The organism is Microbacterium sp. (genome assembly GCF_044340635.1).
Lineage (GTDB): Bacteria > Actinomycetota > Actinomycetes > Actinomycetales > Microbacteriaceae > Microbacterium.
This window is the reverse complement of record NZ_JBIITF010000011.1, coordinates 56,356-111,185: the sequence shown is the minus strand read 5'-3', so window position 1 is coordinate 111,185 and position 54,830 is coordinate 56,356. Positions and strand designations below refer to the sequence as shown.

The 54,830-nt window shown below is 68.4% G+C and carries 48 protein-coding genes and 1 pseudogene (1 of these 49 running past the window's edge); 25 read left to right on the top strand and 24 right to left on the bottom strand.

What is annotated here, in order from left to right; all coding sequences use genetic code 11:
• Positions 1-66 precede the first annotated feature (66 nt).
• Positions 67-939, bottom strand: a complete 873-nt coding sequence (gene rfbA, locus ACIQ0W_RS11110; protein ID WP_396642836.1) for a glucose-1-phosphate thymidylyltransferase RfbA — start codon at positions 937-939, stop codon at positions 67-69.
• 90 nt (positions 940-1,029) lie between these two features.
• Between rfbA and rfbB the strand changes: the two genes are divergently transcribed.
• From rfbB to ACIQ0W_RS11095, 3 genes and pseudogenes are all read left to right on the top strand, one after another.
• Entirely contained in the window at positions 1,030-2,028 is a 999-nt protein-coding gene (gene rfbB, locus ACIQ0W_RS11105) for a dTDP-glucose 4,6-dehydratase (RefSeq protein ID WP_396642835.1), read from the top strand.
• Between the two features lie 5 nt (positions 2,029-2,033).
• Positions 2,034-2,588, top strand: a pseudogene (locus ACIQ0W_RS11100) (dTDP-4-dehydrorhamnose 3,5-epimerase family protein); the annotation flags it as partial.
• 50 nt (positions 2,589-2,638) lie between these two features.
• Positions 2,639-3,775, top strand: coding sequence for an NAD-dependent epimerase/dehydratase family protein (locus ACIQ0W_RS11095; RefSeq protein ID WP_396642834.1), 1,137 nt, complete (start codon positions 2,639-2,641; stop codon positions 3,773-3,775).
• A 21-nt stretch (positions 3,776-3,796) separates the two neighbouring features.
• Here ACIQ0W_RS11095 and ACIQ0W_RS11090 read toward each other — a convergent pair whose 3' ends face one another.
• The gene (locus ACIQ0W_RS11090; RefSeq protein ID WP_396642833.1) at positions 3,797-7,213 is read right to left on the bottom strand and encodes a hypothetical protein; all 3,417 of its coding nucleotides are present in this window, start codon (positions 7,211-7,213) and stop codon (positions 3,797-3,799) included.
• 140 nt (positions 7,214-7,353) lie between these two features.
• Between ACIQ0W_RS11090 and ACIQ0W_RS11085 the strand changes: the two genes are divergently transcribed.
• Positions 7,354-7,806, top strand: coding sequence for a hypothetical protein (locus ACIQ0W_RS11085; RefSeq protein WP_396642832.1), 453 nt, complete (start codon positions 7,354-7,356; stop codon positions 7,804-7,806).
• Positions 7,807-7,817: 11 nt separating this feature from the next.
• Here the strand turns inward: ACIQ0W_RS11085 and ACIQ0W_RS11080 are convergent, their stop codons facing one another.
• Positions 7,818-8,933 (bottom strand): glycosyltransferase, encoded by a 1,116-nt coding sequence (locus ACIQ0W_RS11080; protein ID WP_396642831.1) that lies wholly within the window; start codon positions 8,931-8,933, stop codon positions 7,818-7,820.
• Between the two features lie 118 nt (positions 8,934-9,051).
• On the opposite strand from ACIQ0W_RS11080, the gene ACIQ0W_RS11075 reads away from it, so the two are divergent.
• From ACIQ0W_RS11075 to ACIQ0W_RS11060, 4 genes are all read left to right on the top strand, one after another.
• On the top strand, positions 9,052-10,833 hold the full coding sequence (locus tag ACIQ0W_RS11075) for a DUF4012 domain-containing protein (RefSeq protein WP_396642830.1): 1,782 nt from the start codon (positions 9,052-9,054) through the stop codon (positions 10,831-10,833).
• 146 nt (positions 10,834-10,979) lie between these two features.
• On the top strand, positions 10,980-11,504 hold the full coding sequence (locus ACIQ0W_RS11070; protein ID WP_396642829.1) for a hypothetical protein: 525 nt from the start codon (positions 10,980-10,982) through the stop codon (positions 11,502-11,504).
• A 116-nt stretch (positions 11,505-11,620) separates the two neighbouring features.
• The gene (locus tag ACIQ0W_RS11065) at positions 11,621-12,307 is read left to right on the top strand and encodes a hypothetical protein (protein WP_396642828.1); all 687 of its coding nucleotides are present in this window, start codon (positions 11,621-11,623) and stop codon (positions 12,305-12,307) included.
• Positions 12,308-12,477: 170 nt separating this feature from the next.
• Positions 12,478-13,620 carry a glycosyltransferase gene (locus ACIQ0W_RS11060; RefSeq protein ID WP_396642827.1) on the top strand — a complete coding sequence of 381 codons (1,143 nt, stop codon included), beginning with the start codon at positions 12,478-12,480 and terminating at the stop codon, positions 13,618-13,620.
• 9 nt (positions 13,621-13,629) lie between these two features.
• Here ACIQ0W_RS11060 and ACIQ0W_RS11055 read toward each other — a convergent pair whose 3' ends face one another.
• The 5 genes from ACIQ0W_RS11055 to ACIQ0W_RS11035 all read right to left on the bottom strand — a co-directional run bounded on the left by ACIQ0W_RS11055 (position 13,630) and on the right by ACIQ0W_RS11035 (position 18,395).
• On the bottom strand, positions 13,630-15,069 hold the full coding sequence (locus ACIQ0W_RS11055; protein ID WP_396642826.1) for an LCP family protein: 1,440 nt from the start codon (positions 15,067-15,069) through the stop codon (positions 13,630-13,632).
• Positions 15,066-15,533, bottom strand: coding sequence for a 5-(carboxyamino)imidazole ribonucleotide mutase (gene purE, locus ACIQ0W_RS11050; RefSeq protein ID WP_396642839.1), 468 nt, complete (start codon positions 15,531-15,533; stop codon positions 15,066-15,068). Before purE ends, ACIQ0W_RS11055 begins: the two co-directional genes overlap by 4 nt.
• Before the next feature lie 176 nt (positions 15,534-15,709).
• Positions 15,710-16,843, bottom strand: coding sequence for a 5-(carboxyamino)imidazole ribonucleotide synthase (locus tag ACIQ0W_RS11045; protein ID WP_396642825.1), 1,134 nt, complete (start codon positions 16,841-16,843; stop codon positions 15,710-15,712).
• A 102-nt stretch (positions 16,844-16,945) separates the two neighbouring features.
• Positions 16,946-17,527: a PH domain-containing protein gene (locus tag ACIQ0W_RS11040; RefSeq protein ID WP_396642823.1), complete on the bottom strand. Its 582-nt coding sequence runs from the start codon at positions 17,525-17,527 to the stop codon at positions 16,946-16,948.
• 55 nt (positions 17,528-17,582) lie between these two features.
• On the bottom strand, positions 17,583-18,395 hold the full coding sequence (locus ACIQ0W_RS11035; protein WP_396642822.1) for a biotin--[acetyl-CoA-carboxylase] ligase: 813 nt from the start codon (positions 18,393-18,395) through the stop codon (positions 17,583-17,585).
• Between the two features lie 100 nt (positions 18,396-18,495).
• Between ACIQ0W_RS11035 and ACIQ0W_RS11030 the strand changes: the two genes are divergently transcribed.
• Positions 18,496-20,100: an acyl-CoA carboxylase subunit beta gene (locus tag ACIQ0W_RS11030; RefSeq protein WP_396642821.1), complete on the top strand. Its 1,605-nt coding sequence runs from the start codon at positions 18,496-18,498 to the stop codon at positions 20,098-20,100.
• Positions 20,097-20,312, top strand: a complete 216-nt coding sequence (locus tag ACIQ0W_RS11025; RefSeq protein WP_396642820.1) for an acyl-CoA carboxylase subunit epsilon — start codon at positions 20,097-20,099, stop codon at positions 20,310-20,312. The genes ACIQ0W_RS11030 and ACIQ0W_RS11025 overlap by 4 nt, the downstream gene beginning before the upstream one ends.
• Before the next feature lie 287 nt (positions 20,313-20,599).
• Here ACIQ0W_RS11025 and ACIQ0W_RS11020 read toward each other — a convergent pair whose 3' ends face one another.
• The 4 genes from ACIQ0W_RS11020 to ACIQ0W_RS11005 are packed head-to-tail and all read right to left on the bottom strand — an operon-like array spanning position 20,600 to position 24,994.
• Positions 20,600-21,625 carry a hypothetical protein gene (locus ACIQ0W_RS11020; protein WP_396642819.1) on the bottom strand — a complete coding sequence of 342 codons (1,026 nt, stop codon included), beginning with the start codon at positions 21,623-21,625 and terminating at the stop codon, positions 20,600-20,602.
• Complete coding sequence (locus ACIQ0W_RS11015; protein WP_396642818.1) at positions 21,622-23,001, bottom strand: ATP-binding protein; 1,380 nt, start codon at positions 22,999-23,001, stop codon at positions 21,622-21,624. Before ACIQ0W_RS11015 ends, ACIQ0W_RS11020 begins: the two co-directional genes overlap by 4 nt.
• The gene (locus ACIQ0W_RS11010; RefSeq protein ID WP_396642817.1) at positions 22,991-23,656 is read right to left on the bottom strand and encodes a response regulator; all 666 of its coding nucleotides are present in this window, start codon (positions 23,654-23,656) and stop codon (positions 22,991-22,993) included. Before ACIQ0W_RS11010 ends, ACIQ0W_RS11015 begins: the two co-directional genes overlap by 11 nt.
• A 9-nt stretch (positions 23,657-23,665) precedes the next feature.
• Complete coding sequence (locus ACIQ0W_RS11005) at positions 23,666-24,994, bottom strand: class I SAM-dependent RNA methyltransferase (protein WP_396642816.1); 1,329 nt, start codon at positions 24,992-24,994, stop codon at positions 23,666-23,668.
• Positions 24,995-25,137: 143 nt separating this feature from the next.
• On the opposite strand from ACIQ0W_RS11005, the gene ACIQ0W_RS11000 reads away from it, so the two are divergent.
• Together ACIQ0W_RS11000 and ACIQ0W_RS10995 are read left to right on the top strand one after the other, a co-directional pair.
• On the top strand, positions 25,138-25,785 hold the full coding sequence (locus ACIQ0W_RS11000; RefSeq protein ID WP_396642815.1) for a Maf family protein: 648 nt from the start codon (positions 25,138-25,140) through the stop codon (positions 25,783-25,785).
• A 78-nt stretch (positions 25,786-25,863) separates the two neighbouring features.
• Complete coding sequence (locus tag ACIQ0W_RS10995; protein WP_396642814.1) at positions 25,864-27,630, top strand: acetyl/propionyl/methylcrotonyl-CoA carboxylase subunit alpha; 1,767 nt, start codon at positions 25,864-25,866, stop codon at positions 27,628-27,630.
• A gap of 25 nt (positions 27,631-27,655) precedes the next feature.
• On the opposite strand, the gene ACIQ0W_RS10990 is transcribed toward ACIQ0W_RS10995, so the two are convergent.
• Positions 27,656-29,110 (bottom strand): NAD(P)H-quinone dehydrogenase, encoded by a 1,455-nt coding sequence (locus ACIQ0W_RS10990; protein ID WP_396642813.1) that lies wholly within the window; start codon positions 29,108-29,110, stop codon positions 27,656-27,658.
• A 138-nt stretch (positions 29,111-29,248) separates the two neighbouring features.
• On the opposite strand from ACIQ0W_RS10990, the gene ACIQ0W_RS10985 reads away from it, so the two are divergent.
• Complete coding sequence (locus ACIQ0W_RS10985) at positions 29,249-30,082, top strand: purine-nucleoside phosphorylase (protein ID WP_396642812.1); 834 nt, start codon at positions 29,249-29,251, stop codon at positions 30,080-30,082.
• Positions 30,079-31,806, top strand: a complete 1,728-nt coding sequence (locus ACIQ0W_RS10980) for a phospho-sugar mutase (RefSeq protein WP_396642811.1) — start codon at positions 30,079-30,081, stop codon at positions 31,804-31,806. The genes ACIQ0W_RS10985 and ACIQ0W_RS10980 overlap by 4 nt, the downstream gene beginning before the upstream one ends.
• Positions 31,807-31,816: 10 nt before the next feature.
• Here the strand turns inward: ACIQ0W_RS10980 and ACIQ0W_RS10975 are convergent, their stop codons facing one another.
• Together ACIQ0W_RS10975 and ACIQ0W_RS10970 are read right to left on the bottom strand one after the other, a co-directional pair.
• Complete coding sequence (locus ACIQ0W_RS10975) at positions 31,817-32,089, bottom strand: HPr family phosphocarrier protein (protein WP_396642810.1); 273 nt, start codon at positions 32,087-32,089, stop codon at positions 31,817-31,819.
• A gap of 83 nt (positions 32,090-32,172) precedes the next feature.
• The gene (locus ACIQ0W_RS10970; RefSeq protein WP_396642809.1) at positions 32,173-34,086 is read right to left on the bottom strand and encodes a BglG family transcription antiterminator; all 1,914 of its coding nucleotides are present in this window, start codon (positions 34,084-34,086) and stop codon (positions 32,173-32,175) included.
• Between the two features lie 175 nt (positions 34,087-34,261).
• Between ACIQ0W_RS10970 and ACIQ0W_RS10965 the strand changes: the two genes are divergently transcribed.
• The 11 genes from ACIQ0W_RS10965 (at position 34,262) to ACIQ0W_RS10915 (ending at position 45,049) form a co-directional block, all read left to right on the top strand.
• The gene (locus tag ACIQ0W_RS10965) at positions 34,262-34,624 is read left to right on the top strand and encodes a PTS sugar transporter subunit IIB (protein WP_396642807.1); all 363 of its coding nucleotides are present in this window, start codon (positions 34,262-34,264) and stop codon (positions 34,622-34,624) included.
• Complete coding sequence (locus ACIQ0W_RS10960; RefSeq protein ID WP_396642806.1) at positions 34,617-34,901, top strand: HPr family phosphocarrier protein; 285 nt, start codon at positions 34,617-34,619, stop codon at positions 34,899-34,901. The genes ACIQ0W_RS10965 and ACIQ0W_RS10960 overlap by 8 nt, the downstream gene beginning before the upstream one ends.
• A 2-nt stretch (positions 34,902-34,903) precedes the next feature.
• Positions 34,904-36,613 (top strand): phosphoenolpyruvate--protein phosphotransferase, encoded by a 1,710-nt coding sequence (ptsP, locus tag ACIQ0W_RS10955; RefSeq protein ID WP_396642838.1) that lies wholly within the window; start codon positions 34,904-34,906, stop codon positions 36,611-36,613.
• Complete coding sequence (locus ACIQ0W_RS10950; protein WP_396642805.1) at positions 36,610-38,286, top strand: PTS mannitol transporter subunit IICB; 1,677 nt, start codon at positions 36,610-36,612, stop codon at positions 38,284-38,286. The genes ptsP and ACIQ0W_RS10950 overlap by 4 nt, the downstream gene beginning before the upstream one ends.
• A 150-nt stretch (positions 38,287-38,436) precedes the next feature.
• On the top strand, positions 38,437-38,877 hold the full coding sequence (locus tag ACIQ0W_RS10945) for a PTS sugar transporter subunit IIA (RefSeq protein ID WP_396642804.1): 441 nt from the start codon (positions 38,437-38,439) through the stop codon (positions 38,875-38,877).
• A complete protein-coding gene (locus tag ACIQ0W_RS10940; RefSeq protein WP_396642803.1) occupies positions 38,874-40,025 on the top strand; it encodes a mannitol-1-phosphate 5-dehydrogenase in 1,152 nt (383 codons plus the stop codon). Before ACIQ0W_RS10945 ends, ACIQ0W_RS10940 begins: the two co-directional genes overlap by 4 nt.
• Positions 40,026-40,084: 59 nt before the next feature.
• Positions 40,085-41,047, top strand: a complete 963-nt coding sequence (locus ACIQ0W_RS10935) for a siderophore-interacting protein (protein ID WP_396642801.1) — start codon at positions 40,085-40,087, stop codon at positions 41,045-41,047.
• A 95-nt stretch (positions 41,048-41,142) separates the two neighbouring features.
• On the top strand, positions 41,143-42,177 hold the full coding sequence (locus ACIQ0W_RS10930) for an iron-siderophore ABC transporter substrate-binding protein (protein WP_396642800.1): 1,035 nt from the start codon (positions 41,143-41,145) through the stop codon (positions 42,175-42,177).
• 9 nt (positions 42,178-42,186) lie between these two features.
• Positions 42,187-43,233 carry a FecCD family ABC transporter permease gene (locus ACIQ0W_RS10925; RefSeq protein WP_396642799.1) on the top strand — a complete coding sequence of 349 codons (1,047 nt, stop codon included), beginning with the start codon at positions 42,187-42,189 and terminating at the stop codon, positions 43,231-43,233.
• Positions 43,230-44,255, top strand: coding sequence for an iron chelate uptake ABC transporter family permease subunit (locus ACIQ0W_RS10920; RefSeq protein WP_100814127.1), 1,026 nt, complete (start codon positions 43,230-43,232; stop codon positions 44,253-44,255). Before ACIQ0W_RS10925 ends, ACIQ0W_RS10920 begins: the two co-directional genes overlap by 4 nt.
• Positions 44,252-45,049, top strand: coding sequence for an ABC transporter ATP-binding protein (locus tag ACIQ0W_RS10915; protein WP_396642798.1), 798 nt, complete (start codon positions 44,252-44,254; stop codon positions 45,047-45,049). The genes ACIQ0W_RS10920 and ACIQ0W_RS10915 overlap by 4 nt, the downstream gene beginning before the upstream one ends.
• Before the next feature lie 102 nt (positions 45,050-45,151).
• On the opposite strand, the gene ACIQ0W_RS10910 is transcribed toward ACIQ0W_RS10915, so the two are convergent.
• The 9 genes from ACIQ0W_RS10910 to ACIQ0W_RS10870 all read right to left on the bottom strand — a co-directional run.
• Positions 45,152-46,267 (bottom strand): adenosine deaminase, encoded by a 1,116-nt coding sequence (locus ACIQ0W_RS10910; protein ID WP_396642797.1) that lies wholly within the window; start codon positions 46,265-46,267, stop codon positions 45,152-45,154.
• Positions 46,268-46,298: 31 nt separating this feature from the next.
• Positions 46,299-47,621 carry a thymidine phosphorylase gene (locus ACIQ0W_RS10905; protein WP_396642796.1) on the bottom strand — a complete coding sequence of 441 codons (1,323 nt, stop codon included), beginning with the start codon at positions 47,619-47,621 and terminating at the stop codon, positions 46,299-46,301.
• On the bottom strand, positions 47,618-48,019 hold the full coding sequence (locus ACIQ0W_RS10900) for a cytidine deaminase (RefSeq protein WP_036298429.1): 402 nt from the start codon (positions 48,017-48,019) through the stop codon (positions 47,618-47,620). Before ACIQ0W_RS10900 ends, ACIQ0W_RS10905 begins: the two co-directional genes overlap by 4 nt.
• 2 nt (positions 48,020-48,021) lie before the next feature.
• Complete coding sequence (locus ACIQ0W_RS10895; protein WP_051513465.1) at positions 48,022-49,302, bottom strand: ABC transporter permease; 1,281 nt, start codon at positions 49,300-49,302, stop codon at positions 48,022-48,024.
• Entirely contained in the window at positions 49,299-50,570 is a 1,272-nt protein-coding gene (locus tag ACIQ0W_RS10890) for an ABC transporter permease (protein ID WP_081766300.1), read from the bottom strand. Before ACIQ0W_RS10890 ends, ACIQ0W_RS10895 begins: the two co-directional genes overlap by 4 nt.
• The gene (locus ACIQ0W_RS10885; RefSeq protein WP_036298411.1) at positions 50,567-52,063 is read right to left on the bottom strand and encodes an ABC transporter ATP-binding protein; all 1,497 of its coding nucleotides are present in this window, start codon (positions 52,061-52,063) and stop codon (positions 50,567-50,569) included. Before ACIQ0W_RS10885 ends, ACIQ0W_RS10890 begins: the two co-directional genes overlap by 4 nt.
• A gap of 104 nt (positions 52,064-52,167) precedes the next feature.
• Complete coding sequence (locus ACIQ0W_RS10880) at positions 52,168-53,235, bottom strand: BMP family protein (protein WP_051513467.1); 1,068 nt, start codon at positions 53,233-53,235, stop codon at positions 52,168-52,170.
• A 185-nt stretch (positions 53,236-53,420) separates the two neighbouring features.
• Positions 53,421-54,386, bottom strand: coding sequence for a nucleoside hydrolase (locus tag ACIQ0W_RS10875; RefSeq protein ID WP_396642795.1), 966 nt, complete (start codon positions 54,384-54,386; stop codon positions 53,421-53,423).
• Positions 54,383-54,830 carry the 3' portion of a mannose-1-phosphate guanylyltransferase gene (locus tag ACIQ0W_RS10870; RefSeq protein WP_396642794.1) on the bottom strand. The gene runs 665 nt beyond the window's last position, so 448 of the gene's 1,113 nt are visible here — the last part of the coding sequence; its start codon lies off the right edge, out of view; its stop codon occupies positions 54,383-54,385. Before ACIQ0W_RS10870 ends, ACIQ0W_RS10875 begins: the two co-directional genes overlap by 4 nt.

Here is a 54,830-nt window from a genome sequence, read left to right as displayed (position 1 = left end):
ACCAGCAGCCCCTCGATGGGTGTAGCGACCACATTCATCTCGACAACCTCCGCGCTCGGGTGTGAATCAGAAAATCCGTTCGTGCGGCAGGCGCGCGAGATATTGGCCGTAGCTGCTCTTGCCGAGCTCGCGCGCCAGCACGCCCAATTGTGTGTCGTCGATCCAGCCCTTACGCCAAACGATTTCCTCGGGGCTGCCAATGCGCAGCCCCTGCCGACGCTCGACCGTCTGGATGAAGAGGCCCGCCTCAATCAGCGACTCATGCGTGCCGGTATCGAGCCAGGCATGGCCGCGGCCCAGCACATGCACATCGAGCGTGCCACGCTCCAAATAGACGCGGTTCAGATCGGTGATCTCGAGCTCGCCGCGAGCGGAGGGACGCAGGCCCTTCGCGATCTCGACGACGTCGTTGTCGTAGAAGTAGAGGCCGGGGATCGCGTAATGACTACGCGGGTTGACGGGCTTCTCTTCGAGCGTGAGCGCGCGCCCCGTCTCGTCGAACTCCACCACGCCGTATGCCGTCGGATCGGCGACCCAGTACCCGAAGACCGCCGCCCCATCGAGCGACTCGTGCCGACGCAGCCGCGTGCCGAGCCCCTGGCCGTAGAAGATGTTGTCTCCGAGCACGAGCGCGACCGTCTCGGAGCCGATGTGCTCCTCGCCGATCACGAAGGCCTGGGCGAGTCCGTCCGGCGACGGCTGCTGGGCGTAGGTCAGCGAAATGCCGAATTGGGAGCCATCCCCGAGCAGCCGCTCGAACTGCTCCGCGTCGTGAGGGGTCGTGATGATGAGGATGTCGCGGATACCCGCGAGCATCAACGTCGAGAGCGGGTAGTAGATCATCGGCTTGTCGTACACGGGTACGAGCTGCTTCGAGATCCCGAGAGTGATCGGGTGGAGACGAGAGCCGGTGCCCCCGGCAAGAACGATGCCGCGCATCCCCCCACCCTCTCACAACATCGATCCGGCACGTGCTCGGCCCCGAGTTGCTTGCGGGCAAAGTTTCGCGCGCCCAGTAAACTCGGGCGAATGGACAGACTCCTTGTGACCGGCGGCGCGGGTTTCATCGGATCGGACTTCGTGCACTACGTGCTCGAGAACACCGACAAATCGGTGACGGTGCTCGACAAGCTCACCTACGCCGGCAACCTCGCGTCGCTCGCCGACCTTCCCGACGACCGATTCCGATTCGTACAAGGAGATGTGTGCGACGCCGAACTCGTCGCACAGTTGTTCTCCGAGCACGACGCCGTTGTGCACTACGCGGCCGAATCGCACAACGACAACTCGCTCAGCGGTCCCGCCCCCTTCGTCCAGACGAACCTGGTCGGGACATTCACGCTTCTCGAGGCCGCGCGGGCGACCGGCGTCCGTTACCACCACATCTCGACGGACGAGGTCTACGGCGACCTCGAGCTCGATGACCCGGACCGCTTCACCGAGCAGACGCCGTACAACCCCTCGAGCCCGTACTCGTCGACGAAGGCCGGGTCCGATCTGCTGGTGCGCGCATGGGTCCGTTCGTTCGCCGTCGCCGCCACGATCAGCAATTGCTCGAACAACTACGGTCCGCGTCAGCACGTCGAGAAGTTCATCCCGCGGCAGATCACGAACCTGATCGACGGCATCCGCCCGCGCCTCTACGGCGACGGAAAGAACGTACGGGACTGGATCCACGCCGACGATCATTCCTCCGCCGTGCTCAGGATCCTCGAGGGCGGACGCATCGGGGACACCTATCTGATCGGTGCGGATGGCGAGAAGTCCAACCGCGACGTCGTGGAGATCATCCTCGAGGCGATGGGCCAGCCGGCCGATGCGTACGATCTGGTCGCAGACCGTCCCGGTCACGACAAGCGCTACGCGATCGATTGGTCGAAGCTCCGAAACGAGCTGGGATGGCAGCCGCAGTTCCGCGACTTCACGGCCGGCATCGCCGACACCGTGGCGTGGTACCGGGACAACGAGGACTGGTGGCGACCGCAGAAGGCGGAAGTCGAAGCCAAGTACGCGATCGCGGGGCAGTAGATCTCATGGATTTCGGAAAACAGCTGGCCGCGCATCAGACCACCATTCCGGGGTTGATGCTCTTCGACATCCCGGTGCATGGCGACAATCGCGGATGGTTCAAGGAGAACTGGCAACGCGAGAAGATGCTGGCGCTCGGACTGCCCGATCTGGGTCCGGTGCAGAACAACATCTCATTCAACCGGAACGCCGGCACGACTCGAGGGATTCACGCGGAGCCCTGGGACAAGTTCGTCTCGGTTGCGACGGGAAGCATCTTCGGCGCGTGGGTGGACCTGCGTGAGGGCGACGGATTCGGCACCCTGTTCACCGCTCTGATCGACCCGGCCTCGGCGATCTTCGTTCCGCGAGGAGTGGGCAACGCGTTCCAGACGCTCGAGCCGGACACCGCCTACACGTACCTGGTCAACGACCACTGGTCGCCCGAGGCGGAGTACACGTTCCTGAACCTGGCGGACGAGACGGTCGCGGTCCCCTGGCCGATCGCCCTCGATTCCGCGGACGTGTCGGAGAAGGACCGTCAGCACCCGCGCCTGGCTGACGTGACCCCGGTCGCTCCCTGACCCCGGCCCTTCTGATTCACGATCACCTCACCCGCGGAAGAGCACCCATGCCCGAACACGTCCTGATCACCGGTGGTGCCGGCTTCATCGGCTCCTCACTCGCGCGCCGACTCGTCGACGCCGGACACCGGGTGACCGTGCTGGATTCCCTCGTCGCGCAGGTCCACGGCGAAGAACCGGCGACGACATCGCCCCTCCTCCGCTCGCTGGACGGCGTCGCGACCGTGCGGGTGGGGAGCGTCACCTCGGTGGACGACCTGCGCGCCGCCCTCGAGGGAGCAACCGTCGTCGTGCACCTCGCCGCCGAGACCGGCACGGGGCAGTCGATGTACGAGATCGACCGCTACGTCGACACGAATGTCGGCGGCACGGCGAAGCTCCTCAATCTGCTGACGAACGAACCCCACACGGTGGGTCGCGTCGTCATCGCTTCGTCTCGGTCGATCTACGGCGAGGGCGCCTACCGGACCGACGAGGACGAGATCGTCTTCCCCGCTCATCGATCCGCGGACGACATGGCGGCGGGCGATTTCGACGTCCATGTGCCGGGCACGGGACCGCTCACGTTGATCCCCACGCCCGAGACAGCCCTGCTGCACCCGTCCTCGGTGTACGGGATCACCAAGCAGAGCCAGGAAGCCCTCATCATGACGGCTGCACCGGCGATCGGCGTCGAGGCCGTCTCGCTCCGGTACCAGAACGTCTACGGCCCGGGCCAGTCACTGAAGAACCCCTACACCGGCATCCTCTCGATCTTCTCGACCCTCATCCGTCGCGGCAAAGAGATCAACATCTTCGAGGACGGCAAAGAGAGTCGCGACTTCGTCTACATCGACGACGTCGTCGAGGCCACCTATCTCGCGTGCGTGACGCCCGGCGTCTCGGGGAGCGTCATGAACGTGGGGTCGGGCGTGGCGACGACCGTGACCGACGTCGTCGACGCCCTGTTCCGCGCGTTCGGAACGACCGTGCCGGTCACGATCTCGGGCAATTTCCGCGTCGGCGACATCCGCCACAACATCGCGGACACGACGCGGTCGCGTGAACTGCTGGGATTCGAGGCCCGCGTGCCCTTCGACCGGGGCATCGAGCAATTCGTCGGCTGGGTGCAATCCGAGCCCCTCGAAGAGGACGGGTACGAGCGCTCCCTCTCCGAGATGGCCGTCCGCAACCTTCTCAAGTAGGACGGCCACCGCGGCCCGACATCACCTCAGGGTGCCGTCGGGAACCACCCAGACCTTGCTCGGCACACCGTAGGTCGACGAGATCCACGCCCGTTCGGCTTCGTCCGCCGTCGCCATCAGACCGCTCGATACGAGATGCACCTGCGAGGCCGACTGCTCGCGCACGAAGTGCGGACGGCTCTCGGACCCCGCCGTCGGAATGCCCTCAGACGCCCGGGCCCCGATGGAAGCGAAGGTGAGCGGTGCGTAGGCCGCCGAGCTCACCGCCAACCAACCGTCGGTCGTGAGGATGTATGACTGCGAGCCGGCGCTGACGCGGGTCGGCAGGTCGCCCTCGACCGCCATGAGGTCGATCGACGCGGGCGAGATCGTCCACGCGCGCGACGTCACAGATCCGATGCGGCTGGCCGCAGGAATCGCGAACGTGCGTCCGTCGCCCGTGATCACGCGGACATCTCCCGCGCGATCGTCGTAGGCGCCCACACCCGCAACCGGTGCGCCGAGACGCAGCTGATTGAGCACCTGTGCCGACACCGGCGTCGACGCCGTGCCCACGCCGTAGACCGACAGCACACGCGGGTCGGGAACCTCGCGCTTCGTGCCGCTCTGCGGCAGATACACGTATCCATCCGGAGAACGAAGGAGCGCCGCAAGAGTTCCGCCGTCCTGCAGGACCGAGAGCTGAGCCGACGTGAGCACGCGGAGACTTGCGCAGTTCTGTCCGAAGTCGGTGGCGGCCGAACACCCGCTCATCCGGTAGCGGGTCGAACCGTCGATGAGGTAGACCTCGCCGGATGCGGTCTTGGCCATGAGGTCGTAGTTGACCTTGATCCCCGCGAGCGCTCCGCCCACCAGGGCCCAGACCTTGGTCGGCACGCCGTAGGCCGCCGTGATGCTCGCGCGTTCCGCGGCACTCGAGACCAATTGCACCGCTCCGCCCGACACCAGGTACTCCTGGGGAACGGCGTCGTCCCGGACGAAATGCGGGCGCTGCTCGTTGGCGGCGACGGGGATGCCCGTCCACGCCCGCGTGGGCATCGCCACGAAGGCGGCATCTCCCCCGTATGCAGCGGCCGAGACCTCGAGCCATCCCTCCTGCGTCAGGATGAACGACCGTCCATCGCTGCGCATCCGCGAGGGAAGCGCGCCGTCCACGGTGATCTTCGCATAGCTTTCGGGCGTCAGCGCGCGGGCCGAGGTCCGTACCACGCCCACACTCTGCTCGGACGTGGTGGTGAACTCACCGCCCTGAGTGACGGCGATGCGACCGCTCGACCCGTCCGAGTACATGCCCGCGGCGAGTGCCGGCTCGCCGACGGGAAGCTTGGCGGCGGAGGCCGTCGAGATCGCGCTCGTCGAGGACGTGATTCCGTAGACCGCGAGGATCTGGGGATCGAGCACCTGTCGCAGCTGGCCGCCCTGCGGCAACCAGGTGGTTCCGGCCGGGGTCCGCACCAGGTCACGCAGCAGGCCCGCCTTGGCATAGCTCGCAAGCTTCGTATCCGAGACAGTGGGCAAGGACGCGCAGTTGCCACCCCAGGACGCGACCTGGGTGCAATCCCGCATCTGGTACGCACGTGTCCCGTCGAGAAGATAGGCGGTTCCCGCAGAGGTCCGGACCAGACCCTCGGGAGTCGTCGCATCGCCGATCGCCCCGTCCAGCGCGACCCACACGCGCGGATTCACACCGTACGTTCGCGTGATCCACGCCTGATCCGCGCTGGATGCGGCCTGCATGGTCCCACTCGAGACGAGGTAGACCTGCGAATCCGACCGTTCCCGGATGAAGTGCGGACCGGTCGCCCGCCCCGCGGACGGAATCCCGGCCGCGGCTCCGTTCGGGAGCGACGAGAACGTCAGCACCGAGGGGTACTCGGCGGCCGACACCTCGAGCCACGAATCCTCGAGGAGGACGTACGACCGACCGCCGGACGAGATCCGCGTCGGCATGTAGATCGACGCCGTCAGGAATGCGAACGACTCGGCCGTGATCTCGCGGGCGCTGCGGGCCAGTGTCGTTCCGCTCGCGGCGTCGGGCACGGTGTACGCGCCCGCGTCCGTCAGCACCCGATACGGGTTCGTGGCATCGCGGTAGATCCCGACGGAGAGCACGGGCGCTGCGACCGGGTACTCGGCCAGCATGGCGCCGGAGATCTCGGACGAAACCGCCGGGATGCCATAGCGGGGAAGCATGCCCAGGTCGATGACCTGTCGCCGTGCGCCACTTTGAACAAGCCAGGTGTGGGAGCCGGATCGCACCACCCGAGCCAGCCACCCGCCGTCTCGGTAACGGTTCGCCTGCGCGTCGCTCGCGACCGGCAGGGCGCCGTAGTCCCACCCGAAGTCGGTCACCTGTTGGACATCGTTGAGCCGGAGCCGCTGCCCGCTGTCGAGCAGCCAGACGATCCCCGACTCGGTACGCACCGCGCGGTCGGCGGCCCCCTTGTCCTGGTAGCGATCGATCTCGGCCTGGCTCGTCTCCCGGACGGAGCTGATCCACGTGTACTGGGCGGCCATCTCCGCGGTGGCCAGTCGCCAGCGCGATCCGCCGCTCACGAGGTACCGCTGTCCGGTTCCCGACACCTGGAGCACCTGCAGCGTCTCGCCCTGGGTCGATCCGAACCAGTCGGTGTAGTAGTTGTAGAAGTTGCGGTTTCCGTAGCTGGAGCATCCGTCGCCCAAGCCGTAGCCGGCTGCCAGAGCCGCCGCGTTCGGCTGGTACGGCGTGTAGTTGTAGAGCGCGGCCGTGGCGTAGTTCGACACGTTCAGGTACGTGCCGCCGCAGCCGGCGTTGGGGTGATATCCGATCAGGTGGACCCCTGGCTGACGCGAGAAAGCGCCGGCCCGGTAGGTCTTGAGCTGCGTCGTGCCCGATACGATCTGGGGTCCGATACCCGCGAACGCGGGGTCGCAGGGAGCGGTGTCGGGGCATGCCTGCCCCATGGCCGCGCGGAGGTTGCGGTCGGAGGGGGCCCGGCTCGTCACCAGCCCCTGCTCCTTCTGGAGCGTCACGAGGATGACTTTGGCCGAGATCCCACAGGCGACCTGAGCCCGATAGATGAGCTCCGCGACGCGCATCGTTCCGCCCTCGAGCGCGTTGCACACCAGGTTTCCGGTGCGCTGCGACACGACTGCCGAGCGCGACGACACGCTCGTCGAGAGGATGTTGATGCACTGACCGTTCGCGCAGCTGCCGATCTTCTGATCGAGGAACTGCTGAATCTGCGCGGTGCTCATGGAATTGCCGTCGTAGAACAACGAGTCGTTGATCAGGTTCGACGCGTTGAAACCCGCGAGCGCCAGCGGCTTGCTGACGGAGTCGACCGCAGTGGTCGCGGCGAAACCATCGGAACCGGCCGTCGCCGCCGGGGCCTGCGCCTGTGCCGCGCTCGCGATCCCTCCGGAGACGAGGAGTGCGGCGATCGTGAACGAAGCCACGTACCGCCAGCCCCTCGAAAGAGCTTGTCGGGGGCGAGCGGAAGGAAGACGCATGGACCTCATTATCGCGGCGACCCCGCTATCGTGCGGGAGCAACGCACCCGGCGGGTTCGTTTGCCGATCCGGGTTAGGCTCCGTGCATGAATCGCTCTGGCGCCGCACTCGTCCTGATAGCCGCACTTCTGCTGACCGGATGCGCCCCGGAGCCGTCGACGCCCGATCCCTCGCCAACGGCCAGTTTGTCTCCCTCTGCCAGCGAATCGCCCTCCAGCCCGGAAACGGCTGACCCCGCGCCGTCCGAGTCGCCGACCGCCTCCACCGAGTCGGTCGAGGGGGTCGCGCAGCTGATCGGACTCACCGGATTCGCGATCAGCGACGAAGAATCGCCGTACATCGTGCGGTGGGGCAAGGGCACGCTGGAGGGCTCTGACGTGAGGGTGTACGAATTCTCGGACGAGGAGCAGTTCGCGACCTACGTCGACTCGGTGGCCGCGTTCGGCATCACCGCGGACAGTTTCGTTCGCGTGGGCGACTTCGCGGTGGCTCCCACCGATCCGGGCCAGCTCGAGCAGATCCGGGCCAGTCTCGGCTAGTCGGGGCGCTTCTACAGCTCGGCGTGGAGCTGCCACACCCGGTGCGCCGAGTCGCTCCAGGCGAAGGCGCGCGATCGATCCTCCGAGAGCACACGCAATCGACGGGTGATCCCCTCGTCCTCCACGACGCTGCGGAGCGCCGTTCCGACGGCGTCGGGGTCGTCCGGATCGGCGAAGTGCGCGGCGTCCGCGAGCAGTTCTTCGTGCTGGGGCGTGCGGACCGCGATGATCGGCGCACCGGCGACCAGCGCCTCGAGCAGGCGCCAGGGATAAACCGGCGCGGTGGACACCGCGACAACCGCGATCGCGCCAGCGAGCAGCGCCCCGCGGTCTGGGGCGTCTGCATCCACGATCGTGTGGACGCGCCGCTCTGCGAGCCCCGATGCCTGCGCTCGGTCGACGATCAGCGGAGCGTCGTTCTCCCCCGCACCGAGCACCACGACATCCAGGTCGAGCGCCGCCGCGCGAACGAAGACGGGAGCGAGCTCATCCGAGTCCGCAGCGGATCCCAGGGCCACGATGTAGGGCGCTGCGACGCCTGCTCGCAGCACACGCTGGGGTGCATCCTCGGGCACCCCGAACCCGGTCTCCGGCGCCCCGGCGATGACACGGATGCGGGCGCCGAGCGGCGCGATTTCAGCGAGCTGCGACGCCATGGCGTGCGTGGGCACGACGACAGCATCAGCGTGACGCACTGCGCGCGCGAGCATCCCGCGCTGCCAAGCCGACGCGCCCCGCTCGAGCCTCGTGGGAGCTGTCCACGCTTCCAAAGACCAGAGCGTGACGACCGTCTGATCGTGATCATGAACACGGTCGTGGCGGACGAGGGGAGCGAGCAGGGTGGGCGAATGGATCATTCCCTGGGCTGCGCCGAGAGGGACACCCCACCTCCACGCGCGGGCGAGCTCTCGGTTCGGCACAGGCGCGCGCCACACGTCCGCGAGGCCATCGACAGGGGTGACCGCCGAGCTGTCGGCGGGCCGTGATGCCGGGAACATGCCGCCGACATCGCAGCCCGAGGGCGCGGAGGCGACCAGCGCAGAGGCCAGGCTCGCGGATGCGGCCGCCAGATCCGGGTCGGTCGGGCTCACGACCTGATCGAGCACGATGCGGAGCCTGACTGTCACCCGGTCGACTCTACCGCCGAGGGCTCGGGCGGTCTGGAGCCTGGCCGGGACGGCCAGCATCTCCACAGGCAACGGGCCCCCGGCATCCTCACGGCGTCGAACTGCTTAGATAAGCAGCGTGTCGACGCCATCTCCCGCCAGAACCCGCCGCAAACGCTGGATCGTCCTGTCCGCGGTGATCGCGTTGGTACTCCTCGTCGCTGCCGCCGCGTGGGTCGGGTCTCGGGTCCTCTCAGCGCGGGACAGTCTGGAATCCGCGGCCACGACCGCGGCGTCCATGCCCACGCTGATTCGTGCGCAGGACACGGCGGGCGTTGCGACCGCCGCACAGAGCTTCGCGGCAGACGCTGCAGCCTCAAGCGATGCCACCGGTGACCCCCTCTGGCGGATGATGGAGCTCGTTCCGTGGCTCGGCGGCAACCTCACGGCCGTGCGCGAGATCAGCGGCATCGCCGACGATCTGGCAACCGAAGCGGTGGTGCCGCTCGCGGACATCGCCAGTCAGCTCGACCCCACCGCTCTGGGATTCTCCGACGGCCGGATGGACGTAGCGCCACTCGTCGCCGCGGCGCCCGTGCTCGACCGCGCGAACGCGGCATTCCAGAACGCGGCAGGCCGCGCTCGCAACATCCAGACTCCGTCGATCCCGCTCGTATCCGACGCACTCGACGAACTTCGCCAGGCAACGAACACCGCCGCCGCATCGGTAGACGCGCTGGATCGTGCTGCGGCGCTGCTTCCCACGATGCTCGGCACCGAAGAACCGCGAACATACCTGCTGCTGATGCTCAACAACGCCGAGCTGCGCACGCAGGGGGGTATCCCCGGAGCGGTGGCGACACTTCAAGCCGAGGCCGGGCGCATCAGCATCGTGGAGCAACGCGCGGCCAGCGACATCATGCGGCCGAGAGAGCCCGTGATCGACCTCTCGGCGTCCACCATCGCCCTGTTCGACACGCTTCCGGGCCGCTTCATGCAGAACACCGTGAGTGCTCTCGACTTCTCGGAGTCGGCGGAGGCCGCGTCCGCCCTGTGGGAGCGGACCACGGGAGTCCCGGTAGACGGTGTGATCGCCATCGACACGGTGAGCCTGGCGTACCTCCTCGAGGCAACCGGACCCATTGATGCCGGCGCGTTCCGCCTCGACGCCGACAACGCGGTCGAGACTCTCCTCTCCACCGCGTACAGCGCGATCGGCGATCACGAGGTCCGTGATGATGCGTTCGCTCTGGTGGCCAGCGCCATCTTCGATGCGCTCACGGCCGGCGCGGGCGACCCTGTCGCGGTTCTCACCGCACTCGACCACGCGGCGCGCGAGCACCGACTGCACATCTGGAGCGCCGACCCGACAGAACAGGAACGCCTCGACGGGACGTCCCTTCAGACGATCCTGCTGCCGGACGATGAGTCCACCCGGCGAATCGGCGTGTTCTACAACGACGTGACGAGTTCGAAACTCGACTACTACGCCACGCCGAAGGTGACCGTGAAGGAGATCTGCGGCTCAGATCCGCGGATCCGCGTGACGGTCGACTGGTCGAACACCGTCCCGCCCGACCCTGTCGATTCACTCCCCCGCTACGTCACGGGATCCGGCCTCAGCGGCACCCCTGTCGGCGACACTCTCACCCGGGTCACGGTCGCCGGCCCGGCAGAGTGGACCGCATCCGATTACCAGTTCGATGACGGACGGATCGGCGTGCAAACCGCTCAATACCAGGATCGAACGGCCATCCAGCACGAATTCGTCACAACGCCGGGCGGCTCGCATCGGATCATCGTCGAGTTCCGGCCCCCGGCCGGCGAGCGGCCCGCAGTCGTTCCGCTCGAAGTCGTGACGACCCCGACCGTCCAGCAGGGCGCCACAGCAGAAATCTTCTCTGACTCCTGCGCCACATGATGTAAGGTGTGAAACGTCAGCTGGGGTAGTTGACATCAATTGGGGAAGTCTTCGGACGGCGACTTGGGGTCTGCCGACGAAACCGTGCACGGGATGCTGGGGAGCAGCCGTGCACGCATACTTCGCGTGAACACTGGGGAATTCTCATGCTGAAGAAGAACATAGCTGTGGTCGGAATTGCACTGGGGATCATGGCGTTCGGGGCGCCCGCCGCCGCATCCGCCGTCGACGACCCGTACGTCCTGCCGGCATCGGTCTCGATCGATGACGCCGTCATCTCGCAGTGCGAGACGTCGACGATCTCGTTCGGCGCGAACTACTGGATCGCCGACGAAACCGTCGAGGTCAGCGCGGCCGGTGCCCGCGTCGCTGGGGCACGTTTCACGCCGAGCGTCAACGCGGCCGCGAACGGGAGCCTCTCGGCGACGTTCCAGCCCCCCGCTGACGGCGAGGGCGTGTACGACATCACGTTCACCAGCGCGACGCAGAGCTACACGGCTCCGATCACCGTCACGCCCGTCGCGAACTGCGAGGCCGACCCGCAGGTCGAGCAGGCTCTCGCGCTCACGGGCGGCGGCACCTCGCCGTGGATCTACGGCATCGGCGGCGGACTGCTGGTCGCGGGCTCGGCCCTGATCACCGTCACCGTCCTGCGCCGCCGCCAGGCCTAAGCCCGCACATACGCCTCACGGCGCTGCTCGCAATCCGCGGCGGCGCCGTGAGGCGTGTCTTCGCCTGCCATGAGACCCACACAAACCGGTCATCGCCGACCCACCCGGGGAGAGAGATGATCACACGCGTCATTGCGGTCGCCCTGGCCGTCATCGCGATGATGTGGGCCGGTCCGGCAGCGGCCGCTGCGAGCGCCGATGACTCCTATGTCTCCCCCGCACGCGTGTCTGTGACACCAGCCGTCATCGAGCCCGGCGGTCGCTCGACGATCGAATTCTCGGCGGGATTCTTCGAAGGCGGAGAAGGCGTCACGACGGATGTCTCCGGCGCCCGTTCGGGGGAAGCCCGTGTCCTGGGCGCCGCGGGCACGGCGACCCTGGTCAGCCGCGCCGACGGCGGCCTGACGGCCGTTTTCCACGCATCCGAACGCGGTTGCGGGCCATACGCGATCACTTTTTCGGCGTCCCGCGACTATGTCGCCATCGTCACCGTCACGAGCGGCAATGGGCCGCGTGATGAAGCCGGCGCACTTGCCCCCCCGGGCCCCGACCTCGGCGTCGCCGCGCCGGGCACCGCGGTTCCCGACACGGGCACGGCCCGTGAACCCCTGGGCCTGCCCGACGAGTGGACGGGTTCGCGCGATCGCGAGGGACGGGTGCAGATCCCCGGTACCCGCCCCGATGCCCCGGAATGGCCGGGCCTCGAAGACCTCCCCTGGACGATCGTGCTGCTCGCAGGGATAGCGCTCGTCGCCACGACGGTCGCGGGGACGCTGTTGATTGCGGCGCGCCGCCGCGGCTGATCACCTGCGCGTCAGCAGCGGCTGATCACCTGCGCATCAGCAGCGGCTGCGCGTTCTGACACCAGACCCTGGGGAGAGACGCAGCTTCGTATCCCCGCTTCGGGATATTCTTCTTGGCGTCGTCGATGACGGCCCCGTCCGGGGATCGCTGAATGAACGAGGGGTGCGCCGTGGACCTCTCGATCGTCGTGCCGACCTTCAACGAAGCACCGAACGTTGCCGAGCTCGTGCGGCGGACAGCGGCCGCGACGGAGGGCCTCGAGCGCGAGATCCTCTTCGTCGACGACTCGACCGACGACACTCCCGCCGAGGTCGAACGCGTGGCAGCCCTCGCGGCGGTGCCGGTCAGACTCGTCCACCGCGAAAAGCCGTCTGCGGGACTCGGTGGGGCCGTATTGGAGGGCATTCGCCTGGCCGAAGCGGACATCTGCATCGTGATGGACGGCGACCTGCAGCATCCCCCCGAGGTGATCCCGGAGATGCTGCGCGCGCATCGACGCACGGGCGCCGGCATCGTCGCCGCCTCGCGGTACACCGGCGGTGGCGCGGCAACCGGCCTGGCGGATGCGGTGCGCACGGCGGTTTCTCGCGGCGCGACGCTCCTGACCAAGGCCATGTTCCCTCTGCGATTGCGCGACTCGACGGACCCCATGACCGGCTACTTCCTCGTCGACCGGACACAGCTCGACCTCGACCGCCTGCGCCCACGGGGTTTCAAGATCTTGTTGGAGATCCTGGCGAGGAATGACATCGTCGTCGCGGAAGTCCCCTTCGATTTCGCGGAGCGATCGGCCGGCTCGTCCAAGGCATCCATGCGTCAGGGGATGCGGTTTCTCGCCCAACTCTCGGTGCTGAAGTTCGGCAAGATGTCGGGCTTCGCCCTCATCGGTGCGGTCGGCGCGGTGGCGAACATCGGGATCATGGCCGGGCTCACTCATCTCGGGATGAGCTACATCTGGGCGGCGATCATCGCCGCCGAAGTGACGATCGTCGGCAACTTCCTGCTGCAGGAACGGTTCGTGTTCCGCGAGATGCTCGGTAACGCGTCGGCCCGCTGGCTGCGCTTCGCCAAGTCGTTCAGCTTCAACAATGCCGAAGCACTCATCCGCATCCCGGTACTCGCGCTGTTGGTCGAGACCTGGCACATCTCCAGCGTCTTGGCCGCCGTGATCACGCTCGCCGTGGCTTTCGTGGCGCGCTTCGCTTTCCACTCGCTCGTCGTCTACGCCCCCCAGCGAGAGGGCGCCCCCTCGCGGAGACGGGTCCTCGCGCAGAAGCTCGACGAGCAGGCGATGCAGCCCGGGGAGCTCTAGCCCGCCGGACTACGGCGTGGGCGTGGGCGTCGGTGGGTGCAGCGCCGCCTGAACCATCTCGCGCACGTAGACGTAGTCCGGTTCCTCGGCGTCGATGCCACCCTCGGGCGTCAACTCGATCGTCGTGACCGGCAACTCCTTCGTCTTCATGGCGAGTTCGGCGAAGTACGGCAGCATCGATTCCGGCAGGTCGGTCTCGACGAGCGCGGTACCCGCGACCGCTACGTCCTTGAAACGCGTGAGGACATTGCTCGGGGTGAACTGCGAGAGGATCGCCGTCTGCAGCTCGCGCTGGCGGCGCATCCGGTCCCAGTCGTTCGTCGTGTAGCGCGAGCGGGCATACCACTGCGCGGTATCGCCGTCCATGTGCTGCGGCCCGGCCTCGATCCAGCCGATCGCCCAGTCCTCGGCCGACTGACCGGTGTAGGCGGGACCTCCACCCTTGGGCAGACGCTCCACGACCGTGATGTCGACGCCGCCGAGTGCATCCACGAGCGCCGCGAAGCCGTGCATATCGATGAAAACGTAGTACGGAATCTCGATACCCAGGATGCCTTCCGCGGCATCCTTCGTCGCCTCGATCGCGGGCGTCGAGCCCGAGGCCCGCGCGTCGGGATACAGCGCGTCGCCGTCGCGGCAGACTTCGACCTCGGTGCGGAGCTGGTTGATGCCGGAGCCCCAGCCGCACGAGGCGTCGGCGTGGTTGGTGTGCCCATCGGGGTACAGGTCCAGCATCGGGCCCGGCGCGAACGGGAACCCGGGCATGTCACGCGGGATACCGGTGATGGTGGCCGCGCCGGTGTCGGCGTTGACCGAGACGACCGAGATGCTGTCGTAGCGCATCGAGTCGCGTCCCTCGCCGCTGTCGGCGCCGAGGAGCAGGATGTTGTAGTAGCCGTCCGACGGTGGCACGGCGGGTCCGCCGAGGCCGAAGATCGAGCCCAGCGTGCCCCGCGTCGCGCCCACGAGATCCGCGGCGTACAGGGCTCCCCCGGACGTGAGAACGAGAAGTCCCGCGAGAACGGCCGAGACACCGACCCGTGCGACGGGGCGGAGTTTGACCAGCCGCACCAGGCGGAACGTGTCGATCGCCAGCACGACCCAGAGGGCGGCATAGGCGATGAGCAAGCCCTGGACCAGTAGCAGCGCGATGCCGTTGGTCCCGATCCAGAGGAGCAGAAAGGGCCACAGCATCGCAGCGACCGCGGTGAGGATCAGCAGGGTCCACATGAACAGCGTGGCGCCGAGGGCGAACCGGCCGAGCCGTTTGCTGCCGGCCAACACCTGCGCGGACCCGGGGACCAGCACGTTGAAGATCACGAGCCACCACGCGCGTCTGCGCATGTAGTCGGCGGACCCCGAGTCGGGGTACCGAAGCGGCAGCTTGTTGACGATCGGCGGCAGGGACGGCGCGGCGCGCGGCAGCCGGGTAGGAGCTGCGATGCTCACAGCGCGTCCTTCAGCCGCCGGTTCTTCTCCTCGACCTCGGCCTCGAGCCGGCGGGCGTAGTCGTCGAGCGAGCCCGCGAGGGCGGCGTCGAAAGCGCCCAGGATGCGCGCGGCGAGCAGTCCCGCGTTCTTCGCTCCGCCGATCGACACGGTCGCGACCGGAATCCCGCCGGGCATCTGCACGATGCTGAGCAGGGAGTCGAGCCCGTCGAGGGTCGCGAGCGGTACGGGCACGCCGATGACCGGAAGAGTGGTGACCGAGGCGAGCATGCCGGGCAGGTGTGCGGCTCCGCCGGCACCCGCGATGATGACCCGGATTCCTCGAGCCCGCGCTCCGCGCCCGTAGGACATCAGCTTGTCGGGTGTGCGGTGAGCGGATACGACCTCGACCTCGTGCGGGACGAGCAGGTCCGTCAGGATCTGGGAGGCGTCGCTCATGACGCGCCAGTCGGAGTCGGAGCCCATGACGACGCCGACGATGGGCGCGTCGGAGGAATGCAGCGGCCGGGTCACCCGACCAGGCTAGGCCCCACTCCTGCAAGAATGCCGTTCCGCCGCGCACCGGCATGGGATGTCCCACCTTTTCACCCCAAAACCGCGTTTGGGATGAAAAGGTGGGACATCGAGCCGCAGGGCGCAGCTCAGTCGAAGTGGGCGGCCGCGGCTCGTGCTTCGTAGGCGACGTCGTCCAGTTCCTCGCCCAAGGCGTTGACGTGTCCGACCTTCCGCCCCGGCCGGGGATCCTTGCCGTAGAGGTGGATCTTCACGCCCGGATGCGCGGACATCGCCCCGGGGACACGCTCCGCGAGTCCCCCCTCGGCGGGTCCGCCGAGGACATTGACCATGACCGTCCAGGGCGCGTGCGGGGCTGTCAGACCGAGCGGCAGATCAAGGACCGCACGCAGGTGCTGCTCGAACTGGCTCGTGAGCGAGCCATCCTGAGTCCAATGACCGCTGTTGTGCGGGCGCATGGCGAGCTCGTTGACGAGCAGGCGATCGTCGGTCGTCTCGAAGAGTTCCACCGCGAGCATGCCCGTCACGCCGAGCCCGTTCGCGATCTCGCTCGCCATCGCGGCCGCGACGTCCGTCAGGCGGGCTCCCGCTCCCGGCGCGGGCGCAACGACCTCGGCACAGACCCCGTCGCGCTGGACCGTTTCGACGACGGGATACGTCGCGATCTCGCCGCGGGGGCTCCGGGCGATCTGCTGCGCGAGCTCGCGCCGGAAGTCCACCAGCTCTTCCACCAGCAGGTCACCGCCCCGCGCGTCCTCGGCGAGCGCCGCGAACCAATCCGCGGCCTCCGTGCCGTGCTCGACGACGCGAACGCCTTTCCCGTCGTAGCCGCCGCGGGGGGTCTTCACGACGGCCCGGCCGCCGTGGTCGTCGATGAACTGCTGCAGGGCATCCGCGTCCGAGACCGCGGCCCAGTCGGGTTGCGGCACCCCGAGTTCGGCGAGACGGGTACGCATCCGGATCTTGTCCTGGGCGAATTCCAACGCCGCAGGTCCCGGATGCACCGCGACACCCGCCGCGAGCAGCGCGTGCATGACGGGCTGGGGAACGTGTTCGTGGTCGAACGTGACGACATCGACGTCGCGGGCGAACGCGAGAACCGTGTCCGCGTCGCGGTAGTCGCCGACCTGGGTCGCAGCGAGCGCCGCCGACATCCCTTCCGCCTCCGCGAGCACCCGGATGTCGATGCCCAGCTCGACGGCCGGTGCGATCATCATGCGGGCCAGCTGGCCGCCGCCGACGACTCCGACGCGGTATGTCATGGTCTTCCCCTCGCAGGTGGTTGGTCGTGCGCCTCCATCCTTTCACCGGAGCGCACGGATCGTCCGCCCTCCCTGTTGCGGGGAGCCACCGGCGCTGTCGGCTCAGGCGGGGAGCGGCGGACGCGGCGGGGCGGCCAGGGATTCGTCGCTTGCCATGCCCTGGGCGTCGCGATGCGCCAAGATCTGGCTGACTTCGATCTGATCGGCGAGCACCTCTTGGAGGAGGAGGACGTCGGGAACGTTGACCAGGCGCAGCGGCTCGTCGACCCCGTTGCTCAGGATGATCGTGCCCGCCCGCCACATCCGCTGGATGGGACCGCGGCGCAGGCTGATCGTGTAGCCCCGTGAGTGCAGCAGCTCCTGTGTATGCCGGGACAGAACCCCGCGACGCGCGATGACGCGGCGCGTCGTGATCGTGTACGTGCGACTCGCCCAGGTGATCCACGGCACGATGACGAGGATCAGCACGACCGCACCACCGGCGGCCAACAGCATCCAATTCTCGAACGGTGCGGGGAGGTTGTCGTAGAACCACCCCACGCCGCCGGCTACGCAAACAGCGATCAGCGCCGACCAGCCCAAGCGACGAGCACTCCGACGCGTCCGCGCGACCAGACGCTCGGGCGCGGCCGTGCCGGGCGGTGGAGCCGGCAGGCGGTTGCCGTACGTCGTCGGCTGGGTCATGCGCTCATTCTGCCGGTCGTTGGTGCGGGATGACGCATCCCACGCGGCTGCTCGCTCAGCGGACGTGCACGACGTCCCCGGCGACGACAGATGTCTCGTCTGCCCCGCTGCGGACGACCAGTTCGCCGTGCGGCCCGATTCGTACCGCCTCGCCGACGAGTTCGGTTCCATCCGGGAGATGGACGCGCACCGAGCTGCCGAGCGTGCCGCACAGAGCCTCGACCTCGGCGTGGACTCCCGCACGCAGGGCGTCGCCGTCTTCGAGGAGGAGAGCACCGACAAGCTCACCCAGCGCCGCGAGATAGTCGGCGAGCAGCGTGTCGAGCACCGCCGGGGTGATGGCCGCGCCGAGCACTGCGAGCGATGTCGCCGTGGGCACCGGCAACTGCTCGGCCGTCATCGCCGTGTTCACGCCCGCGCCGACCACGATCGAGTCGGGCGCGCCGGGCACGACCTCGGCAAGGATGCCGCTGACCTTGCGCCCATCGACCAGGACGTCGTTCGGCCACTTCATCCGCACCGTGTGCGTCTCGCCGAGTTGCGCCGAGAGCTGGGCCGCGATGGCACGCGTGAGGGCCGCCCCCGCGAGAAGCGGTATCCAACCGCGCTCGACCGGCCGGAGGTCAGAGACATCGAGAACGACCGAGATCGCGAAGGCGGTGCCCGCCGGCGCTTCCCACGTCCGCCCACGCCGACCCCGGCCATCCGTCTGGTCGTCGGTGACCAGCACGGACAGGTTCGGCCAGGCACCCGGGTCGAGGGTGTGCGCTCTGACCAGGTCGGCGTTCGTCGATCCGGTGCGGGAGACAACCTCGACGCGCGTTGCAACGGTGGCGGCGGCGGGGAAGTCGAGGATGTGCAGACCCATGCCCCCAGGCTAGCGAGAGAGGTTGCACAAGGGATGCCGCGCGTCATTGTGCGAGACCGTCAACCGTTCGAGCGCGGGGGGCCCGGATAGAGTGAAACGCGTGAGTCATGAGCCCGACCTGTCCACCGCCGGCAAGATCGCGGATCTGCGCGCCCGATTCGACGAGGCGGTGGTCTCTGCCGAACTCGTTGCGCGTGAGAAGCAGCACGCGAAGGGCAAGCTGACCGCCCGCGAGCGCATCGAACTGCTCGTCGACACGGGCAGCTTCGTCGAGATCGATGAGTACGTGCGCCACCGCACGACCGCCTTCGGGATGGATAAGTCCCGCCCCTACGGGGACTCGGTCGTCACGGGCACAGGCACGATCCACGGCCGCACCGTCGCCGTGTATGCCCAGGACTTCTCGACATTCGGCGGATCGCTCGGCGAGGTCGCCGGCGACAAGATCATCAAGGTGATGCAGCTCGCGCTGCGCGGCGGGATGCCGATCATCGGCATCCTCGACTCCGGTGGCGCACGCATCCAGGAGGGCGTCGTCGCCCTCGGCAAGTACGGCGAGATCTTCCGCCTCAACACGGCGGCCTCGGGCGTCATCCCGCAGATCTCGCTCATCATGGGTCCCGCCGCCGGCGGGGCCGTCTACTCCCCCGCCCTGACGGACTTCGTCATCATGGTCGACAAGACCAGCCAGATGTTCGTCACCGGCCCCGACGTCATCAAGACCGTCACGGGTGAAGACGTCGGGATGGACGAACTCGGCGGTGCATACACGCACAACACACGCAGCGGCGTCGCCCACTACCTCGCCGAGGACGAGGACGACGCGATCGACTATGCGCGCACTCTCCTCGGCTTTCTGCCGGACAACAACATGACGGACGTACCCGTATACGAGTCCGGCTTCGAGTGGGAGACGACGGATGCCGATCGCACCCTGAACACGGTCATCCCGGACTCCCCGAACCAGCCGTACGACATCCATCAGGTGATCTCGAAGCTCGTGGACGCGCCTTCAGGTTCGGGTGTCGGCGACTTCCTCGAGGTACAGCCCCTCTTCGCTCCGAACATCGTCATCGGGTTCGGGCGGGTCGAGGGTCGCTCCGTGGGCATCATCGCGAACCAGCCGTCGCAGATGGCGGGCACGCTCAACATCGATGCGGGCGAGAAGGCCAGCCGCTTCGTCCGGTTCTGCGACGCGTTCTCCATCCCGATCCTGACCCTCGTGGACGTGCCCGGTTACCTGCCCGGCACCGACCAGGAGTGGACCGGAGTCATCCGTCGCGGCGCAAAGCTGCTCTACGCCTACGCCGAGGCCACGGTCCCGCTCGTCACGGTGATCCTCCGCAAGGCCTATGGCGGCGCGTACATCGTGATGGGCTCGAAACAACTCGGCGCCGACATGAACTTCGCGTGGCCGAGCGCCGAGATCGCCGTCATGGGCGGGCAGGGTGCGGTCAACATCCTGTACCGCGGCGAGATCAAGCGCGCGGAAGAGGCGGGCGAGGATGTCGCGGCCGTCCGCACGCGCCTGGCCAACGAATACACCTACAACGTGGCGTCGCCATTCCTCGCAGCCGAGCGGGGCGAGCTGGACAGCATCATCGAGCCGGCATCGACGCGTGTGATGGTCGCCAAGGCGCTGCGGTCTCTGCGCACCAAGCGCGCCACACTGCCTCCCAAGAAGCACGGGAACATCCCGCTGTGAGCTCGCCCGAAGACGTGTCGGTCGAGGTCCTCCGCGGCTCGCCGGACGAGCAAGAGCTCGCAGCGTTGCTCGCCGTCGTCACCGAGGCGTACGCCCGAGAGGCGGACGCCGTCCTCGCCGAGGACGACGCCGGGTCATCGGCCTGGGCCCGCAGCGCGCGGGGCCTCCGGCATCCCCTCGAGCGCGGACTGCCGTGGGGCCGATCGAGCTGACTGCGTCGTGAGAATCGACCGTCCTGCTCGCGAGCGGCTCATCGAAAACCCTGGAAAACCCGCAAAACTGTCCCCCAAAGTACCTACAGACAGGGTTTTCCCCACCACCGCATACTGAGTGTGCGTGACACGCTCATGCGTATGGCCGTGACCCCCGATTCTCGGGACAACGGCAACCGCGGACGATTTTCGGGTAATCGTTCCGCAACGGAGAGGGGCGGGCGACTTCGCCGCCCCTCTCCTCTCATATCGAGGATGGCTGCGGTGTCTTCCGCGCCTCCGTGACGTCAGCGTCCCGGGTGCCGGATCTCACGCCACAGGTCGACCGAATCCTCGTCTGTCTGCTCGACGACAAGGCGCCCCACGACCGTGACCGCGATGTTGTCATCGGGGGACGTGCGGATGATGATCCTGTTGGATTGCGAATCACGCAACGCCTCGGCGAGTTCCGCGCGGATCTGGCTCAGATCCTCGTCCGGCACACCCTCGAGTCCACCCTCGTCGAACACGCTCACCTGTGCTCCCCGGCGTCGCGCCGCATCGATCTCAGCGCGCACACCGTCGTCGAGCAGACGCGGTCCGCGAAGCTCGTCGCGGAGCCGGGCCTCGGCCATCCCCGCCTCGCGACGCTCGGACTCGCTGAGCAGGCCGTGCATGGCGATGACGCGCGCGAGAACGGGACCTCCGACGGCCAGGGCCCGCTGCAACTGGACCCGTCGCTCGCGCTCCCGTCCCTCCTGCGCGGCTTCCCACGCGGATGTGACCGCCTGCAGCTCGGCCAGTTGATCGGCGTCACGCTCGGCGCGATCGATCAGGAAGACCAGGAGGTGCGCGACCCCGACCCAGACGATCGAGCCGACGAGACCCTGGCTGAGCGCCTCGATCGGCCCCATCCAGATCATCGCGCCGATCGAGAGCACGACGGTGCCGGCCCACGCGATCCAGGTTCTGCGTCGCACCATCAGCACGACCATCAGGGCGCCGCCGCCCCCGACGTACCAGGTGCCGTATGTGGCGGTCCGGGCGGCGCCCTCGGCGTCGGCAACCGCAAAACCCGTCATCGAGGGAACGATCGCGACCGTGATGAGCGCGACGACGGCAGCCCAGAGCGGCATCGGTTCGCGAGGAGAGTCTGCCCCGGCCAGGGGACGCGGGACCGCGAAGATCGTCACGACCGTCGCAGCGAGGTAGAGGATCAAGCCCGCGACGAGGAATCCGGGACGCTCGGGGATCACGGTCCACAGCGATCCGCGCGCGGCCTGATACACCGCGAAGGCGAGTGCGAGCGCGGCGAGCACGGTACGGACGGTCACCGTTGCACCTCCCGCCAGCGCAGCGTCACGGTCGTGCCGTGCGGGCCGGAATCGATGACGGCCTCACCGTCGATCGCGGCGATGCGCGCGAGGATCGATGCGCTGATTCCGAGACGGTCGTCGGGGACCGCTTCGACGTCGAATCCGGGGCCTTTGTCCGACACGACGACTTCGACGGCGGCCAGACGCTCCTCGTCGTGGCCGGCACTGTGCGGCGCACCTTCGGCCGCGTCCGTATCGGGCGAGGACACGCCCTCCCCGACTCCGGACGGGTCCGGGCGAAGATCGGCGGGACGACGCACGATCGCCTCGAGCCCGACTCCGTCCGCATGCTGGATCGCGTTGGCGGCCGCCTGCGTCGCGGCCCGGATCAGCGCAGCGGCGACGGCGGGCGGCACCTTCGGCTCGTCTTCCGCCCCCTCGACGCGGACCTGCAGCCGGAGCCCCAGGTCGGCGAGGGATGCCTGGATGCCGCGCGCGAGAGCCTTCATCGTCGCCGACTGGGGATCGATCCCGCCGCTCGGAGTGCCCGTGTCCGCGAGACCCTCCAGCGCTTCACGCGCCATCGACATCGCGAGCGATCGGGCCCGTGGGCCGTCCGCTCGCTCGGCCGCGATCAGGGCGGCGAGCACGCTGTCGTGCATGAGCGCCGAGACGGCGACACGCTCCTCCTGCGCGGCCTGCGCCTCCGCGGCCTGAGCGTAGGCGGCAACCGTGCGAGCGCGTTCGCGGTCGACACCCGAGGCCATCCGGCGGAAGATCGTCACGAGCGTCATCAGGAGGCCGCCGAGGATGAGCGAGTACGGCACCTCGAAGACCGCGGCGAGCAGGAACTCGGGTTCGAACCCCCCCTGCCAGACCCTCACGACGCCGTAGATCAGCGGCGTGGCGATGGTCCACGCGAGTTGGAGCGGAAAACGGAAGGCGATGACCGCGGCGATGGTTGCGACATTGATCAGGTACCACGGCCAGGGTTCGGGAGTGGCAGCGGGGACGGATCCCGCCGTCGCGAACGGCCAGATCGCCAGCATGACGATGTAGATCACGGCGAAGGCACCGGTAGCCACACGAGCGGTTGCGCGGAAGAAACACGCGCCGCACATGATGATGAGCGATCCGAAGACGATCGTCAGAAGCGGAACGGTCCAGCCGGGACGCAGCCCCGCGTTGTTGCCGAGTGCGATGAAGAACGCCTGGATGCCGAGGACGAAGCATCCCACCGCCGCGGCGATCGCCGCGATCCGCTCGATGCGACGACGAGTGAAGGTGCCCTGCCAGGCGGAGGCCAGCCTGCCCTGGGGAATCTGGCCCCACGCACGATCCCACGCGACCGTCGTGTCCGTCGCGGCGTCAGCGGTGTCGTTCTCAGGCGCCACCGGATGGGTCCTCCGACGGCTGCTCGACGATCCCGTCCTCCATGGCCCGACGCAGCAGGTCGACCTTCGTCGGCGCGGGTCTGCCCACCTCCACGTACTTGACGCGCACACGGGTGATGTTCTCTTTCGCCGTGGAGTAGGCAACGCCCAGTCGATCGGCGACCACCTTCAGCGGCAACCCCGCAGCGTAGAGCCGCAGGACCTCGCGCTCGCGGGCCGAGAGCTGAGCGTCGGCGAAGGCGCGATCGCCGTCGACGGCACTCGCCCACTCGACATTGTCGAGATGCTCTCCCGCCGCGACTGTCCTGATCGCGGCGATGACGTCGCCGATGGGAGAACTCTTGCTGACGACGCCGGCCGCGCCCGCCATGAGCGCTTCACGAACGGCAGCGGGCCGGTCGGCCACGGAGTGGATGATGACGCTCGACCCGTCCGAGACGAGGCGGCTCACATTGTCGGTCGCTGTGGTGCCGTCTCCGAGCGTCAGATCCAACACGACGACGTCCGCCGGAGCGGAGCGTGAACCGGTGCGCCACGCCAAGTACTGCGCGACGGTCGCCCCCGAAAAGACCAGATCCTTGCCCGCACGGGCGAGCGCTGCTTCGAGGCCCAGGCGCACGGATTCGTGATCGTCGATCAGGGCAACCCGCGTCATGGGGACAGCCTAGCGGCGCGAGGGGGCGGAACCCGCGGCGGCGCGGGCCGCGTCTCTGCCGAAGACGGCGATGGCCTCCACATGATGCGAGTTGGGGAACAGGTCCAACGCCCGCAAGTCCCGCAACTCGTACCCCTCGGTCTCGAACGTCGCGGTGTCTCGGGCGAGCGCCACCGGGTCGCACGCGACGTAGATGACGGTGCGGGGTGCCAGCGCCGCGATCGCCTGCACGACACCGGCCCCGGCACCGGCGCGCGGCGGATCGAGCAGCACGGTCGCATCGCGGTACGCGTCGGCGAGCGATCCGGACGCTTCGGATGCCTCGGCCACTTCAGCCGCGAGATACCGGTCGACACGCGCCGTGACCGCCTCGGCATTGCCCCACTCGCGCAGATTCCGCGCCGCATGATGGGTCGCGCGGGGGGCGGACTCGACCGTCGCGACGCGGGTCGAGGACCCACCGACCTCGCCCATCACAGCGGCGAAGAGACCGACCCCGCCATAGAGGTCGAGGTTCGGTGCGTCCGGATCGAAGCCCGCGCCCGCGAGGGCCTTCGCGACCGCATCGGCGAGTGTCTGCGCCGCCAGGCGATGGACCTGCCAGAAGCCGCCCGCGTCCACACGGAAAGATCGGCCGCGCGCCGTTTCGACGACGACCTCGTGCGCCGCCGTGTCGGCTCCTCGGCGCGGTCCGCCCCGTGAGCCGCGGCGCGGGCCGGCAGCATCCGTCCGCTCGATGACGCGAACCTGACCGTCCGACGGCAGGACGAGATCGATGCGGTCGCCGCGGCGGGTGCCCAGCTGCAGGGCCGCCTCGGCGAGCGCCGGAGCGGCGAGCGGGTGCGACGTGACGGGCACGATGTGGTGGGAGCGTGCCGCATAGGGTCCGACCGCGCCATCCGAGCCGACGTGCAGGCTCAAGCGCGTGCGCCACCCCGTCCCCTCCGCGGTCTCGTCTGCTCCCGCGGCCTCGACGACCACGTCGACGGGCCGGTGGGCAAAGCGCTCGAACGCCTCGCGAAGCACCCGAGCCTTGAGTTCGCGCTGCGCGTCGAGGCGGATGTGCCCGAAGTCCGCGCCGCCCGGGCGCCCGTGCGGCGCCTTGTCGATGTCCGCCTCGGGCCAGATGTGCGGCCGACGTGTCTCGACCGCCTCGAGCACCTCGAGGGCCTCGGCGCGCCAGAACGCGGGGCGCGAGGCATCCGTGATGCGTGCGCGCACACGCTCGCCCGGGATCGCGTCGGGGACGAAGATCACGCGGCCCTCGTGCCGGGCTACGAAGATGCCGCCATGCGCGACGCCGGTGATCTCGAGGTCGATCGTTTCCGCGGTATCCACTCTTCGAGCATTTCACAGTCGGCACGCGCCGATGACGGCCTGCGCGGCCTCCCACGAACGGACGCGACACGCCGTGTGGCCGCGCTCGTCACGGCGTGTTGGGTCCGTTCGTGAGCCCCGACGCCGGTCGCTAGCGTGGGGGCATGCGCGTCTGCCTCGCCTCCACGTCTCCCGCCCGACTGATGCTGTTGCGCCAGGCCGGCATCGAACCCCTGACCCTGGCCCCCGACGTCGACGAAGAAGAGGTGATCCGCGCCGTCGAGAGCGCCGAGGGTCGTACCCTGGCCCCCGACGAGCACGTGCTGCTGTTGGCACGGCGGAAGGCGGCAGATGTCGCGGCTCGTCTCGGCGTGGACGACCCCGCGTTCGACGGGCTCGTGATCGGCGGCGACTCGATGTTCGAGCTCGACGGCGAGATCCTCGGCAAACCCCACACTGCCGACAACGCCACGGCACGCTGGAACGCCATGCGCGGCAAGACGGGCGTGTTGCACTCGGGGCACAGCGTCTTCCGCGTCGGCCCCGGGCTCGAACCGCGCGAGGCGCATGCGGTCGCGCACGCATCCGTCACCTTCGCGGACGACATCGACGATGCCGAGATCGCCGCGTACGTCGCGACCGGTGAGCCCCTGCACGTCGCGGGCGCGTTCACGATCGACAGCCTCGGCGCCCCGTTCATCGTGCGGGTCGAGGGAGACCCGTCGACCGTCGTCGGGATGTCGCTGCCGACACTTCGCCGTCTGGCCCGCGAGCTGAACGTGGAATGGACCCGGCTGTGGCGGACGTTGTAGACGTTCCCCCACGTTCTGCGCGGCTTTTTGTCGGGACCTGTCAAAACTCGGGGCCGGAGCGTCGATAGGCTGGCGACCATGCCCGAATTTGGCAAAGTCCTCATCGCCAATCGTGGCGAAATCGCTGTCCGAATCATCCGCGCCACCCGCGACAGCGGGCTCGGCTCCGTCGCTGTGTACGCCGATCAGGATCGCGACGCCCTCCACTCGCGCCTGGCCGACGAGTCCTATGCGCTCGAAGGGTCGACGAGCGGCGACACCTACCTCTCCATCGAGAAGATCCTCTCGGTCGCGCGACGTTCCGGCGCCGACGCCATCCATCCGGGTTACGGGTTCCTCGCGGAGAACTCCGCCTTCGCGCGTGCCGTGATCGATGCGGGACTGGTCTGGATCGGGCCGCCGCCCGAGGCGATCGACGCCCTCGGCGACAAGGTCACGGCGCGTCACGTCGCCGAGCGCGTCGGCGCCCCCCTCGCTCCCGGAACCCCTGGTCCCGTCTCGAACGCCGACGAGGTCGTCGCGTTCGCCCGCGAGGTCGGCCTGCCCGTTGCCATCAAGGCCGCGTACGGCGGCGGCGGGCGCGGCCTGAAGGTCGCCCGCGAGTTCGACGAGATCGCCGAACTCTTCGAGTCCGCAACGCGCGAGGCCGTCAGCGCCTTCGGCCGTGGCGAGTGCTTCGTCGAGAAGTACCTCGACAAGCCGCGCCACGTCGAGACCCAGTGTCTCGCGGATGCCGCGGGCAACGTCGTGGTCGTGTCGACCCGCGACTGCTCGCTGCAGCGCCGTCATCAGAAGCTCGTCGAAGAGGCACCGGCGCCCTTCCTCAGCCCCGAGCAGACCCGAACCCTCTACGAATCGTCGAAGGCGATCCTGCGCGAGGTCGGCTACGTCGGCGCGGGAACCTGCGAGTTCTTGATCGGCGCGGATGGCACGATCTCGTTCCTCGAGGTCAACACCCGGCTGCAGGTCGAGCACCCCGTCTCGGAAGAGGTCACGGGCGTAGATCTCGTCCGCGAGCAGTTCCGGATCGCCGCGGGCGGCCTGCTCGAGGGCGGTGACCCCGAGGTCACCGGGCACTCGATCGAATTCCGCATCAACGGCGAGGACCCGGGTCGCGGCTTCCTGCCGCAGCCGGGCCCGATCCATGTGTTCAAGACGTTCGGAGGCCCCGGCATCCGTCTCGACTCCGGCGTCACCGCCGGCGACACGGTGAGCGGCGCGTTCGACTCGTTGCTGGCGAAGATCATCGTCACCGGCCGGGACCGCGCCGAGGCGCTCAGCCGTGCCCGACGTGCCCTCGACGAGTTCGAAGTCGCGGGTCTGCCGACCGTGCTGCCCTTCCACCGCAAGGTCGTGCGCGACCCGGCCTTCACCGCCGAGGACGGCGAGTTCGGCGTCTTCACGCGCTGGATAGAGACCGAATTCGCCAACGACATCCCGGCGTGGGACGGCGAGCTCAGCGACCCCACCCCCGCCGAGGCGCGGCACACGGTCGTCGTCGAGGTCGCGGGAAAGCGCCTCGAAGTCAGCCTGCCCGACCGGATCGTGTCATCCGCCACCGCGGTAGGACGCCCCGCCGTTGTGCCGCCGTCACGCCGCGATCATGCGAAGACCGTGCTCTCCGGAGCATCCGGTGACGCCGTGAAGGCGCCCATGCAGGCGACGATCGTGAAGCTCGCCGTCGAGGACGGCCAGCAGGTCGTCAAGGGCGACCTGGTCGTCGTGCTCGAAGCCATGAAGATGGAGCAGCCGATCCAGGCCCATAAGGACGGTGTGGTCGGCGGGATCGATGCGAACCCGGGGACCACAGTCTCGGCCGGTCACCAGCTGCTCACGATCAGCTGAGCCGGCGCGTTCCGCTGCCGCGAGATCAGCCCTCGTCGAGATCCGGTCCGTGATCGACGATGTGCATCGAGCGAGCCAGATCGGTGATGCTGCTCGCCAGCGACGGGTAGACCGCGAAGGCACGCGAGAGTTGGTCGACGCTGAGCCGACGATCGACCGCCACGGCGATCGGATAGATGAGCTCGGATGCCTTGGGCCCGACGATCACACCCCCGAGCACCGTTCCCGAACCGCGACGGGCCATGAGCTTGACGAAGCCGTCCGTGATGCCCATCATCTTCGCGCGCGGGTTGGCGGCGAGCGGCAGCTTGTGCACGACGCCCTCGATCTTGCCGTCCAGGATGTCCTGCTCGGACCATCCGACCGTCGCGATCTCGGGAGCCGTGAAGATGTTGGCCGCGATCCGGCGGCGCTCGATCGGGATCACGATGTCGCCCAGGGCGTGGAAGACGGCCGTGCGGCCCTGCATCGAGGCGACCGAGGCGAGCGGCACGAAGGTCGTGCAGTCCCCCGCCGCGTAGATGTTCGGGACGGAGGTGCGCGAGACACGGTTGACGCGGATGTTGCCCGACGACGTCATCTGGACCCCCGCCTCTTCGAGGCCGAGCCCCGCCGTATTGGGGATCGAGCCGACCGCCATCAGACAGTGGCTGCCCTCGATGCGGCGCCCGTCGGCGAGCGTCACGACGACACCGTCACCCTCGCGGACGACCGAGTCGGCGCGTGCCTTCGAGAGCAGGGTCATGCCGCCGCGGCGGAAGACCTTCTCGAGCACGGCCGCGGCATCCGCGTCCTCACCCGGCAGAACCTGGTCGCGGCTCGAGACGAGCGTGACCTTGGCACCGAGGTTCATGTACGCCGAGGCGAACTCGGCGCCGGTGACACCCGATCCGACGACGATCAGGTGCTCGGGAAGGGTGGGCATGTCGTAGAGCTGGGTCCACGTCAGGATGCGCTCGCCATCGGGCTTGGCGCTCGGCAGCTCGCGCGGAGAGGCGCCGACCGAGATGACGAGGGTGTCGGCCTCGACGCGATCGAAATCGGTGCCGTGGGGGCCGGTCGAAACGACCACGGCGCCCGGGCCCTCGAGTCGACCATGGCCCGAGATGATGCGGACGCCCGCGTCGAGGAGCGTCTGACGCATGTCCTCGGACTGCTGGCGGGCGAGCGAGAGCAGACGCTTGTTGACGGCGGCGAGGTTGATCGCCACCTCCGGCCGGCTGGGCTTGCCATCCGAGTTGCGCGCGAAGAACTGCACGCCGAGATCGGATGCCTCGGAGATTGCCTTGGCCGCATCCGCGGTGGCGATGAGGGTCTTCGACGGCACGACATCCGTGATGACCGCGGACCCTCCGACACCCGCTCGTTCGACGAGCGTTACCTCGGCGCCGAGCTGGACGCCGGACAGCGCCGCCTCATAGCCACCGGGCCCGCCACCGATGATTGCGATTCTCTGTGTGCGTTCGAACTCACCCGACATGGTCCCCATTGTGTCATCCGCCGCGACGCGGCCTGACGACTCGGCCCGGCGACCCGGTCCTGACACGCATCACATGATCGGCTCGCATCCACCGCGTCGCGTGTGGCCGACCCGGCCCGCGCTTCCTAGAGTGGGGGGATGTCAACGCACACCCCCCACCCCCTCGATGACCCCGCTGCGGACCCGTTCGCGATCGCAGCCGAGGCGGCCGCCGATATCGCGCGGCTGACCGGCGTCGAGAAGCATGACATGGCCCTGACGCTCGGATCGGGCTGGGGCCGCGCCGCGGAACTCATCGGAGACACCGTCGCATCCTTCCCGGCGACCGAAGTCACGGGATTCAGCAAGCCCGCCCTCGAGGGCCACGTCGGAACCCTGCGGAGCGTCCGGACACCCGGCGGCAAGCACGTGCTGGTCATCGGGGCGCGCACCCATTACTACGAGGGCCACGGGGTCCGACGCGTCGTCCACAGCGTGCGGACCGCCGCCGCGGCGGGGGCGCAGATCATGGTGCTCACGAACGGTGCGGGCGGGATCCGCGAGACCTGGGCGCCCGGCCAGCCGGTCCTGATCAGCGACCACATCAACCTCACGGCGGACTCCCCGCTCGAGGGCGCGACGTTCATCGACCTGACCGATCTGTATTCGTCGCGCCTGCGCGACATCGCCCGAACCGTCGACCCGAGTCTCGACGAAGGCGTCTACTGCCAGTTCCGGGGGCCCCACTACGAAACCCCCGCCGAGGTGCAGATGGCGAAGGCCATCGGCGGGCACATCGTCGGCATGTCGACCGCGCTCGAAGCGATCGCCGCGCGACAGGCAGGCATGGAGGTGCTCGGGTTCTCGCTCATCACGAACCTGGCCGCCGGCATCCAGAAGACCCCGCTGAGCCACGAAGAGGTCATCGAGGCCGGTCGCGAGGCCGAGCCGGTCATCTCATCGCTGCTCGCCCGTGTGATCGGCGAGCTATGACCGAGACGATTTCGCGGGGAGCGGATGCTGGCGCGTCCTCCGATCCCGCGCTCGAGGCCGCACGTGCGTGGCTCGCCGAAGACCCGGACCCCGAGACACGCGACGAGCTGTCCGGGCTGATCGGGCGCGCCGAGGGCGGCGACGCCGAGGCATCCGCGTCTCTGCACGACCGCTTCGACACCCGCCTCGCGTTCGGGACGGCGGGCCTGCGCGGCGAGCTGGGAGCCGGCAGCAACCGGATGAATCGGGTACTGGTCGCTCAGAGCGCGGCCGGGCTCGCGGCCTTCGTGCGCGACCGGGTGTCCGGGTCCGCCCCGGAGACGCGCGGCACGATCGTGATCGGGTACGACGGCCGGAAGAACTCCGCGGTGTTCGCGCGGGATTCCGCCGAGATCTTCGCGGGCGCGGGGCTGCGCGCCATCCTGCTCCCCCGCATGATGCCCACGCCTGTGCTGGCTTTCGCGGTGCGGCATCTCGGGGCAGACGCCGGCGTGATGGTCACCGCCAGCCACAATCCGCCGCGCGACAACGGGTACAAGGTCTACCTCGGCGGCGAGGACGCCGGGGCGCAGATCGTCTCCCCCGCGGATGCCGAGATCGCAGCGCGGATCGACGAGGTCGCCGCGGGCACACCGGTGTCGCGCATACCGCGTTCGCTCGGGTTCGAAATGGCGGGTGAGGACATCCTCGAGGAGTACGTCGCCCAGACCGCGGCCACCGCGCCCGCCCCCGAGGGTGCACGCGACCTGCGCTGGGTGTACACCGCTCTGCATGGCGTCGGGCACGAGACACTCGATCGTCTCCTGTCCGCGGCCGGTTATCCCGCGCCCATCACGGTCGACGCGCAGATAGCGCCCGACCCGGACTTCCCGACCGTCGCGTTCCCGAACCCGGAAGAGCCCGGCGCCATGGATCTCGCGATCGAGGCGGCCGTCGAGGCGGATGCCGAGTTGGTTCTGGCGAACGATCCCGATGCCGACCGGCTCGCCGTCGCGATCCCGGACGGCGCGGGCGGGTGGCGACGCCTCAGCGGCAACGACGTGGGGCTGCTGCTCGGCTGGCGGGCGGCCCGGCAGGCCCGCGCCGCGGGGGCGCCCGAGGGATCGTCCCTGGCGTGCTCGCTCGTCTCGTCGCCCGGGCTCGCCGCGATCGCGGGGCACTACGGCCTCGATTTTCACGAGACGCTGACGGGGTTCAAATGGATCTCGCGAGCGCCCGGAATGGTCTTCGGCTTCGAAGAAGCGCTCGGATACCTCGTCGATCCGCACGTCGTCCGAGACAAGGACGGGCTCTCCGCCGCGGTCGCGCTGCTCGAGCTTGCGGCTCAGGCGCGCGCGTCCGGCTCGACGCTCGGCGGGATGCTCGCGGACATGGCGACGCACTTCGGGCATTTCGCCAGCGCGCAGGTGTCGATGCGGGTCGATGATCTCGCCGTCATCGGACAGATCATGGCGCGGCTGCGGGCGGAGCATCCGACCGACATCGGAGGCATCCGTGTCTCTCGTGTCGACGATCTGCTCGAGGGTTCGGGGGCGCTGCCTCCCGGGGACGTGGTGCGACTGTGGCTCGATGACGGGTCGCGGCTGATCGTGCGCCCGAGCGGCACGGAACCGAAGCTGAAGGTGTACATCGACGTGCGCGGCGATTCGGCAGAGGATGCCGGGGCTCGGACGGCCGTGTTGGAGGATGCGTCGCGCGCCCTCATCGCCCGGCTGCAGGGCTGACGGCCCGGGTTCAGCCTTCCGGGTCGAGGATGGCCTCGAGGCGGTCGAGCAGCGCCTCGGCGTCGGGCCCGTCCACCGCAACCACGATCGACTCGCCACGATGGACATCGAGAGTCATGAGCCCCAGGACGCTCGCGCCGTCAACCGGCGCGCGGCCGGCCGCGCGAACCTCGACGGTCCCCGGGTGAGCACTCGCGAGGCGCACGAACTCGGCGGCGGGACGGGCATGCAGCCCGGCGGCAGCGGCCACGGTGATGACGCGCTCGACGTTGCCGACCACCATGTCACCTCCCGCGATCCTGCAATCGATGACCCCCGTGGGGCATGTGCGCCCACTGTACGTGACGGGCCATCACCCGTCATGCGTCAGCCGTCGATGACCGCGACGAGTTCGTCGAGGAAAGCCGGAAAATCGGTGCCGCGGCGAAGGATCCGTTGCACGCTCTCCCGCTCGGAGAACACCTCGACCAGCTGCTCGAACACGGTCTGGAACGCGGCGCGATCCCCCTCGCTGAACGCCACCAGCGCCACCACCTGCACGCGCGAGTCGCCCCACGGCACGGACTGCTCGGACACCGCGATCGAGATGGCCGTGCGCGTCGCCGTCATCGTGAGCGCGTGCGGCACGGCGAGCGCGTCCGTGAACGCGGTGGACGACAGGCGTTCGCGCTCGATCGTGCGCTCGATGTAATCGTCGTCGATGACCCCGGCCGCTCTCAGCGGCGCACCGAGACGCCGGATGATCGCCTCATCCGAATCCGCCGGATCGAGACCTCGCACGAAGGCGGCAGCATCGAAATACTGCTCGAGTTCGCCCCGCAGCCGGGCCAGACGCCGCCCCCGCCGCACGCGCGCGGCGGCCGCGCCGACCCGTTCGACATCCCCCTCGGTCAAGAACGGCTGCACGCGGACGATGCGATCGGATGCCTCGGGTGGCGCGATCGTCGTCAGCACCAGGTCGGTCGATATCGCCGCCCAATCCGGGTCGGCCCGTGTCTCGACGGTAACGACCTCGATCGAGCGGCCGAGGGACCGGTCAACACTCGATCGCAGCAGCTCGTGCAGTTCGTAGTAGCCGGGGCAGACGATCGTGGCCGTGACGATCGCATCCGCCCGTCTGCTGCGCTCGAGCCGACCCCCGACATGCATCGCGATGTAGGCGAGCTCGTCGTCGTGGAGTTCGAGCCCGAGGCGCTCCTGCAACTGCAGCGCGAGGAACACCGCGACCTCGAAGATCATCGGGTAGCTCGACTTGATCGAGCGGGTCAGCGGGTTGCGCGACCACGCCCCGACGCGGGAGCGGTGCCGCAGATTCTGCACGTGCAGGGCGAGACGGAGCACGAAGTCTTCGTGGCCGAGGTCGACGCCGAACTCATCGACGGCGCGGCCCACGGCATCGCGCACGGCGGCTTCGACATCGGGTTCGAGCAGCTCGCGCTGATCACCGCCCTCGTCTGCAGGCGCGACGACTCGTGTCTGCAACAGTGTGGCGAGGTGTCGACGATCGGCGAGGCCGAGGTCGACACCGAAGCGGGCTTCCGCGAGCCGTCCGACGATCGCCGCGACACCCGAGTCGGCACTCGAATCCTCAGCGTCGGCGATGACACGGCGACGGCGCGTGCGATCCACCGCGATCGCCACGTGGAGCAGCACATCCGTGATCGCGTACTCATTGATGTAGAAGCCGTGCGCCGCAAGCTCGGCCACGAGATCATCCTTGAAACGGCCGAGCGCGTCCGGGTCGACGTACTCGGCGGCCAGGGAGCGGCGCAGGAGCGGTGTTCCGAGGGCCCCGGCGTCCATCTCGTCATGGACGAGCCGGCTGAGCAGACGGCGCTGTGCTTCTTCCGGACCGCGCAACCGCAGGACACTGCCTGACCGCTCGAGCGACAGACCCGCACTGGCAAGCAATGCCCGCACCCGAGCCAGATCTCCCTCGAGGGTGGCCTCGCTGACGAAGAGGCTCGCCGCCGTCGCATACACGTCGATCCCGTCATCGGCATCGAGCAGGGCACGCACGAGGGCGTGCAGGCGATCCCGCGGCGTCGATGCATCCGGGGCCACATCGCGAAGCGATGCGACCGTCGCCGGATCGATGCGGTAGCCGAACGGGCCGGATTCGATGGGGTCGACGTCTGCCAGACGCGCGTTGATCGAGGTCACATAGCTCCGGATGCTTCGCGGCGTGACGCCGAGCGCATCCGCGAGGGTCGCCGCGGTGACCCATTCGCCGTCACGCGCCAGCAGGGCGATGACCCGGTCTTGTCGCGCCCTCGTCACGCGCCGCCGCCTTTCCCTGATGACGCGCGGCAAGATCGCGCGTTCCGCTCAGTCAATCACGTCGGTCGCGTCCGGGGCCGGGAACCGGACGACGCTTTCCGCGGGGGCGGAAAGCAGAGTGCATTGTCGGCTCACAGCGATCTCACAACAATGGAACGGAAGGAGGTACGGATCGATGAGGATCCTCGTGATCTGTGGCGCGGGTGCGTCCAGCACCTTCGTGGCGATGCGTTTGCGGCATGCCGCGCACAACGCCGGACTCTCCGTGCAGGCTCTCGCGGGCACCGTCGAGTCGCTCGCCGTCGACCTCGACTCCACCGACATCCTTCTCGTTGCGCCGCACCTCGCCCGTGAACTTCCCGATCTCGAGCAGTTCGCCGCGCAGCGGAGCGTTCGGGTCATCCTGCTGCCCGAAGACGTCTTCTCGGACATCGATGGCACACGCACGCTTCGAACCGTTCTGCCCGCGATGAGCACAGATCTGCCCCTGACCCCACCGACCACTGACTTCCCTATTGAAAGGACACCCCATGGCTGAGATCACTCGCACCGTGCGCATCGGATCTTCACACGGACTGCACGCCCGCCCGGCGAAGATGTTCGCACAGGCGGCGAAGGAGGCCGGCTTCCCGGTGACCGTCGCGAAAGACTCGGGCAAGCCCATCAACGCCGCCAGCATCCTCGGTGTCATCTCGCTCGGTGTCGAGCATGGCGACTACGTCACGCTCGCGGTCGATACGGACGATCACGATGCCGGTGAGGCGACGCTGGACCGCCTGGCCGAGCTGCTCACCACCGACCACGACGCGGCGTGAGCATGGCAGAGCTGCGGGGAGTCGGCATCGGACTGGGCGTCGCCCAGGGCCCGGTCGCCCGTATGGCCGAACCCCTACCGGCGCCCACCGACTCGGCGAGCGAACTGACTCCGGAAGAAGAGACCGCACGCGCCCGCGCCGCAGTGGCGGACGTCGCGCGAGAACTCGAATCCCGTGCCGTCGCGGCCGGCGGTATGGCGCAGGAGGTGCTCGAGGCCCAGGCCATGATGGCCGAGGATCCCACCCTCGAAGAAGAGCTCGACACGCGCATACAGGCCGGCAAGACGGCCGAGTTCGCGGTATTCGATGCCTTCCAGTCCTTCCGCGCGCAGCTCGAAGCGGTCGGCGGATATCTCGGCGAGCGAGCCGCGGATCTGGACGACGTGGCGCAGCGCGTCATCGCGAACCTCCGCGGTGTGCCGGCCCCGGGGGTGCCCGACCCCGGGCACCCGTTCGTCCTCGTGGCGAAGGATCTGGCCCCGGCCGACACCGCGCTGCTCGATCTCGACATGGTGCTGGCCCTGATCACGACGGAGGGCGGCCCGACATCGCACACGGCGATCCTCGCCCGCGAGAAGTCGATCGTCGCGGTGGTCGGCGTGGCCGGAGCGAAGGATCTCGCGGACGGCGACGCGGTGATCGTGGATGCCGCGGCGCACGTCGTCGTCACCGACCCGACCGCGGAAGAGCTCGCCCGGGCGCAGAACCGGGCGGACGCGCGCCGCGACGCGGCATCGGCACCCATCACCCCGGGAGCGCTCGCCGACGGGACCCCCGTGCCGCTGCTCGCGAACCTCGGGTCGCCGAAGGGCGCTGCCGAGGCCGTCGAGCTCGGGGCGGAGGGAGTCGGGCTGTTCCGCACCGAGTTCCTGTTCCTCAGCGCCAGTCAGGCGCCGACGGTCGCCCAGCAGCGGGACTCGTACACCCAGCTTCTCCAGGCGTTCCCGGGCAAGAAGGTCGTGGTCCGGGTGCTGGACGCCGGCGCCGACAAGCCCCTGCCGTTCCTGAACGACGTGCACGAAGAGAACCCGGCCCTCGGACTCCGCGGGCTGCGGGCGCTGCGGGCGAGCGAGGACATCCTGCGTGAGCAGTTGACGGCCCTGGCAGAAGCGGATGCTCGGACGTCGGCCGACCTCTGGGTCATGGCGCCGATGGTGGCGACGGTCGAAGAGACGGAGTACTTCGTCACGATCGCCCGCGAGTACGGCCTCAAAACGGCCGGTGTGATGATCGAGGTGCCCTCCAGCGCCCTGCTGGCGGACCGTGTTCTCGCGCACGCCGACTTCGCGTCGATCGGCACGAACGACCTGACGCAGTACACGCTGGCGGCGGATCGTCTGCTCGGGTCGGTCGCCTCGTTCCAGGACCCGTGGCACCCCGCGGTGCTTCGGCTGATCCGCGAGGTCGGCGACGCCGGCCGCGCAACGGGTAAGCCCGTCGGCATCTGCGGCGAGGCGGCTGCCGACCCGCTGCTGGCCGTCGTGCTCGTGGGCCTCGGTGCGACGACCCTGTCGATGGCGCCCACGGCGCTCGCGGATGTTCGCGCCATCCTGCTCACCCACTCCCTCGGAGATGCACGCCGCATCGCCGAGGCAGCCCTCGCCGCGAATGACGCGGCATACGCCCGATCCGCGGCCTTGGCAGCAGCCACAGCCGCATCCACCCCGGCATCATCGCCGACCGACACACGAGAGAAAGAGACACAGTCATGACGACGACGTCACCCCCCGCGAAGAGCGGGGTCAACAAGGCGCGAGTCGGAGTCCAGCGCTTCGGCACGTTCCTCTCCGGCATGATCATGCCCAACATCGCGGCGTTCATTGCGTGGGGCTTCATCACGATGCTCTTCATCGCGGTGGGCTGGCTCGGCGGATGGACCCCGGTCGCTCCGCTGCTCGGCGGTTTCGGCAATGCGGATGTCATCAACTGGCCGGGCGCCATGACAGCGCTCGCCGTGGACGGTGACGGCAACACCTTCCCGCAGTTCGTCGGCCTCGTCGGCCCGATGATCACGTACCTGCTGCCGCTCCTCATCGCGAACACCGCGGGCCGCATGGTCTACGGCGAGCGCGGTGGCGTCGTCGCCACGATCGCCGTCATGGGTGTCATCGTGGGCACGAACATCCCGATGTTCCTCGGCGCGATGATCATGGGACCGTTCGCGGCCTATGTCACCAAGTGGATGGACAAGATCTGGGACGGCAAGATCAAGCCCGGGTTCGAGATGCTCGTGAACAACTTCTCGGCGGGCATCCTCGGCATGCTGCTGGCGATCCTCGGCTTCTTCATCTTCGGACCGGCGATCCTGTGGTTCAGCGACATCCTGGGTGCCGCGGTCGCGTGGCTCGTGAGCCTGAGCTTGCTGCCCTTCGTCTCGATCATCGTCGAGCCGGCGAAGGTGCTGTTCCTCAACAACGCGATCAACCACGGTGTCTTCACCCCGCTCGGAATCGAGCAGGCGACCGAGACCGGCAAGTCGATCCTGTTCCTGATCGAGGCCAACCCCGGCCCCGGCCTCGGCCTGCTGCTGGCGTTCTCGTTCTTCGGTGTCGGCGCGGCGAAGGCCTCGGCACCCGGTGCGGCCGTGATCCAGTTCCTCGGCGGCATCCACGAGATCTACTTCCCGTACGCGCTGTCGAAGCCGATGACGATCCTCGCCCTCATCGCGGGTGGCGCGACCGGTGTCACCACCAACATGGTCCTCGGTGGCGGTCTCGCCTTCCCCGCGGCTCCCGGAAGCATCATCGCTGTGACGGCCGCGGCCTCGAGCCCGGCCGCCGGCGGCATCGCGAACCTGCTGGTCGTGTACTTGTCGGTGCTGCTCGCAGCGACCGTGACGTTCCTGATCACCGCGGTCATCCTGCGGGCATCGCGTAAGCGCGACCTGCTCGCCGAGGCCGACACGTTCGGCGCCGCGATCGCTCAGACCGAAGCCAACAAGGGCAAGTCCTCTGCCGCGATGGACGCACTTCGCGTCTCGTCGGGTTCGGACCGCGCCGCCGACCGTGACGCGGACGCCGCGCTCGACAAGCTCGAGACGGAGCGCGAGACCGGCGGCCGCGCCGACGGAGGGCTGCTCACCACGAAGCAGGTGAAGACGATCGTCTTCGCGTGCGACGCGGGTATGGGTTCGTCTGCCATGGGCGCGAGCGTCCTGCGCAACAAGATCAAGAAGGCGGGCATCGAGGATGTCACGGTCACCAACAAGGCGATCGCGAACCTGGATGGCTCGGCCGACCTGATCATCACGCAGAATCAGCTCACCGACCGTGCGCGTCAGAAGACGCCCGAGGCGATCCACGTCTCGGTCGACAACTTCATGAACTCGCCGAAGTACGACGAGGTCGTGGAACTCGTGCGCGACCAGCACCAGGATGGTGCGTAGGGTCTGATCCCGCTGCGGGGTCGGTCGGCATCGCGCCGTCGGCCCCGCAGCGCTCCCCATACGACCGTGTCCCACTTCTGCTCGCTATCGGCCACCCGAACCGAGCAAAAGTGGGACACGCTAGAGGTTGTTCAACAGAAAGGCATCACCATGGCACGCGACGTCCTCACCCTCGGTCAGGTCCGCATCCACTCCGGCTCCGCGACGCGGGAGGAGGCCATGAGAGAGGCTGCCGACATCCTCCAAGCGGCGGGCGCCGTCACCTCTCAGTACTTCGACGCGATGCAGCAGCGCGAGGTGACGGTGTCGACCTACATGGGCAACGAGCTGGCCATCCCGCACGGCACGAACGAGACGAAGGACGCGATCCTCGGATCCGCGCTCTCGGTCGTTCGCTACGACGGCGGGGTGGACTGGGGCGGCGAACCCGTCACGTTCGTCATCGGCATCGCCGGCAAGGGCGATGAGCACCTCGAGATCCTGTCGCAGATCGCGCTGGTGTTCTCCGACGAAGACGAGGTCGCCGTTCTGAAGAACGTCTCGACCCCCGAAGAACTCTTCGCCATCCTCAGCGCGGTGAACGAGTCGTGAAGGCCGTTCACTTCGGCGCCGGAAACATCGGGCGCGGCTTCGTCGGGCTACTGCTGCACGAAGCGGGTTACGAACTCGTGTTCTCGGATGTCTCGGCGGCGCTCGTCGACGCCATCAACGCCGAGAAGACCTACACGGTGCACGAGGTCGGCGCCGGCGGCGTCGACAAGGTCGTGACCGGCTTCCGCGCGATCAACAGCGCCGAGCACCCCGATGAGGTCATCGACGAGATCGCGGGAGCGAACGTCGTGACCACGGCGGTCGGGCCGACGGTCCTGAAATTCCTGGCCCCGCTCATCCTTTCCGGCTTGGCGCTTCGCGACCCGTCCTCGCCACCGCTGCAGATCATGGCGTGCGAGAACGCGATCAACGCCACCGACGTGCTCCGCGATCACATCCGCGATGAGGCCGGCGAAGCCTGGGACGCCATCGCGAGCCGCGCGGTGTTCGCCAACACCGCGGTCGACCGCATCGTGCCGGCCCCCCAAGACAATCCGGGCGTGGACGTGACGGTCGAGCCCTTCTACGAGTGGGCGATCGAGCGTCCGCCTTTCGGGGATGTGCCGCCACGGATCCCCGGCGCACATTTCGTGCACGACCTCGCCCCCTACATCGAGCGGAAGCTCTTCACCGTCAACACCGGTCACGCCACCACGGCCTACTACGGTGCGCGAGCGGGCGTGGAGCGCATCTCGGATGCCCTCGCCGTGCCCGAGATCGCGGCGAGCGTCAGCGCGACCCTGGAAGAGACATCCGCGCTGCTCGTCGCGAAGCACGAACTCGATCCGCGCGGGCTCGCCGAATACCGCGAGAGGATCCTCGAACGCTTCCGCAATCCCGCGCTACCGGACACGGTGTGGCGGGTGGGCCGGCAGCCTCTTCGGAAGCTCTCGCGCCACGAGCGCTTCATCGGCCCGGCTGCCGAAGCCGCGGAGCGAGGGCTGTCGACCTCGGCGCTCGTCGCGGCGATGGGCGCGGCTCTCGCGTTCGAGGATGCGGAGGACCCGCAGTCGGCGGACGTACAGCGGATGCTGCGGGAGCTGGATGCTGCCGAATTCACCGCGACCGTCACCGGCCTGGAGCGGGAGCATCCGCTCTTCGCGCGGGTCGAGGCGGTCGTCGCGGCCCGGCAAGCGGAATTGTCCTGACGGGAGCCGAGCCTCGCGTCGCTTTGCGAGGCTCGATTCCTTCGCTTAGCCTTACCTAAGTGAACACTCAGACGCGGACCCCGCCGAAGCGCTCCCCCGACGTCGCCTTCGTGCCCATGTTGGCCGAGGTCGCACGCATCGAGGTCGTGAGCGCGACGTTCCGTCGCTTCACCCTCACGGGTCCCGAACTGCATACGGTCGCGGACAACCGGTTCGACCAGCGGTTCAAGATCCTCTTCCCCGTGCCGGGCTCGGACATCACCGAGCTGCCCCTCGACGTGTTGGTCGACAGCGACGACTGGTACGGAGCCTGGCGCGAGCTCGATAACGCGGTCCGACCCCCCATGCGCACCTACACCGTGCGGACGGTCCGGCCCGAGGCATCCGAGTTCGATGTCGACATCGCGCTGCACGGCCGACTGGGCCCCGCCTCGGCCTGGGCACTCGACGCGAGCGTCGGAGACCGAATCATCGTGTGCGTGCCACACACGGGTTACACCGGTGGTTTCCACGGGGGTGTCGACTGGCGGCCGCCCGCCGAGGTCGGCCGCGTGCTCATCGCCGGCGACGAGACCGCACTGCCGGCCGTGTCCGGCATCTTGGAGCGTCTGCCCGCCGGCGCGCGCGGCATCGCGGTCGTCGAAGTGCCGGATGCGACGGATGCCCAAGCCCTCAGTCAACCGCCCCGCGGCGTGGAGCTGCGGGTCGTGGCTCGCGGCGACACGGCCGTGGGCACCGCGCTGATCCCGGCTGTGCACGCCGCCGCGGCCGAGCTGCTGGACGCGCCGGACGCCTCGGCCGCCGTCCTCGAGGACGTCGACATCGATGCCGGGCTCCTCTGGGAGGTTCCGACCGACGCACAGGGCGACCCCCTGTTGGCGAAGGCACCCTTCTATGCGTGGCTCGCCGGTGAGGCTCAGCCGATCAAGGAGTTGCGGCGGCACCTCGTCTCCGAGCGGGGCGTCGACCGGAAGGCCGTTGCCTTCATGGGGTATTGGCGGCGCGGCCGCGCCGAGATGTGACGCGAACGAGACCCGTCCGATTCGAAGCCTCCACTTCGTTAGGTTAGCCTTGCCTTAGCGAGAATCCTCGCGCCCTCCTCCCGAAAGGACCTCCCATGAGAGTGCCCCGCAGCATGGGTCTGCTCGCCGCAGCCGCCCTCACCTCGCTCGCCCTCACGTCCTGCTCAACGCCGGCCGGCGATGACAGCACCACGACCGAGGGATCGGCAGACGGCTTCCCCGTCACCATCGAGCACGCCTACGGCGAAACCGTCATCACCGAGAAGCCGGAGCGCGTCGCCACAGTCGCCTGGTCAAATCACGAGGTGCCCCTCGCGCTCGGTGTCGTGCCCGTCGGCATGAGCAAGGCCACGTGGGGCGACGACGACGACAACGGCGTCCTCCCCTGGGTCGAGGAGCAGCTCGAAGAGCTCGGCGCCGAAACCCCGGTGCTCTTCGACGAGACCGACGGCATCGACTTCGAAGCCGTCGCCGACACCGATCCCGATGTAATCCTCGCCGCGTACTCGGGCCTGACGCAGGAGGACTACGACACCCTGTCGCAGATCGCGCCCGTCGTGGCCTACCCCGAGGTCGCCTGGGGCACCTCCTACGAGGACATGATCCGCCTGAACTCCGAGGCCATCGGTCTCGCCGAGGAGGGCGAGCAGCTGATCTCGGACCTGGAGGGCCAGGTCGCCGACGCGCTCGCGGCGTACCCCGAACTGGACGGCAAGAAGGTCCTGTTCTCGTACATCGACCCGACGGACTTCAGCCAGATCGGTTTCTACACGAGCCACGACACGCGCCCCGGCTTCCTCGAGGCGAACGGTCTGCCCGCACCCGCCATCGTCTCCGAGATGTCCGCGGACACCGAGGAGTTCTACCTGCAGGTCAGCGCGGAAGAGGCCGACCGCTTCTCGGATGTCGACATCTGGGTGACCTACGGCGACGCCGACGGTGCGCTCGTCGAGGCGATCAAGGCCGACCCCCTGCTGTCGCAGATCCCGGCGATCGCGAACGGACAGATCGCGGTGCTCGAAGACTCCACCCCCCTCGCGGCATCGGCGAACCCCTCGCCCCTGTCGATCGGCTGGGGCGTCGACGAGTACTTCGCGGTACTCGCCAGCGCGCTCTCGCAGAACGGCTAGCACCCCCCCGTGACCACCGTCAGGCCGGGCTTACGACCGACCGGAGTCGCCGCGCTGCGGCGCCCGGTCGGCGTTCGCCTGGCCTGGCTGTTCGCGGGGCTCGTACTTCTCGTCATCCTGGGCGCGGCATCGCTCGCATTCGGTGCTCGGGATGTCTCACTCACCGAGATCTTCGCCGCCCTCGGCGGCGGCGCGGAGGGTGTGGGCGAGGCAGCCGTCACGCTCCGGATGCCCCGCACCGTGCTTGCGATGCTCGTGGGTGCGGCCCTCGCCCTGTCGGGTTGCGCCATGCAGGCCATCACCCGCAATCCTCTCGCCGACCCCGGCATCCTCGGGGTGTCGTCCGGAGCGGCCCTGGCCGTTGTAATCGGCATCGCGTTCTTCGGCCTCAGCAATCCGTACTCCTATATCGGAGTCGCGACCCTCGGAGCGGCCGGGGCATCCGCCTTCGTGTATGCCGTCGGATCGATGGGACGAGGCGGCGCGACACCGCTCAAGCTCGCGCTCGCCGGGGCCGCATCCGCCGCCGCCTTCTCCTCGCTCGTGAGCGCCATCCTGCTGCCCCGCGTCGACATCCTCGAGACCTTCCGCTTCTGGCAGATCGGCGGCGTGGGCGGTGCGAGCTGGGATCGGATCCTCGTGGTCGCCCCCTTCCTCGGACTCGGTGCCCTGATCTGCCTGATCAGCGCGCGGGGCATGAATTCGCTCGCCCTCGGCGACGACATGGCCGCGGGCCTGGGCGTCCGAGTCGGACAGACGCGTCTCCTCGCGGCGGTCGGCGCCGTCATCCTCGCGGGGGCAGCGACCGCGATCGCCGGCCCCATCGGGTTCGTGGGCCTCGTTGTCCCGCACCTGTGTCGCCTGCTGGTGGGTACCGACCACCGCTGGCTGCTGCCCTTCTCCGCCATCGCGGGCGCCGCGCTCCTGACCCTCGCCGACGTCATCGGGCGCATCATCACCCGCCCGGAAGAGATCGACGTCGGCATAGTCACGGCGTTCATCGGGGCACCCGTCTTCATCTGGATCGTCCGGCGACAGCGGGTGCGGGAACTATGACCCTCGACTCCGTCATCGCCGGGCGCCGCAGCCGGTTCCGCCGCCGCGCGGTGATCATCGCGATCCTCGGCATCGCCGTTTTCGTCGCGTACGCCGTCACGCTCATGGTCGGGCAGACGTTCTATTCGCCGGGCGAAGTGGTCCAGGTGATCCTCGGGCAACAGGTACCCGGCGCATCCTTCACCGTCGGCACCCTGCGCCTGCCGCGCGCCACCCTCGGACTCCTCGCGGGCGCCGCATTCGGCCTGGCCGGCGTGACGTTCCAGACCCTGTTGCGCAACCCGCTCGCCTCGCCCGATGTGATCGGTATCAGCGCCGGTGCCAGCGCCGCCGCCGTCTTCGCGGGGGTGACGCTCGGTCTGGGCGACCGTGAGGTCTCGATCTTCGCGCTGGTCGCGGCCCTCATCACGGCCGGCACCATCTACCTCCTGTCGTACAAGGCGGGCTTCTCCGGCATCCGGCTCATCCTGATCGGTATCGGCGTCGGCGCGATGCTCGACAGCCTGATCACGTATCTCCTCTCCCGCGCCGCGGCATGGGACCTGCAGGTCGCGATGCAGTGGCTCACCGGAAGCCTGAATGGCGCGTCGTGGGAGCGGGTGCTGCCGCTCCTCGTAGTCGTCGCCCTGTTCGGGCCGCTCCTGATGGGTTCGTCGCGGTCGTTCGCCGCACTGCACCTCGGGGATGACTCTGCCGCGGCTCTGGGAGTGCGCACGAACCGCACACGCTTGCTCATGATCCTGGCCGCCGTCATCCTCCTTGCCTTCGCGACCGCCGCCAGCGGTCCCATCGCGTTCGTCGCGTTCATGGCCGGTCCGATCGCCGCGCGGATCGTCGGACCGGGTGGCTCGCTGATGCTGCCCGCCGCCCTCGTCGGGGCGCTGCTGGTACTCGTCGCGGACCTCATCGGCCAGTTCGCCTTCGGCACCCGCTACCCCGTCGGCGTCATCACGGGCGTGCTCGGCGCCCCGTACCTGATCTATCTCCTCATCCGGAACAATCGCGCGGGAGGCTCACTATGACGCACGCGGATCGGCTCTCAGCAGAGTCACTGACCCTCGCCTACGGTGACCGCGAGGTCGTGCACGACCTCGATCTGTCGATACCGTCGGGGCAGATCACCGCGATCGTCGGGGCGAACGGATGCGGCAAGTCGACCGTCCTGCGTGCCCTCGCCCGGCTGCTCAAGCCGCGCAGCGGCGCGGTGCTGCTCGACGGGGAAGAGATCCATCGGCTCCCCTCCCGTGAGGTCGCCCGGCGCGTGGGGCTCCTGCCGCAGAGCCCCACGGCACCGGAGGGAATCGTCGTATCCGACCTGATCGGCCGAGGGAGGCATCCGCACCAACGCTTTCTCGCCCGCTGGAGCGCGGCGGATTACGAGGCCGTCGCCGACGCACTCGACGCGACCGGAATCGCCGACCTCGCGGACCGGGCCGTGGACGAACTCTCCGGCGGCCAGCGCCAGCGGGTCTGGATCGCGATGGCGCTTGCGCAGCAGACCGACATCCTGCTGCTCGACGAGCCGACGACGTTCCTCGACGTGACACATCAGATCGAGGTGCTGGACCTGCTCACCGATCTCAACCGGTCACGCGGCACGACGATCGCCATGGTGCTGCACGACCTGAACCTCGCGGCCCGTTACGCCGACCGGCTCGTGGCGGTGTGCGAGGGCCGGATCTACGCATCCGGGGTCCCCGCCGAGGTCATCACCGAGGCGAACGTAGGGGCGGTCTTCGGCCTGGACTGCCAGGTGATCGCCGACCCCGTCTCGGGCGCCCCGCTGGTCCTCCCCCGCGGCCGCCACCACAGCTGACGCTCAACCCCCACGCCGAAACACCCCGTACGCGCCCAGACACCCCGTGCCAGTGGGTGTTTCGACGCACGAAGGGTGTTTCGTCGTGGCGGAACCCGCGGGTCAGGCCGCGAAGCCCTCGGCAATCAGCTCGATGAGCTCTTCGCGCTCCTCCACCGAGAGAAATGCTGCCGCCGCGGCATTCAACTGGAACGCCTGCAGATCGTCGAGGTCGTAGTCGAACGTGCGCGCGAGAAGCGCGAGCTCGCGCGTGAGCGACGTGCGGCTCATCGTGCGGTTGTCGACGTTGACCGTCACCGAGAAACCCAGCTGGTACAGCAGATCGAAGGGATGATCCGCCAGCTCCGTGCCCCACGCCTCGATCGCCCCGGTCTGCAGGTTCGACGACGGAGAGAGCTCGAGCGGAATCTCGCGGTCGCGCACCCAGCGCGCGACCGGTCCGAACGTGACCACGACCTCATCGCCCGCGCGAGAGACGACGTTCAGATCGGATGCGAGGCGCACACCGTGACCGAGGCGGAGCGCCCGACCATCGATCAGCGCGGACCGGATCGAGTCGATGCCCGCCGCCTCGCCCGCGTGCACCGTGACCGGGAAGAACTCCGAGGCGAGATAGTCGAAGGTCTCGCGCAGGCGCGAGGGCGGGAAGCCGTCCTCGGGGCCCGCGATATCGAACCCGACCACGCCACGCTCGCGGTGACGCACGGCGAGCTCGGCGATCTCGAGCGAACGGTCCGTGTGGCGCATCGCGCTGAGGATCTGGCCGACGCGGATGCTCCGGCCCGAGCGGTCCGCGACATCCTCGCCCTCCTCGATCCCCGCCTGAACGGCCTCTACTGCCTCGTCAGGGCTCAGTCCCCCGGCGACATGCAGCTCGGGCGCCCAGCGCACCTCGCCGTAGATGACGCCGTCCTCGGCGAGGTCCTCGACGAACTCGCGGGCGATCCGTGTGAGCCCCTCGCGCGTCTGCATGACGGTCACCGTGACATCGAACGCCGACAGGTACTCGACGAGCGAGCCGGAGTCGGTGCGTTCGTCGTACCAGCTGGCGAGCCCGTCCACGCCCGCGCCCGGCAGATCGATCCCGGCCGCTTCGGCCAGCTGGACAACGGTCTCGATGCGCACAGCGCCGTCGAGATGATCGTGCAGGCTGACCTTCGGCAGCGATCGCACCGAGACCCCCTGCACCCTGAAGTCGCCGTTCGCGTCGATCGTCATGCGATCGCCTTCCTCTCGAGTGGGTCGTGCGTCATGCTGTGATGCGTTCGCGGACGAGCGGTGCGCGCTCGGCCACCTCTGCGGGGTCGCCGATCGACCACGCTCCTTCGAGCGCCGCGAGTGCGCGGTCGAAGCGTGCCGCGTCGTCCGCGAGCAGGGTGAAAACGGGCTGACCCTCCGACACGGTGTCGCCGGGCTTCACATGCAGGTCGATTCCCGCGGCGTGGACGACCGCGTCCTCGGCGCGGGCGCGTCCGGCGCCCAGCCGCCACGCGGCGATGCCGAACGGCAGGGCCTCCATCCGGGACACGGTGCCCGCCCGCCCGGCCGTGATGGTGTGCGTCTCGCGCGGCGTGGGGAGCGGGGCATCCGGGTCGCCGTCCTGCGCGCGAATGAGCGCGCGCCAGGCGTCCATGGCCCGCCCATCGGCGAGCGCACCCTCGACGTCGGCGTCGGGCTGGCCCGCGAGCGCGAGCATTTCCCGCGCGAGCGCGATGGTCAGCTCGACGACATCCGCGGGGCCACCGCCCGCGAGCACCTCGACCGACTCGCGCACCTCGTTGGCGTTGCCGATCGCGAGGCCGAGCGGGGTGTTCATGTCGGTCAGCAGCGCGGTCGTCGCGACGCCCGAATCGGTGCCGAGCGCCACCATGGTGCGGGCGAGTTCGCGCGCACGATCGATGTCCTGCATGAACGCGCCCGAGCCGAACTTGACGTCGAGCACGAGCGCATCCGTGCCCTCGGCGATCTTCTTCGACATGATGCTCGACGCGATGAGCGGGATCGCCTCGACGGTGCCGGTCACGTCCCGCAGGGCGTAGAGCTTCTTGTCGGCGGGAGCGAGCCCCGAACCCGCGGCGCAGATCACCGCGCCGACGTCGCGGAGCTGCGCGAACATCTCATCGTTCGAGAGCGCCGCGCGCCATCCGGGAATCGACTCGAGCTTGTCGAGCGTGCCTCCGGTGTGTCCGAGGCCGCGACCCGAGAGCTGCGGAACGGCGACGCCGAAGGATGCCACGAGTGGCGCCAGCGGCAGGGTGATCTTGTCGCCCACACCCCCAGTGGAGTGCTTGTCGACGGTCATCTTGCCGAGACCCGTGAAGCTCATCCGTTCGCCGGAGGCGATCATCGCCTCGGTCAGCACGCGGATCTCGTCCCGCTCCATGCCGTTCAGCAGCACCGCCATCGCGAAGGATGACATCTGCGCGTCGGAGACGTAGCCGCGCGTATACGCGTCGACCATCCAGCGGAGCGCCGGCTCGGGCACCGCTCCCCCGTCACGCTTGGCGCGGATGACGTCGACCGCGTCGTATGCCTCGATGGAACCGGATGCTTCGCTGCTCGCAGCGGTCATCGCGCAGCCTCTTCGAGGTCACGGGGACCGAATGCATCCGGCAGGACTTCATCGATCGTGCGGATGCCCGACACGGTCTCGAGCAGCATGCCCGGTAGGGCGAACTCGTTCAACAGTTGCCGGCAGCGTCCGCACGGCATGATCGTCTCGCCCGCATTGTTGACGCAGACGAACGCGACGAGCTGTCCGCCGCCCGACATGTGCAGGTCACCGACCAGCGCGCACTCCGCGCACAGGCCGACTCCGTAGGAGGCGTTCTCGACGTTGCAGCCCGAGACGATGCGGCCGTCGCTCACGAGCGCCGCAGCGCCCACGCGGTACCGCGAGTAGGGGGCATAGGCACGTTGCATGGCGTCGGTTGCCACCGCGCGCAGCTCGTCCCAGTCGATATCGGTCACGATCACTCCTTGATGTAGGGCTTACCCGCGGCCTTCGGGCCGATCACACGGCCCGCGACGACGGCGACCGCGATGATCGTCACGACGTAGGGCGTCATTTCGATCAGGTCGGGCGGAAGGGCGGAGCCGGCTTGGCCGGCCCACACCCGGAAGTTGCTGCTGAAGCCGAACAGCAGCGCGGCCGCGGCCATGCCCCACGGATTCCACCGACCGAGAATCACGGCGGCGAGCGCGATGAAGCCCTGCCCGGCGCTCATTTCTCGAACGAACGGCCCGACGGCACCGATCGTGAGGGCGGCACCGCCGAGACCGGCGATCAGCCCCGAGAGCGTCACGGTCCAAAAGCGCCATCGGTTGACGTTGATGCCCACGGTGTCTGCTGCCTGCGGGTGCTCGCCGAGGGCACGGATGCGCAGACCCCACTTCGTGCGGAACAGGAAGAACCACACCAGCGGCACGAGCAGGAACATCAGGTAGGTCGTGATCCGCTGGTTGAAGATCACCGGACCGAGCACCGGGATGTCGGCGAGGAACGGGATCGCGATGCGCGGGAGTGTGCCGGGATTGTTCAGCTCAGCGGAGTTCTGCGACAGCACGGCCGAGTAGAGGAAGTTGGTGATCGCGCTGACGAGCACGATCAGAACGACGCCCACCACGACCTGGTCGACGAGGTATCGGATGGCGAAGACCGCGAGGATCACAGACACAAGCGACCCGGCGACCATCGCCGCGACGAGAGCCACCAGGTAATTGCCGGTCGATGAGGCGACGAACGCCGCGACGAACGCTCCGGCGAGCAACTGAGCCTCGATCGCGATGTTGACGACGCCCACGCGCTCGCCGAGAACTCCGGCGAGCCCGCCCAGCACGATCGGCGTGGACAGGGCGATCGCTCCGGTCAGCAGGAACACCACGGGCACGTTGCCGCCGCTTCCCACCCACGCGACCAGCCCCACGAGGAAGGCGAGGCCGACGATCAGGATGAGCCAGACCGGAACCTTGCGGCGGTTTGCGGCGTACCAGAACGAGGCCGCGGCGGCGATCGTCGCGATGAGGCCCATGACGATACCGACGAGACGGGAGGTCGAATCCAGCGCCGGCAGCACGACCGCATCGGAGGCATTCGACCAGACGAAGCGCACGGGCTCGTCTCGTCCGAAGAGTCCGAACGCGACGAGTCCGAGCACGGCGACGATTGCGAGCAGCACCGGGGTGCGCCACTTGCGCGGCGCGAGCGGCACGGCGTGTGCCACGGGTGACGGGGTGGGCGCGACGGCGGTCATTGCGCCCCCTCCTTAGCCTCGAGTTGCGGTTTGGCTCCCGTGTTCAGCTCCGTCACTTCCCGCTGTTTGGGCAGGAAGCGGAAGATCGCGCGCACGAGCGGCGGGGCGGCGATGAACAGGACGATCAGACCCTGGATCACACCGAGGATCTCGGGTGAGACATCCGCGAGCTGCATCGTGGGGCTGGCGGCGCGGAACATGCCGAACAGGATGCCTGCCAGCAAGACGCCGGGCGCCGTGGAGCTGCCGAGAAGGGCGACGGTGATGGCGTCGAATCCGATGCCCGCGTCGATGTTGGGCCCGAAGTTGCCGTCACGGCCGAGCGACTGGTTCATGCCCGCGAGTCCGATGAACAGACCCGACAGCACCATGGCGGTGATGTACATCCGGCCGACGTTGACGCCTGCGGCACGTGCCGCATCGGGGTTGAGCCCGACCATCCGCAGCCGGAAGCCGAGCGACGAGCGCTCCATCAGCCACCAGTACACGATCACGGCGACGAGGCAGAGGATGAACCCCAGCCGCAGGTCGAAACCGTCGCCGAGGATGCGCGGGAACACCGCGGTCGGGTCGGGGGGTCGCGTCGACGGGTTGTTGCCCGCATCCATGTCGTGAAGGACGGGCGTGCGCATCAGGTAGGTCGCGAGCGAGACGGCGATGTAATTCATCATGATCGTCACGATGACCTCGTGCGCACCCGTCTTCGCCTTCAGGAATCCGGCGATGCCCGCCCAGAGACCTGCGCCGACGAATCCGAAGATCATGGCGACGATCAGGTGGATTCCCCAGGGCAGGTGCAGCTGGAAGGACGCCCAGGCCGACCAGATCGCGCCCATGATGAGCTGCCCCTGGCCACCGATGTTGAACAGCCCCGAGCGGAAGGTGAGGGCGACGCCGAGTCCTGCGGCGATCAGCGGCCCCGCGAACCGGAGCGACTCCAACAGAGGAGTGATGCCTGCCTCGAAGCTCGACGCGTTGTAGTTGTAGATCGCGCCGCGGAAGAGCGCGGCGTAGGCGTTGCCGATCGCCTGTCCGGCTGCCACGAAGAAGTCTCCGGGCCGGGAGAAGAAGTAGCTGAGGGTGCCGAGCACGTCGTCGTTCGTGAAGACGATCAGCACGGATGCGACGAGGAGCGACAGGATGACCGCCGCGATCGTCCGCACGAAGCCGCCCGCGGCGATGTCGTGCAGCACGTCGTTCCAGCGCGGCCGCGGAGAGTCGGCGGGTGCGGGAGTGGGGGCCTTCGGGGAAGCCTGTGCCGTGCTCATTCCGTGACTCCTGCCATGAGGCGACCCAGCTGTTCGCGGGGCGTATCGGCCGGGACGATGTCGATGATCGCGCCGCGGTACATCACGGCGATGCGGTCGGCGAGCGCGATGACCTCGTCGAGCTCGGTCGAGATGATCAGAACGGGAACGCCCGAGTCTCGCACCTCGATGATGCGCTCGTGGATGAACTCGATCGACCCGACATCGACTCCGCGTGTGGGCTGCGAAGCGACGAGAAGCTTGAGGTCCCGCCCGAGTTCGCGGGCCAGCACGACCTTCTGCTGGTTTCCGCCGGAGAGGCGGCCGACGAGCGTGTCTCTGTTGGGTGTGCGGATATCGAACTCCGTGATCGCCTGTTCGGCGAAGCTGTCGCGGTGTGCGAAGTCGATCGAGGGTCCCTTCGTGAAGGGGCCGGAGAATGAGCGGTCGGTCATCAGGTTCTCGGCGACGGAGAACTCGGCGACGAGCCCATCGACCTTCCTGTCTTCGGGAACGAACCCGACGCCGCTCTCGAGAACGTGGCGAACGTCGGCCGAGACGAGCTCCTTGCCGTACAGCGTGATGGAACCACGCGCCTTTTCGCGCAGACCCACGATGGTCTCGGTCAGCTCGGTCTGCCCGTTCCCCTGCACGCCGGCGATCGCGAGGACCTCGCCCTCGCGGATCGAGAATGACACCTCGGCGAGTTGACGCTGACCGCTCTCGCTGAAGAGCGTCAGGTCGCGGACGACGAAGACCTCGTCGCCGAGCTTCGGCTCGTTCTTGTGCACGGTCAGTTCGACGTCGCGGCCGACCATGAGAGCCGCGAGTTCGTCGGTGGATGCCGTGGGCTCTGCTTCGCCGACGACCTTGCCGAGGCGGATCACCGTGATCTTGTCCGCGACGGCCTTGACCTCGCGCAGCTTGTGGGTGATGAAGACGATCGATGTGCCGTGCTCGGCGAGGCGGCGCATCGTCGCCATGAGCTCGTCGGTCTCTTGCGGCGTCAGCACGGCGGTCGGTTCGTCGAGCACCAAGACCTTGGCGTCGCGCGAGAGCGCCTTGACGATCTCGACGCGCTGCTGTGCGCCCACGGGCAGATCCTCGACGAGCGCGTCCGGATCGATGTCGAAGCCGAACCGCTCGGAGATCTCGCGGACGCGTCGTCGCGCCTCGGGCAGGTCGATGACGCCCGCCTTCGTCGGCTCGTGGCCCAGCATGATGTTCTCGGCGACGGTGAAGACGGGAATCAGCATGAAGTGCTGGTGCACCATGCCGATGCCCGCGGCCATCGCCTGGCCGGGGCCGGAGAAATGCTGGGGAACGTCGTCGAGAAGGATCTCGCCGTGATCGGGCTGGTAGAACCCGAACAGCACGTTCATGAGGGTGGACTTGCCGGCGCCGTTCTCGCCGAGGAGGGCGTGGATCTGGCCCGACTCGACGGTGATGCTGATGGCGTCATTGGCAACAAGGGATCCGAATCGCTTCGTGATCCCGCGGAGCTCGAGTTTCATGGTCCACCCATCCTGCCGGATACCGGCCCCAGACGACACAAACCGGGGCGACCGATCGGCCGCCCCGGCGTGTGTTCGTGCGTTGTTGCTGTGATCGTTCCTAGTTACATCGCAGCGAGCGGGTCAATCGACCCGTCGATGATGCCGGCCTTCAGCTCGTCGAGCTTGGTCTTGATCTCGTCGGAGACCTGGCCGTCGAACTCGCCGAAGCCGCTGAGCGCGGTTCCGTCGTTCTCGAGGGTGCCGACGTAGGGCTCGATGTCGAACTCTTCACCGTCGACCAGGGCCGCGATGACGTCGTAGACGGCCTGCGTCATGCGCTTCTCTACCGAGGTCAGCGTGATGTCGGCGAGCTCGGGCTGCGTCACGGCGATGTCCTTGTCGACACCGAGCATGACGGCGTTGCCACCCGACTCGCGGATCGCCTCGGCCGTGGCCGTGAACAGTCCACCCGCGACCGGGAAGATCACGTCGGCGCCGGCGGTGAGCTGGCCTTCCGAGATCGACTTGGCGAGGCCCGTGTTCTCGAAGTCACCGACGAAGTCGGTCATGCCGACGACGGTGACCGGGGTGCCGGTCTCCGACTCGTAGTACTTGGCGCCGTTTTCGAAGCCCTGCATGAAGACGGTGACGGCGTCGATGTCCATGCCGCCGTACGTGCCGACCGTCTTGGTGGTCGAGTACGCCGCCGCAAGGTAGCCCGCGAGGAAGCTGGACTCGGCCATCGAGTACTGGATCGGCTTGAGGTTGGTCTCGCCCGAGTTCCAGCCGTCGATCCAGACGAAGTGCGAATCGGGGTTCTCGGTCGCGACGTTGGTCATGACGTCGTTCAGCGAGAAGTTGAAGCCGACGGCGAAGGTGACATCGCAGCCCGCTCCGACCATGGCCTCGAGGTTGGGCTGGAAGTCTTCGGGGCTTCCCGACTCGGCGTCTTTGATCTCGATACCGAGGTCTTCTGCAGCCATCTCCAGACCGCCGTAGGCGGCCTCGTTGAAGCTCTTGTCCTGCCAGCTGCCCTCGTCGGAGACGGCGCAGGCCAGGAAGTCGTTCTCAGGCGCGGCCGAGCCGTTGCCTTCGTCCTCGGGCGCAGCGCCACAGGCGGAGAGCATGAGGGCGGCGACGCCGGCGATCGCTACGGCACCGAGTGCACGCTTGCGGGTGAATGATTTCACGGGATTCCTCTCTTGGTTCAGCCCCGGGCGGAGGAAACCGCGCCGGGACAGACAAAGAAACGTTACGTCGTGTGACGCGACTCTCGACACCGCCAACGGCCTCCGCGCACGAAGCGTTATCAAAGCGCTATCGATCCGAAACATGAGCGTTCGCCGGACAGCGCTGGGGGCGCGAAATCACGCGGTCAGAGGCCGCGGATGCTTCGGCTCGGGACGACGGCAGAAGTGAGGAGTTCGCGGATGTAAACGAGGAATCCGTCCGCATCCACCCGCTCGATGACACGTGCGTTCGGTTCGAGGTCGTGCACGCCCCACGACATGGCGGAGTACCCGCGCGTCAGATCCGACGCGGTCTCGATGTCGACGGCGTACAGCGAGGACTGCAGGGCGAGTTCCGGATGCACGAGCACCGCGGCCGTCAGCGAGTCGGGGTGCGTCGAGCCCGGGATGCCGACGGACTCGTCGAACGCGAGCGTGGTCTCGACGATGCGCGTGAAGAAGGCGGCCAGCGGTGTGCCGATCTCCGCGATCTCGGCGAGCCGGTCTCGCGAGAAGACGGCGTCGCGGAGGGTCAGCGGATCCCACGGGATGACGGTGATGTCGAAGCCTGCGGCGAAGACCGCCTTGGCGGCCTCGGGGTCGACGTAGAAGTTGTACTCGGCCGCGGCGGTGATGTTGCCGCGCCCGTTGTTCGAGCCGCCCATGATGTAGAGCTCGCCGACGTTCCGGACGAAGTCGGGATCCTTCACCAGCGCCGTCGCGATGTTCGTCAGCGGCCCGATGGCGACGATGCGCAACTCTCCCGGGTTTTCTGCGGCGAGGCGAATGAGCGCGTCGACGCCGTGTTCCGCCGAGACCTCGAGCCCCTCTTCGTCGATCGAGAGTCCGCCCGAGCCGTCGCCGTGGACGTTCTCGGCAGAGACCCACTCGCGGACGAGGGGGCGACGGCAGCCGAGATGGATGGGCACCTCGCCGAGGCGACCGGCCGCGGCGAGTGTCAGATGGGCGTTCCGGACCTGCTGGTCGAACCCGACATTCCCGGCGACCATCGTGATCGCTCGAAGGTCCGCGGCGGGGTCCAGCAAACCGATGAGCAGGGCGACACAGTCATCCTGAGCGGTGTCGGTGTCGATGATGAGAGGGATGCTCACAGCACTTCCCCCTGTCCGCTCAGCTTCAAGGCATCCACAACACCCTTCACGCGCTGCGCGTGCTCACTGGTCGTGACGAGGAGAGCGTCCTCGGTGTCGACGATGACGATGTCCTGCACGCCGATGACACTGATCACACGCTTGGTCTGAGAGACGACGATGCCGCTCGAGGCATCCGCCAGCACCCGTGCGTTGCCGCCGAGGATGGCGAGTTCGCCCCGGCCACGGGAGTTCAGTTTCGCGAGGCTGGCGAAGTCCCCGACGTCGTCCCAGTCGAAGTGCCCCGGAATGACGGCCAGCCGGCCGCGTTCAGCCGCCGGCTCGGCGACGGCGTAGTCGATCGCGATCTTCTTCAGCGTGGGCCAGATGCGGTCCACGACCGGACCCCGACGGTCACGGTCGTCCCAGGCCTCGGCGAGCTCCATGAGCCCCGCGTGCAGCTCG

Excerpts from the sequence above, each read along its gene's own strand:
- ACIQ0W_RS10950 (WP_396642805.1), top strand. The coding sequence starts at position 36,610 with ATGACGACGACGTCACCCCCCGCGAAGAGCGGGGTCAACAAGGCGCGA.
- ACIQ0W_RS11065 (WP_396642828.1), top strand. The coding sequence starts at position 11,621 with ATGATCACACGCGTCATTGCGGTCGCCCTGGCCGTCATCGCGATGATG.
- ACIQ0W_RS10945 (WP_396642804.1), top strand. The coding sequence starts at position 38,437 with ATGGCACGCGACGTCCTCACCCTCGGTCAGGTCCGCATCCACTCCGGC.
- ACIQ0W_RS11045 (WP_396642825.1), bottom strand. The coding sequence starts at position 16,843 with ATGACATACCGCGTCGGAGTCGTCGGCGGCGGCCAGCTGGCCCGCATG.
- ptsP (WP_396642838.1), top strand. The coding sequence starts at position 34,904 with ATGGCAGAGCTGCGGGGAGTCGGCATCGGACTGGGCGTCGCCCAGGGC.
- ACIQ0W_RS10985 (WP_396642812.1), top strand. The coding sequence starts at position 29,249 with ATGTCAACGCACACCCCCCACCCCCTCGATGACCCCGCTGCGGACCCG.
- ACIQ0W_RS10960 (WP_396642806.1), top strand. The coding sequence starts at position 34,617 with ATGGCTGAGATCACTCGCACCGTGCGCATCGGATCTTCACACGGACTG.
- ACIQ0W_RS11095 (WP_396642834.1), top strand. The coding sequence starts at position 2,639 with ATGCCCGAACACGTCCTGATCACCGGTGGTGCCGGCTTCATCGGCTCC.
- rfbB (WP_396642835.1), top strand. The coding sequence starts at position 1,030 with ATGGACAGACTCCTTGTGACCGGCGGCGCGGGTTTCATCGGATCGGAC.
- ACIQ0W_RS10890 (WP_081766300.1), bottom strand. The coding sequence starts at position 50,570 with ATGAGCACGGCACAGGCTTCCCCGAAGGCCCCCACTCCCGCACCCGCC.
- purE (WP_396642839.1), bottom strand. The coding sequence starts at position 15,533 with ATGGGCTCCGACTCCGACTGGCGCGTCATGAGCGACGCCTCCCAGATC.
- rfbA (WP_396642836.1), bottom strand. The coding sequence starts at position 939 with ATGCGCGGCATCGTTCTTGCCGGGGGCACCGGCTCTCGTCTCCACCCG.
- ACIQ0W_RS10915 (WP_396642798.1), top strand. The coding sequence starts at position 44,252 with ATGACGCACGCGGATCGGCTCTCAGCAGAGTCACTGACCCTCGCCTAC.
- ACIQ0W_RS10910 (WP_396642797.1), bottom strand. The coding sequence starts at position 46,267 with ATGACGATCGACGCGAACGGCGACTTCAGGGTGCAGGGGGTCTCGGTG.
- ACIQ0W_RS10990 (WP_396642813.1), bottom strand. The coding sequence starts at position 29,110 with ATGTCGGGTGAGTTCGAACGCACACAGAGAATCGCAATCATCGGTGGC.
- ACIQ0W_RS11070 (WP_396642829.1), top strand. The coding sequence starts at position 10,980 with ATGCTGAAGAAGAACATAGCTGTGGTCGGAATTGCACTGGGGATCATG.
- ACIQ0W_RS10905 (WP_396642796.1), bottom strand. The coding sequence starts at position 47,621 with ATGACCGCTGCGAGCAGCGAAGCATCCGGTTCCATCGAGGCATACGAC.
- ACIQ0W_RS11035 (WP_396642822.1), bottom strand. The coding sequence starts at position 18,395 with ATGGGTCTGCACATCCTCGACTTCCCCGCCGCCGCCACCGTTGCAACG.
- ACIQ0W_RS11085 (WP_396642832.1), top strand. The coding sequence starts at position 7,354 with ATGAATCGCTCTGGCGCCGCACTCGTCCTGATAGCCGCACTTCTGCTG.
- ACIQ0W_RS11000 (WP_396642815.1), top strand. The coding sequence starts at position 25,138 with ATGCGCGTCTGCCTCGCCTCCACGTCTCCCGCCCGACTGATGCTGTTG.
- ACIQ0W_RS10965 (WP_396642807.1), top strand. The coding sequence starts at position 34,262 with ATGAGGATCCTCGTGATCTGTGGCGCGGGTGCGTCCAGCACCTTCGTG.
- ACIQ0W_RS11040 (WP_396642823.1), bottom strand. The coding sequence starts at position 17,527 with ATGACCCAGCCGACGACGTACGGCAACCGCCTGCCGGCTCCACCGCCC.
- ACIQ0W_RS10995 (WP_396642814.1), top strand. The coding sequence starts at position 25,864 with ATGCCCGAATTTGGCAAAGTCCTCATCGCCAATCGTGGCGAAATCGCT.
- ACIQ0W_RS10920 (WP_100814127.1), top strand. The coding sequence starts at position 43,230 with ATGACCCTCGACTCCGTCATCGCCGGGCGCCGCAGCCGGTTCCGCCGC.
- ACIQ0W_RS11010 (WP_396642817.1), bottom strand. The coding sequence starts at position 23,656 with ATGACGCGGGTTGCCCTGATCGACGATCACGAATCCGTGCGCCTGGGC.
- ACIQ0W_RS10885 (WP_036298411.1), bottom strand. The coding sequence starts at position 52,063 with ATGAAACTCGAGCTCCGCGGGATCACGAAGCGATTCGGATCCCTTGTT.
- ACIQ0W_RS10895 (WP_051513465.1), bottom strand. The coding sequence starts at position 49,302 with ATGACCGCCGTCGCGCCCACCCCGTCACCCGTGGCACACGCCGTGCCG.
- ACIQ0W_RS10975 (WP_396642810.1), bottom strand. The coding sequence starts at position 32,089 with ATGGTGGTCGGCAACGTCGAGCGCGTCATCACCGTGGCCGCTGCCGCC.
- ACIQ0W_RS10980 (WP_396642811.1), top strand. The coding sequence starts at position 30,079 with ATGACCGAGACGATTTCGCGGGGAGCGGATGCTGGCGCGTCCTCCGAT.
- ACIQ0W_RS10930 (WP_396642800.1), top strand. The coding sequence starts at position 41,143 with ATGAGAGTGCCCCGCAGCATGGGTCTGCTCGCCGCAGCCGCCCTCACC.